Origin of the sequence: Streptomyces sp. NPDC085481 (genome assembly GCF_044541845.1) — a bacterium.
Taxonomy (GTDB): Bacteria; Actinomycetota; Actinomycetes; order Streptomycetales; family Streptomycetaceae; genus Streptomyces.
Genome location: NZ_JBITTJ010000016.1, coordinates 115,344 through 171,734 on the forward strand (window position 1 = coordinate 115,344; position 56,391 = coordinate 171,734).

50 protein-coding genes, 3 pseudogenes and 1 riboswitch (2 of these 54 running past the window's edge) are annotated in these 56,391 nt (G+C 72.3%); of the genes and pseudogenes, 24 read left to right on the top strand and 29 right to left on the bottom strand.

Annotated features, from left to right (window positions below):
• The 4 genes in view from ACIGEZ_RS28975 to ACIGEZ_RS28990 are tightly spaced (at most 38 nt apart) and all read left to right on the top strand, a layout consistent with a single transcriptional unit that may run on beyond the window.
• A protein-coding gene (locus ACIGEZ_RS28975; RefSeq protein WP_399836656.1) for an extracellular solute-binding protein crosses the window boundary here: on the top strand, window positions 1-937 show its 3' portion. 479 nt of this gene lie to the left of the window's left edge; the window shows 937 of its 1,416 coding nt (coding positions 480-1,416); its start codon lies off the left edge, out of view; its stop codon occupies window positions 935-937.
• Window positions 938-954: 17 nt separating this feature from the next.
• On the top strand, window positions 955-1,878 hold the full coding sequence (locus tag ACIGEZ_RS28980) for a carbohydrate ABC transporter permease (protein WP_399836907.1): 924 nt from the start codon (window positions 955-957) through the stop codon (window positions 1,876-1,878).
• 17 nt (window positions 1,879-1,895) lie between these two features.
• Window positions 1,896-2,771 carry a carbohydrate ABC transporter permease gene (locus ACIGEZ_RS28985; RefSeq protein ID WP_399836658.1) on the top strand — a complete coding sequence of 292 codons (876 nt, stop codon included), beginning with the start codon at window positions 1,896-1,898 and terminating at the stop codon, window positions 2,769-2,771.
• Between the two features lie 38 nt (window positions 2,772-2,809).
• The gene (locus ACIGEZ_RS28990; RefSeq protein ID WP_399836661.1) at window positions 2,810-4,471 is read left to right on the top strand and encodes a glycoside hydrolase family 13 protein; all 1,662 of its coding nucleotides are present in this window, start codon (window positions 2,810-2,812) and stop codon (window positions 4,469-4,471) included.
• On the opposite strand, the gene ACIGEZ_RS28995 is transcribed toward ACIGEZ_RS28990, so the two are convergent.
• Entirely contained in the window at window positions 4,461-5,117 is a 657-nt protein-coding gene (locus tag ACIGEZ_RS28995) for a DUF4232 domain-containing protein (RefSeq protein WP_399836663.1), read from the bottom strand. The two genes, ACIGEZ_RS28990 and ACIGEZ_RS28995, sit on opposite strands and share 11 nt — an antisense overlap.
• Window positions 5,118-5,280: 163 nt before the next feature.
• Here ACIGEZ_RS28995 and ACIGEZ_RS29000 point away from each other — a divergent pair, with 163 nt between their 5' ends.
• From ACIGEZ_RS29000 to ACIGEZ_RS29020, 5 genes are all read left to right on the top strand, one after another.
• A complete protein-coding gene (locus tag ACIGEZ_RS29000; protein WP_399836665.1) occupies window positions 5,281-5,574 on the top strand; it encodes an ArsR/SmtB family transcription factor in 294 nt (97 codons plus the stop codon).
• Window positions 5,571-5,957: a VOC family protein gene (locus ACIGEZ_RS29005; RefSeq protein ID WP_399836667.1), complete on the top strand. Its 387-nt coding sequence runs from the start codon at window positions 5,571-5,573 to the stop codon at window positions 5,955-5,957. Before ACIGEZ_RS29000 ends, ACIGEZ_RS29005 begins: the two co-directional genes overlap by 4 nt.
• Window positions 5,958-6,032: 75 nt before the next feature.
• The gene (locus ACIGEZ_RS29010) at window positions 6,033-7,313 is read left to right on the top strand and encodes a hypothetical protein (RefSeq protein ID WP_399836670.1); all 1,281 of its coding nucleotides are present in this window, start codon (window positions 6,033-6,035) and stop codon (window positions 7,311-7,313) included.
• 213 nt (window positions 7,314-7,526) lie between these two features.
• On the top strand, window positions 7,527-8,504 hold the full coding sequence (locus ACIGEZ_RS29015; RefSeq protein WP_399836672.1) for a helix-turn-helix domain-containing protein: 978 nt from the start codon (window positions 7,527-7,529) through the stop codon (window positions 8,502-8,504).
• Between the two features lie 80 nt (window positions 8,505-8,584).
• Window positions 8,585-9,205: an L-threonylcarbamoyladenylate synthase gene (locus ACIGEZ_RS29020; protein ID WP_399836675.1), complete on the top strand. Its 621-nt coding sequence runs from the start codon at window positions 8,585-8,587 to the stop codon at window positions 9,203-9,205.
• A gap of 26 nt (window positions 9,206-9,231) precedes the next feature.
• Here the strand turns inward: ACIGEZ_RS29020 and ACIGEZ_RS29025 are convergent, their stop codons facing one another.
• Both ACIGEZ_RS29025 and ACIGEZ_RS29030 read right to left on the bottom strand, forming a co-directional pair.
• Window positions 9,232-10,296, bottom strand: a complete 1,065-nt coding sequence (locus ACIGEZ_RS29025; RefSeq protein WP_399836678.1) for a ferritin-like protein — start codon at window positions 10,294-10,296, stop codon at window positions 9,232-9,234.
• A gap of 215 nt (window positions 10,297-10,511) precedes the next feature.
• Entirely contained in the window at window positions 10,512-12,785 is a 2,274-nt protein-coding gene (locus tag ACIGEZ_RS29030; protein ID WP_399836681.1) for an MMPL family transporter, read from the bottom strand.
• A gap of 235 nt (window positions 12,786-13,020) precedes the next feature.
• On the opposite strand from ACIGEZ_RS29030, the gene ACIGEZ_RS29035 reads away from it, so the two are divergent.
• Window positions 13,021-14,856 (top strand): glycoside hydrolase family 15 protein, encoded by a 1,836-nt coding sequence (locus ACIGEZ_RS29035; protein WP_399836684.1) that lies wholly within the window; start codon window positions 13,021-13,023, stop codon window positions 14,854-14,856.
• Between the two features lie 71 nt (window positions 14,857-14,927).
• Here ACIGEZ_RS29035 and ACIGEZ_RS29040 read toward each other — a convergent pair whose 3' ends face one another.
• Window positions 14,928-15,890, bottom strand: a complete 963-nt coding sequence (locus ACIGEZ_RS29040) for a serine/threonine dehydratase (protein ID WP_399836687.1) — start codon at window positions 15,888-15,890, stop codon at window positions 14,928-14,930.
• A gap of 506 nt (window positions 15,891-16,396) precedes the next feature.
• Between ACIGEZ_RS29040 and ACIGEZ_RS29045 the strand changes: the two genes are divergently transcribed.
• From ACIGEZ_RS29045 to ACIGEZ_RS29060, 4 genes are read left to right on the top strand one after another with little or no spacing between them, the layout of a single operon-like run.
• Window positions 16,397-20,809, top strand: a complete 4,413-nt coding sequence (locus tag ACIGEZ_RS29045; protein WP_399836690.1) for an amino acid adenylation domain-containing protein — start codon at window positions 16,397-16,399, stop codon at window positions 20,807-20,809.
• Window positions 20,809-21,123, top strand: a complete 315-nt coding sequence (locus ACIGEZ_RS29050; protein ID WP_399836693.1) for an acyl carrier protein — start codon at window positions 20,809-20,811, stop codon at window positions 21,121-21,123. The genes ACIGEZ_RS29045 and ACIGEZ_RS29050 overlap by 1 nt, the downstream gene beginning before the upstream one ends.
• A gap of 4 nt (window positions 21,124-21,127) precedes the next feature.
• On the top strand, window positions 21,128-21,898 hold the full coding sequence (locus ACIGEZ_RS29055; protein WP_399836696.1) for a thioesterase II family protein: 771 nt from the start codon (window positions 21,128-21,130) through the stop codon (window positions 21,896-21,898).
• A complete protein-coding gene (locus ACIGEZ_RS29060; protein WP_399836699.1) occupies window positions 21,892-22,512 on the top strand; it encodes a LysE family translocator in 621 nt (206 codons plus the stop codon). Before ACIGEZ_RS29055 ends, ACIGEZ_RS29060 begins: the two co-directional genes overlap by 7 nt.
• A 93-nt stretch (window positions 22,513-22,605) precedes the next feature.
• Here ACIGEZ_RS29060 and ACIGEZ_RS29065 read toward each other — a convergent pair.
• Both ACIGEZ_RS29065 and ACIGEZ_RS29070 read right to left on the bottom strand, forming a co-directional pair.
• Window positions 22,606-22,809 (bottom strand): annotated as a pseudogene (locus ACIGEZ_RS29065) (cytosine deaminase); the annotation flags it as partial.
• A 13-nt stretch (window positions 22,810-22,822) separates the two neighbouring features.
• On the bottom strand, window positions 22,823-24,331 hold the full coding sequence (locus ACIGEZ_RS29070; protein ID WP_399836702.1) for an MFS transporter: 1,509 nt from the start codon (window positions 24,329-24,331) through the stop codon (window positions 22,823-22,825).
• Between the two features lie 136 nt (window positions 24,332-24,467).
• On the opposite strand from ACIGEZ_RS29070, the gene ACIGEZ_RS29075 reads away from it, so the two are divergent.
• Complete coding sequence (locus ACIGEZ_RS29075) at window positions 24,468-24,908, top strand: MarR family winged helix-turn-helix transcriptional regulator (RefSeq protein ID WP_399836706.1); 441 nt, start codon at window positions 24,468-24,470, stop codon at window positions 24,906-24,908.
• A 52-nt stretch (window positions 24,909-24,960) separates the two neighbouring features.
• Here the strand turns inward: ACIGEZ_RS29075 and ACIGEZ_RS29080 are convergent, their stop codons facing one another.
• The 6 genes from ACIGEZ_RS29080 to ACIGEZ_RS29105 all read right to left on the bottom strand — a co-directional run bounded on the left by ACIGEZ_RS29080 (window position 24,961) and on the right by ACIGEZ_RS29105 (window position 34,836).
• The gene (locus tag ACIGEZ_RS29080) at window positions 24,961-25,446 is read right to left on the bottom strand and encodes a VOC family protein (RefSeq protein WP_399836709.1); all 486 of its coding nucleotides are present in this window, start codon (window positions 25,444-25,446) and stop codon (window positions 24,961-24,963) included.
• A 169-nt stretch (window positions 25,447-25,615) separates the two neighbouring features.
• Complete coding sequence (locus ACIGEZ_RS29085; protein ID WP_399836712.1) at window positions 25,616-26,545, bottom strand: acetoacetate decarboxylase family protein; 930 nt, start codon at window positions 26,543-26,545, stop codon at window positions 25,616-25,618.
• Window positions 26,542-27,603: a hypothetical protein gene (locus ACIGEZ_RS29090; protein ID WP_399836715.1), complete on the bottom strand. Its 1,062-nt coding sequence runs from the start codon at window positions 27,601-27,603 to the stop codon at window positions 26,542-26,544. Before ACIGEZ_RS29090 ends, ACIGEZ_RS29085 begins: the two co-directional genes overlap by 4 nt.
• Before the next feature lie 5 nt (window positions 27,604-27,608).
• On the bottom strand, window positions 27,609-29,429 hold the full coding sequence (locus tag ACIGEZ_RS29095; RefSeq protein ID WP_399836717.1) for a hypothetical protein: 1,821 nt from the start codon (window positions 29,427-29,429) through the stop codon (window positions 27,609-27,611).
• Window positions 29,426-31,819, bottom strand: a complete 2,394-nt coding sequence (locus ACIGEZ_RS29100; protein ID WP_399836720.1) for a GMC oxidoreductase — start codon at window positions 31,817-31,819, stop codon at window positions 29,426-29,428. Before ACIGEZ_RS29100 ends, ACIGEZ_RS29095 begins: the two co-directional genes overlap by 4 nt.
• A 197-nt stretch (window positions 31,820-32,016) precedes the next feature.
• Window positions 32,017-34,836: an alpha/beta hydrolase family protein gene (locus ACIGEZ_RS29105; protein ID WP_399836722.1), complete on the bottom strand. Its 2,820-nt coding sequence runs from the start codon at window positions 34,834-34,836 to the stop codon at window positions 32,017-32,019.
• A gap of 399 nt (window positions 34,837-35,235) precedes the next feature.
• A riboswitch (cyclic di-AMP (ydaO/yuaA leader) is annotated at window positions 35,236-35,387 on the top strand.
• A gap of 4 nt (window positions 35,388-35,391) precedes the next feature.
• On the opposite strand from ACIGEZ_RS29105, the gene ACIGEZ_RS29110 reads away from it, so the two are divergent.
• Together ACIGEZ_RS29110 and ACIGEZ_RS29115 are read left to right on the top strand one after the other, a co-directional pair.
• A complete protein-coding gene (locus ACIGEZ_RS29110) occupies window positions 35,392-36,222 on the top strand; it encodes a transglycosylase SLT domain-containing protein (RefSeq protein WP_399836725.1) in 831 nt (276 codons plus the stop codon).
• A gap of 79 nt (window positions 36,223-36,301) precedes the next feature.
• Window positions 36,302-37,141 carry an alpha/beta fold hydrolase gene (locus ACIGEZ_RS29115; protein ID WP_399836727.1) on the top strand — a complete coding sequence of 280 codons (840 nt, stop codon included), beginning with the start codon at window positions 36,302-36,304 and terminating at the stop codon, window positions 37,139-37,141.
• 9 nt (window positions 37,142-37,150) lie between these two features.
• On the opposite strand, the gene ACIGEZ_RS29120 is transcribed toward ACIGEZ_RS29115, so the two are convergent.
• A complete protein-coding gene (locus tag ACIGEZ_RS29120) occupies window positions 37,151-38,602 on the bottom strand; it encodes a cellulose binding domain-containing protein (protein ID WP_399836730.1) in 1,452 nt (483 codons plus the stop codon).
• A 209-nt stretch (window positions 38,603-38,811) separates the two neighbouring features.
• Here ACIGEZ_RS29120 and ACIGEZ_RS29125 point away from each other — a divergent pair, with 209 nt between their 5' ends.
• Window positions 38,812-39,660, top strand: coding sequence for a GntR family transcriptional regulator (locus ACIGEZ_RS29125; RefSeq protein WP_399836733.1), 849 nt, complete (start codon window positions 38,812-38,814; stop codon window positions 39,658-39,660).
• Between the two features lie 80 nt (window positions 39,661-39,740).
• On the opposite strand, the gene ACIGEZ_RS29130 is transcribed toward ACIGEZ_RS29125, so the two are convergent.
• Window positions 39,741-40,724 (bottom strand): LuxR family transcriptional regulator, encoded by a 984-nt coding sequence (locus ACIGEZ_RS29130; protein WP_399836736.1) that lies wholly within the window; start codon window positions 40,722-40,724, stop codon window positions 39,741-39,743.
• 171 nt (window positions 40,725-40,895) lie between these two features.
• Between ACIGEZ_RS29130 and ACIGEZ_RS29135 the strand changes: the two genes are divergently transcribed.
• On the top strand, window positions 40,896-42,305 hold the full coding sequence (locus ACIGEZ_RS29135) for an aminopeptidase P family protein (RefSeq protein ID WP_399836739.1): 1,410 nt from the start codon (window positions 40,896-40,898) through the stop codon (window positions 42,303-42,305).
• Between the two features lie 130 nt (window positions 42,306-42,435).
• On the opposite strand, the gene ACIGEZ_RS29140 is transcribed toward ACIGEZ_RS29135, so the two are convergent.
• From ACIGEZ_RS29140 to ACIGEZ_RS29200, 13 genes and pseudogenes are all read right to left on the bottom strand, one after another.
• A complete protein-coding gene (locus tag ACIGEZ_RS29140) occupies window positions 42,436-42,603 on the bottom strand; it encodes a CsbD family protein (protein ID WP_399836742.1) in 168 nt (55 codons plus the stop codon).
• Window positions 42,604-42,625: 22 nt separating this feature from the next.
• Entirely contained in the window at window positions 42,626-43,186 is a 561-nt protein-coding gene (locus ACIGEZ_RS29145; RefSeq protein WP_399836745.1) for a type 1 glutamine amidotransferase domain-containing protein, read from the bottom strand.
• A 38-nt stretch (window positions 43,187-43,224) separates the two neighbouring features.
• On the bottom strand, window positions 43,225-43,548 hold the full coding sequence (locus ACIGEZ_RS29150; RefSeq protein WP_399836748.1) for a plasmid stabilization protein: 324 nt from the start codon (window positions 43,546-43,548) through the stop codon (window positions 43,225-43,227).
• An 85-nt stretch (window positions 43,549-43,633) separates the two neighbouring features.
• A complete protein-coding gene (locus tag ACIGEZ_RS29155; protein ID WP_399836750.1) occupies window positions 43,634-45,496 on the bottom strand; it encodes a complex I subunit 5 family protein in 1,863 nt (620 codons plus the stop codon).
• 15 nt (window positions 45,497-45,511) lie between these two features.
• Window positions 45,512-45,937, bottom strand: a complete 426-nt coding sequence (locus tag ACIGEZ_RS29160; RefSeq protein ID WP_399836753.1) for an NADH-quinone oxidoreductase subunit K — start codon at window positions 45,935-45,937, stop codon at window positions 45,512-45,514.
• Window positions 45,934-46,662 (bottom strand): hydrogen gas-evolving membrane-bound hydrogenase subunit E, encoded by a 729-nt coding sequence (gene mbhE, locus ACIGEZ_RS29165; protein WP_399836756.1) that lies wholly within the window; start codon window positions 46,660-46,662, stop codon window positions 45,934-45,936. Before mbhE ends, ACIGEZ_RS29160 begins: the two co-directional genes overlap by 4 nt.
• Complete coding sequence (locus tag ACIGEZ_RS29170; RefSeq protein ID WP_399836759.1) at window positions 46,659-46,967, bottom strand: Na(+)/H(+) antiporter subunit B; 309 nt, start codon at window positions 46,965-46,967, stop codon at window positions 46,659-46,661. Before ACIGEZ_RS29170 ends, mbhE begins: the two co-directional genes overlap by 4 nt.
• The gene (locus tag ACIGEZ_RS29175; protein ID WP_399836762.1) at window positions 46,964-47,272 is read right to left on the bottom strand and encodes a monovalent cation/H(+) antiporter subunit G; all 309 of its coding nucleotides are present in this window, start codon (window positions 47,270-47,272) and stop codon (window positions 46,964-46,966) included. Before ACIGEZ_RS29175 ends, ACIGEZ_RS29170 begins: the two co-directional genes overlap by 4 nt.
• Before the next feature lies 1 nt (window position 47,273).
• The gene (locus tag ACIGEZ_RS29180) at window positions 47,274-47,597 is read right to left on the bottom strand and encodes an MrpF/PhaF family protein (RefSeq protein WP_399836765.1); all 324 of its coding nucleotides are present in this window, start codon (window positions 47,595-47,597) and stop codon (window positions 47,274-47,276) included.
• Window positions 47,594-48,058: a hypothetical protein gene (locus ACIGEZ_RS29185; RefSeq protein WP_399836767.1), complete on the bottom strand. Its 465-nt coding sequence runs from the start codon at window positions 48,056-48,058 to the stop codon at window positions 47,594-47,596. Before ACIGEZ_RS29185 ends, ACIGEZ_RS29180 begins: the two co-directional genes overlap by 4 nt.
• Before the next feature lie 131 nt (window positions 48,059-48,189).
• Window positions 48,190-48,639 carry a hypothetical protein gene (locus tag ACIGEZ_RS29190; RefSeq protein ID WP_399836770.1) on the bottom strand — a complete coding sequence of 150 codons (450 nt, stop codon included), beginning with the start codon at window positions 48,637-48,639 and terminating at the stop codon, window positions 48,190-48,192.
• A 154-nt stretch (window positions 48,640-48,793) separates the two neighbouring features.
• The gene (locus tag ACIGEZ_RS29195; RefSeq protein ID WP_399836773.1) at window positions 48,794-48,949 is read right to left on the bottom strand and encodes a hydrophobic protein; all 156 of its coding nucleotides are present in this window, start codon (window positions 48,947-48,949) and stop codon (window positions 48,794-48,796) included.
• A gap of 150 nt (window positions 48,950-49,099) precedes the next feature.
• A pseudogene (locus ACIGEZ_RS29200) lies at window positions 49,100-49,552 on the bottom strand (SRPBCC family protein); the annotation flags it as partial.
• A 174-nt stretch (window positions 49,553-49,726) separates the two neighbouring features.
• Between ACIGEZ_RS29200 and ACIGEZ_RS29205 the strand changes: the two are divergent.
• The 3 genes from ACIGEZ_RS29205 to ACIGEZ_RS29215 all read left to right on the top strand — a co-directional run bounded on the left by ACIGEZ_RS29205 (window position 49,727) and on the right by ACIGEZ_RS29215 (window position 53,824).
• Window positions 49,727-50,296 carry a PadR family transcriptional regulator gene (locus tag ACIGEZ_RS29205; RefSeq protein ID WP_399836776.1) on the top strand — a complete coding sequence of 190 codons (570 nt, stop codon included), beginning with the start codon at window positions 49,727-49,729 and terminating at the stop codon, window positions 50,294-50,296.
• Between the two features lie 43 nt (window positions 50,297-50,339).
• The gene (locus ACIGEZ_RS29210) at window positions 50,340-52,058 is read left to right on the top strand and encodes an acyl-CoA dehydrogenase family protein (RefSeq protein WP_399836779.1); all 1,719 of its coding nucleotides are present in this window, start codon (window positions 50,340-50,342) and stop codon (window positions 52,056-52,058) included.
• 80 nt (window positions 52,059-52,138) lie between these two features.
• On the top strand, window positions 52,139-53,824 hold the full coding sequence (locus tag ACIGEZ_RS29215) for a serine/threonine-protein kinase (RefSeq protein ID WP_399836781.1): 1,686 nt from the start codon (window positions 52,139-52,141) through the stop codon (window positions 53,822-53,824).
• A 21-nt stretch (window positions 53,825-53,845) separates the two neighbouring features.
• On the opposite strand, the pseudogene ACIGEZ_RS29220 reads toward ACIGEZ_RS29215, so the two are convergent.
• Window positions 53,846-54,115 (bottom strand): annotated as a pseudogene (locus ACIGEZ_RS29220) (phytase); the annotation flags it as partial.
• A gap of 270 nt (window positions 54,116-54,385) precedes the next feature.
• Between ACIGEZ_RS29220 and ACIGEZ_RS29225 the strand changes: the two are divergent.
• Window positions 54,386-55,051, top strand: coding sequence for a hypothetical protein (locus tag ACIGEZ_RS29225; RefSeq protein WP_399836784.1), 666 nt, complete (start codon window positions 54,386-54,388; stop codon window positions 55,049-55,051).
• 12 nt (window positions 55,052-55,063) lie between these two features.
• On the top strand, window positions 55,064-55,483 hold the full coding sequence (locus ACIGEZ_RS29230; RefSeq protein ID WP_399836787.1) for a molybdopterin-binding protein: 420 nt from the start codon (window positions 55,064-55,066) through the stop codon (window positions 55,481-55,483).
• A 21-nt stretch (window positions 55,484-55,504) separates the two neighbouring features.
• Here the strand turns inward: ACIGEZ_RS29230 and ACIGEZ_RS29235 are convergent, their stop codons facing one another.
• Window positions 55,505-56,391 carry the end of an ABC transporter permease gene (locus ACIGEZ_RS29235; RefSeq protein WP_399836789.1) on the bottom strand. The gene runs 1,057 nt beyond the window's last position, so the window shows 887 of its 1,944 coding nt (coding positions 1,058-1,944); its start codon lies beyond the right edge, outside the window — the gene reads right to left on this strand; it ends in the stop codon at window positions 55,505-55,507.

Consider the following 56,391-nt stretch of genomic DNA (forward strand, 5'->3'; position numbering starts at 1 on the left):
CCTCGGCTCGCTCCGCCACGACGGCAAGCTCTACGGCCTGCCCACCAGCAACTACACGATGGGCCTGCTCGTCAACCGCAAGCTGTTCACCCAGGCCGGCCTCGACCCCGACAACCCGCCGCGCACCTGGGACGAGGTCCGCACCGCCGCCAGGAAGATCGCCGGCCTCGGCCACGGCATCGCCGGCTTCGGCGAGTACAGCGCCGGCAACACCGGCGGCTGGCACTTCACCGCCCAGATGTACAGCCTCGGCGGCGACGTCGTCGACGCGAGCGGAAGGAAGGCCGCGTTCGACAACGAGCTCGGCAGGCAGGTCGCGACGAACCTCCACGCGATGCGCTGGGAGGACGGCAGCATGGGCAAGACCCAGCTGCTCAAGTGGGGCGACCTCCAGAAGCAGATCGCCACCGACAAGCTCGGCATGTTCCTCGCCGCCCCCGACGACATCGCGTACATGGTCCAGCAACTCGGCGCCTCGTACGAGAACTTCGGCATGGGACCCATCCCCGGCGCGAAGAACACCCTGGCCGGCGGCAACAACTACATGATCAAGAGGGGCATCTCCGGCGACAAGATCAAGGCCGCGATCGCCTGGCTCTCCTTCAAGAACCTCACCGTCGGCAAGGGGCAGTTCGACTGGGCCCGCACCAAGGCCGACAAGCTCCCCGTCGGCGTCCCCCAGCCCAACTTCTGGCTGAACGACTCCAAGACGAAGGACGACGCCGCCCGCACGCAGCACGCGACCATGCCCGTCGCCAACTTCAAGGCCTTCATGGACAACCCCGTCCCCGGCAAGGCCGAGCCGCCGAAGGCCCAGGAGGTCTACAAGGTCCTCGACAACGTCATGTCCGGCATCCTCACCAACAAGGACGCCGACATCGACAAGCTCCTCGCCACCGCCGCGGCTCAGGTCGACCAGGTCCTGGCCCACGAGTGAGCGCCCTCCCGACCCGGCTGGGCGCGGCACGGCCGGCCGCGCCCGCCGGCCGCGCCCGGCGCCGTACGCCCTTCGCCAAGAGCCTGCGGCGCAACCTCACCGCGCACGGCTTCCTCGTCGGCGCCGTCGTCTGCTTCGCCCTCTTCTCCTGGTACCCGATGCTCCGGGAGTTCCTCCTCGCCTTCCAGAAGACCGAGAACGGCCGCACCACCTGGGCCGGCCTGGACAACCTCGGCACCGTCGCGAACGACCCCGCCTTCTGGCAGGCCTGGCGCAACACCCTCCTGTTCACCGCACTGGCCCTGATGCTCGGCTTCGCCGTGCCCTTCGTCGCCGCCCTCGTCATCAACGAGTTCCGTCACGGCCAGGGCTATCTGCGGCTCCTCGTCTACCTGCCGGTGATGCTCCCGCCGGTCGCCTCGGTGCTGCTCTTCAAATACCTCTACGACCCCGGATACGGGCTCCTCAACGAGCTGTTCCGGCTGCTGCACCTGCCCGAGCAGCAGTGGCTCCAGGACCCCGACCTGTCCATGCTCTCGGTCGTGCTCGCCGCCACCTGGATGAACATGGGCGGTGCCACCCTCATCTACCTCGCCGCCCTCCAGGGCATCCCCGGCGAGCTGTACGAGGCCGCCGAACTCGACGGCGCCGGACTGATCCGCAAGATCTGGCACGTGACGATCCCGCAGACCCGGCTGATCCTCTCGCTGATGCTGCTCATGCAGGTCGTCGCGACCATGCAGGTCTTCGTCGAACCCTTCCTGCTCACCGGCGGCGCCGGACCGGAAGGATCCACGACCACCGTCGTCTACCTCATCTACCAGTACGCCTTCAACTTCAACGACTACGGCGCCGCGGCCGCGCTCGGCCTGCTCCTGCTCGTACTGCTCGCCGGGTTCTCGGCGTCGTACGTGAAGCTCAGCCGCGCCGAAGACGACTAGGACCGGGGGAGACCGGCATGTCCACACGCACCCTCATCGCGCCGGGCCGGCTCGCCAGGCCGCGCGGCAAGGCCGCCTACCGAGCCGCCCTCGCCCTCGTGCTCGCCGGCTTCACCCTGGTCTTCCTCGGCCCGCTGTACTGGATGGCCTCCAGCGGCCTCAAGGACACCCAGGAGGTCGTGGCCACCCCGCCCACCCTCGTCCCCGGCAGCTTCGCACCGGAGAACTACAGCCGCGCCTGGGAGGTCATGGACCTGTCCTCGCTGCTCCTCAACACCCTCTACTACGCGCTCGGCGCCCTCGCCTTCCAGCTCGTCCTGGACGTCGCCGCCGCCTACTCGCTCTCCCGGCTGCGCCCCGTGCTCGGCAGGGCGATCCTCGGCATGATGCTCGCCACCCTGATGATCCCGGCGACCGTGCTCGTCGTCCCCCAGTACCTCACCGTGCTCGACGTGCCGATCGTCGAGCGCAACCTGCTCAACACGCCCTGGGCGATCTGGCTGCCCTCCGTCACCAACGCCTTCAACATCTTCCTGCTGAAGCGCTTCTTCGACTCGATCCCGCGCGAACTCCTCGACGCGGCCGCCATGGACGGCGCGAGCCCGCTGCGCGTCCTGTGGTCGATCGTGCTGCCGGTCTCCCGCCCCATCCTGGGCGTGGTGTCGATCTTCGCGGTGGTCGGCGTATGGAAGGACTTCCTCTGGCCGATGCTCACCCTGCCCGACCCCGCGAAGCAGACCCTCAACGTCGGCATCTACTCGCTGTCCAACGGCGTCCCGGTGAACGTGCTGATCGCCGCGCTCACCATCGCCTCGGTGCCGACCCTGGTCATCTTCCTGATCTTCCAGCGCAACATCATGAGCGGCCTGACCGCGGGCGGCATCAAGGGCTGAGCCCCGGCCGACTCCCCTCTCCCCGAAAGGACCGCCACGTGGCAGCCCCTCACACAGCGCGCACCGACGACTGGTGGCGAGACGCCGTCATCTACCAGGTGTACCCCCGCAGCTTCGCCGACGGCGACGGCGACGGCACCGGTGACCTCGCGGGCGTCCGGGCGAGACTGCCCTACCTCGCCGAACTCGGCGTCGACGCCGTCTGGTTCACCCCCTGGTACGTCTCGCCCCTGGTCGACGGCGGCTATGACGTCGCCGACTACCGCACGATCGACCCCGCCTTCGGCACCCTCGACGAGGCCGAGAAACTGATCGCGGAGGCCGCCGCACTCGGCATCCGTGTCATCGTCGACATCGTCCCCAACCACGTCTCCGACCGGCACGCCTGGTTCCGCGCCGCCCTGGCCGCCGGACCCGGCAGCGCCGAGCGCGCCCTCTTCCACTTCCGCCCCGGCCGCGGCGAACACGGCGAGCTGCCGCCCAACAACTGGCCGTCCCAGTTCTCCGGACCCACCTGGACCCGCGTTCCCGACGGCGAGTGGTACCTCCACCTGTTCACGCCCGAGCAGCCCGACCTGAACTGGGCCCACCCCGCCGTGCGCAGGGAGCACGAGGACGTGCTCCGCTTCTGGTTCGAGCGTGGCGTCGCCGGCGTCCGCATCGACTCGGCGGCCCTCCTCGCCAAGGACCCCGCGCTCGCCGACCTCGAGGAGGGCGTCGACCCCCACCCGTACATCGACCGGGACGAACTCCACGACATCTACCGCTCCTGGCGCGCGATCGCCGACGCCTACGGCGCCGTCTTCGTCGGCGAGGTCTGGCTGCCCGACGCCGAACGCTTCGCCCGCTATCTGCGCCCCGACGAGCTGCACACCGCGTTCAACTTCTCGTTCCTGGCCTGTCCCTGGGAACCGGACCGGTTGCGCCGCACCATCGACGCCACCCTCGCCGAACACGCCCCCGTCGGGGCCCCCGCCACGTGGGTCCTCTGCAACCACGACGTGACCCGCACCGTCACCCGGTACGGCCGCGCCGACACCGCCTTCGACTTCGCCACCAAGACCTACGGCACCCCCACCGACCGGGACCTCGGCACCCGCCGCGCCCGCGCCGCCGCCCTGCTGACCCTCGCCCTGCCCGGCTCGGTGTACGTGTACCAGGGCGAGGAACTGGGCCTGCCCGAGGCGGAGATCCCGGCGGACCGGATCCAGGACCCCATGCACTTCCGCTCCGGTGGCACCGACCCCGGCCGCGACGGCTGCCGGGTCCCCCTGCCCTGGACCGCCGACGCCCCCCACTACGGCTTCGGCTCGCCCGTCGAACCCTGGCTGCCGCAGCCCGCGGACTGGGCCCGTTACGCCGTCGACCGCCAGGCCGCCGAACCCGGCTCGATGCTCGCCCTCTACCGCGCGGCCCTGCGCCTGCGCCGCACCGAGGAGGGCTTCGGGGACGGCCCCCTGACCTGGCTCCCCGCCGAGGACGGCGTCCTGTCCTTCGCCCGGGAGCACGGCCTGCTGTGCGTGGCCAACCTCTCCGGCCGGCCTGCCGCCCTCCCGCCCCACCACCGCGTCCTGCTGACCAGCGGCCCCCTCGCGCCGGACGGAGCGCTGCCGCCGGACACGGCGGTGTGGCTGAGGACGGAGACGGAGACGGAGAGGGACGCGGACAAGGATCCGGGCACGGATGCGGCTACAGGCTGAGCGCGTCCTCGGCGTTGTCCATCCACGGGGTCACGGAGTTCTTGTCGGGGGAGACGTAGAGGCCGGGAGTCGATGCCTTGAGCGGCGTCTGCTTCAGGTCGGAGTCGGTGGTCATCGTCATGGCGATCGAGTTCACCGTCTTCCCCTTGCCGTCCTTGAGCCCGCCCATCAGTCCGGCGTACGCGGACTTGCCGGGCTCGAGTCGCAGGGCGTCCTCGATGGAGGGCGCCTTCAGCCGCTCCGTGGCCGCTCCGTCCAGGTCGCCGAAGGTCACGACCGGGTGCCCGATCACCCGGCAGGCCTTGCCGCTCTTGTTGGTGACCTTCAGCAGGTAGCTGGAGGTGGTGGCGTCCGCCTGGTTCGCGGTGAACGTCACGTCGTAGGTGCTGCACGGGAAGACGTCGTAGTCGGGGTCGGCCGACTCGGTGGCGGTCGGGGTGGCCGGCTTGGCGGTCGTCGTCGGCTTCGGCGTGGTCGGCGGCGTCGTCGGGGCGGCGGTCGCCGTCGGGCTCGCGGTCTTCGTCGGGGTCGCGCCCGGGCCCCCGCCGCTGCCGGCGGCGCCGTCCTCTGAGGGCCCGCAGGCCGTCAGGAGGAGCGCGGCGGAGGCGGCGGTGACGGCGAAGGTGGCTCTGCGGATGGTGCTCATGGTGGTCTGCCCCCGAGGTGAGAAAGCGCGGCGTGCGCTCGACTGAGCTCAGCTTCCCGCGGATTCTTCACGGTTCGGTGACGGTGGCTTCCCGAGTCCACCACAGCCGTCGGCGGGCGCCCCCGCCTTGATAGGCAAGTGGATGCTTGCATATGGTGGAGGAGTGACAGAGGATGTGTTCAAGGCGCTGGCCGACCCCAACCGCAGGCGGATCCTCGACGGACTCGCCGAGCGGAACGGTCAGTCGCTGTTCGAGATATGCGCACGGCTCACGACGCGGCACGGCCTCGCCCTGTCCCGGCAGGCCGTCAGCCAGCACCTCGCCGTGCTCGAGGCCGCCGGGCTCGTCACCACACGGCGCGAGGGGCGCTACAAGTTCCACGATCTGAACACCGAACCGCTCGAGCACATCGTGACCCGGTGGCTCGGGCCGAAAGACCCGGAGAACACGCCATGAGGATCCATCTGAGCAGCGTCCTCGTCGACGACCAGGACAAGGCCCTGCGCTTCTACACCGACGTCCTGGGATTCGTGGCCAAGCACGACGTCCCCGTGGGCGAGCACCGGTGGATCACCGTCGTCTCGCCCGAGGACCCCGAAGGCACCGAACTGGTCCTCGAACCGGACGCCCACCCCGCCGTCAAGCCCTTCAAGGCGGCCCTCGCCGAGGACGGCATCCCCTTCACCTCGTTCGCCGTGCAGGACGTCCGCGCCGAACACGCCCGCCTGCGCGGCCTCGGCGTGCAGTTCACCCAGGACCCGGTGGACATGGGCCCGGTCACCACCGCCGTCTTCGACGACACCTGCGGCAACCTCATCCAGATCGCCCAGACCAACTAGGACCGGTGCTCCTGCCCGGGCACCGGGCGGAGCCCATGGGAGTCGGCGCGGGCGGATCGCCTAGGATCTCGCCTCATGGTCAAGACGACGCGCAGATACGCCGCATTTCTGGGATCCGCCCTCCTGGCGCTCGCCTCGTGCCTGGTGGCGGCGGCCCCCGCCCAAGCCGCGATGCCCTTCGGAGAGGTCGACGCGGCGACCGTCGCGACGTTCCAGCTGCGGGCCGGGGACACGTTCACCAAGAACGACGAGGCGATCAAGGCCGTCGAGGCCCAGGGCGCGGTGACCGTCCGCAACTCCACCCAGGTCCTCACCTCCGGCGGGCGCACCGGGCGGAACGGCCTGTGCCACACCACCGGGCTCGCCGCGTCCCTCAACCCCGGCGGCTTCTGCTGGGACAAGGGCGACGACACCTCCAACTCGTACACGGACGCCGGCGGCTGGACTCCCCAGGGCCTGACCGGTTCGTACGACGCCCAGCCCGACGGCAAGGTGGACGGGCGCACCGCCTTCCTGGCCTCCTGGCACTTCAGCCGGGGCATGCAGGCCGGCGGAGCGCACGTCGCCAACGAGTTCAGCCGGGTCAGCCTCGTCGACTCCGCGGACGGGCAGATCCGCTACAACCACCTGCTCCTGGTCCGCCCCACCGTCGACGCGAACGGCAAGGGCAGCTTCACCGGTGTCTCCAGCCACAGCGACGGCGTGGTCTGGTACGGCAACAAGGTGTTCGTCGCCAACGGGCGCTGGCTCCAGGTGTACGACCTGCGGCACATCTGGCAGGTCAACTCCAGCACCGAGGCCGTCGGCGTCGACGGCTCGACGTCCTCGGCCCGGTGGAGCAGCTACGCCCTGCCGATGATCGGCGAGTACGTCACCACCGACGACGGCGGTGCCTGCTCGGTCGGCACCGGCGACCGGCCCTGCCTCAACTCCCTGAGCCTGGACCGCACCGGACAGGACGGCCTCGTGTCCGCCGAGTTCAAGCCGGGCGCGGCGGGCGGCCGGGTGATCCGCTGGGCCCTCAACGCCGACACGGCGCTGCCCTACGGCCACGCCACGGTCGCGTACTCCTCCCCGATCTGGGCCATGCAGGGCGCCGCCACCGACGGCACCGACTGGTTCCTGGCCGGTGACTGCCCCTCCGGAGTGGGCGGCGGCTCGGGCGACCCCTCGGGCGCCTCGTACTCCTGCATCCACAAGGCGCGGGCGAACGCCGCGCCGCACGTCATGACGACGGCGCCCGTGTACACCCAGAACCTCGGGTACGCGCCGTCGACGGGCCGGATCTGGGGGCTGAACGAGCGGATCAACTCGACCAACGGCGTGCGGGTGGTCTTCTCCGTCGACCGTGGCTGAGGGGGCGCGTCCGGGGCGGGCGCGTCTCCCCCTGTCCCGGGTAGCGGCCCGTGACCTCGACGCCCTGGACCTGCTGGGCCTCCTCGACGACCGACCCGACGACGGCGCGGCCGTCCGCCCGCCGCCGGGCCGGTCGTTCCGTGATCCGGCCGATGTGACCTAGCGTTGGCCGGAGTCGCCGAGGAAGTGGGGGGTTACGAGATGTGGTCGACGGTGACCTCGACGGGTCTGCCCGCGGGGGACAGGTTCGAGTGGTTCTCCGACCTGGTCACGCGCAAGCTCGCGCCGATCGCGATCAGGCAGGAGCTGAGCGACCCCTTCGAGGGCGACGCGACCGTCCTCGACCTGGGTCGCGTGACGGTGTCGACCTTCACGTACACCCCGCTGCGCTCGCAGCGCACACCGGCGCTCATCCGGCAGAGCGACCCGGAGGAATACCACCTGGCGCTGCTCGCCCAGGGCACGACCTGGTTCTCGCAGCAGCGCACCCAGTCGGAGCAGACGGTCGGCGACATGGTGATGTGGGACACCTCCCGGCCCTTCGAGTCCGGCAGCCCCAACAACGTCCAGCAGATCCGGGCCGTGGTCATCCAGGTGCCGAAGAGCGCGGTGCCGCTGCGGCCGGACCGCGTCGAGCGGCTGCTCGCCCGGCGCCTCGCGGGCAACACGGGCATGGGCGCCGTCCTCGCCCAGTTCCTCGGCACCGTCGCCGCCCACGGAGCGGACTTCGCGCCGCACGAGCTGGCCCGCCTGGACGGCGTCGCCCTCGACCTGTTCGCCGCCTGCGCGGCCACCCACCTCGACGTCGTCGACGAACTCCCCGGCGAGGCCCGGGCCGAGGCCCTGCTGGCGCAGATCGACGCCTTCGTCGACCACAACCTCGCCGACACCGCGCTGACCCCGGCGGCCATCGCCGCCCACCACCACATCTCGGTGCGCCGCCTCCACCTGCTCTTCCGCGGCCGGGAGGAGACCGTCGCCGCCTCCATCCGGCGCCGCCGGCTCGAACGCTGCCGCGCCGACCTGGCCCGCCCCGAACTCCTCGGCCGCCCCGTGCACGCCATCGCCGCCCGCTGGGGCTACCCCAACGCCGCCGTCTTCAGCCGCGCCTTCCGCGCCGCGTACGGCATGAGTCCCACGGACTTCCGCGGGCAGGCGGTGCACCGCTGGCGTACGCGCGACGCGAAGTGAGCGCGGCGGCCCCGGCGCGCACGGAACGGCGGTGGCGCGTGGTGGCGCCGGGGCGTCATCTCATCGCGTAGGGTCGGAAGATGGCGAAGTACTTCGACGTCCACCCGCAGACCCCGCAGTCGCGCACCATCGGCACGGTGGTCGACCGCCTCCGTGCCGGGGACCTCATCGCGTATCCGACCGACTCCTGCTTCGCGCTGGGCTGCCAGCTGGGCAACCACGACGGTCTCGAACGGATCCGGTCGATCCGGCGCCTCGACGACCGCCACCATTTCACCCTGGTGTGCGAGAACTTCGCGCAGCTGGGCCAGTTCGTGCAGATCGACAACGACGTCTTCCGTGCCATCAAGGCGGCGACACCCGGTCCGTACACCTTCATCCTGCCCGCCACCAGGGAAGTGCCGCGCCGCCTGCTCCACGCGAAGAAGAAGACGGTCGGCGTCCGCATCCCCGACCACGTCGTCGCGCGCACCCTGGTGGCCGAGCTCGGTGAGCCCCTCCTGTCGAGCACCCTGCTGCTGCCCGACGAGGACGAGCCGATGACGCAGGGGTGGGAGATCAAGGAGCGGCTCGACCACGCCCTGGACGCCGTCCTGGACTCGGGCGACTGCGGCACGGAACCGACCACGGTCGTCGACTTCTCCAGCGGCGAGGCGGAGATCGTACGGCGCGGAGCCGGGGACACCACGCGCTTCGAGTGACGGGGCGCGCTCGCGCGCTCCGTGGGTCACGCGTCCGTGTAGAGGAACTCCGGTCCGTACGTCCTTCCGCTGCCGTCGGAGAGTTGGCGTGTCCTCAGCTTCAGGGCGGCGATCTTGATGCGGGACATCTCGATGACGGCCGCCGTCATCAGGTCGTCCGCCACGGTGGCGTCGTCCGTCTGCCAGACCTTCTCCAGGGCGCGCAGCATCGTGCTGTACGCACGGTTGGCCTGGTCGAGGAGCACCTTGGTGTCGGGGTCGGGTATCGCCGCGCCCGAGGTCACCCAGCCTCCGGGCGGCACGGTCGCCATGGGGAAGGCTTCGGGCATCGGAATCTCGTCCCCGGTGAAGTCCCAGCGATCCGGGTTCTCGGAGACCTTGATCAGTCTGCGGCCGCGGAAGATCTCCCGGAAGACGTAGTAGTGGGCGAGCTCCGGGCTGGGGCCGGGGTGCGGGTTCGCTGGTGACGCCGTGGTTCCCTCGCCCTGTTCCTTGATCACGGCGATGGCCTGTTCGACGTCGGCGAGCGACGTGATCGCCACGATGCTGTTGCCCTCCCCGTGGTGGGCCATGTCCTTGACCAGCTGCCGGCCGCCCGTGATCAGGTCGGGCCGGGCCCGGAAGGCGTCCAGGATCGCGGAGTAGAACGCGCCGATGGAGGTGTGCGTGCGCGCCTCGGCCAGGGGTTCGTCCGGCTCCTCGATCCGGGAGAACAGCTCCGCGGTCTCCTTCGACATGCCGCTCAGCGAGACGACCAGCCCGGGTCGGACTCCGCCGGGCAGCGGTCCGGGATAGACCGGCACCACGTCCTGGCCCGCGAGCCGGGGGGCGCCGCCGATCGTGGCGAGCAGATTTCCGACGAGTCCCAGATGGGACATCTCGTCGAAGACGATGCGCTTGATGGCCTTCGGCACCTGCGCGTTCTGATCCTTGACGGACCACATCGCGCACAAATACGGCGGCAGCGTGGCGAGTTCCAGCATCGCGGCCTGCTGCAGGGCTTCCTCGAGCCAATGCGCGTCGCGGCGCTCGCCGCGTTCCTGCATCAACTCGACGATCCGGTTGCTTCGGTATCCGGGAAGTGTGGTCATCGAGAATCCCCTTGGAATGGGGCGCATTGGGACATGTCCCACGTTACGTGAGTGGGGGCGGGATGGCGCGCCCTCGACCGGGGCCCACTCGTTCCGCGGGCCTTGTCAGCCGTACGGAGGACCCCTTTCGGCGCCGGGCAGAAAGGGCTTTCTGCCAAGGTCACCTTCGAGGTCACCGGCTCGACGGGCACGCCGGAGGTCGCCGAGTTCGGGACCTACGCCGACTGACTCCTCTCCGCCTCGGGCTCGAGCGCGCCCTCGCCCTCCGTGTCGAGGTGGGGCAGGATGCGGTCGAGCCAGCGCGGGGTCCACCAGGCGTGCTTTCCCAGCAGGGTCATCACGGCGGGGACCAGCAGGAGCCGGACGATGGTGGCGTCGATGAGGACGCTGGCCGCGAGGCCGAGGCCGAGCATCTTGACGACGATGTTGTCCGAGACGATGAAGGCCGCGAAGACACTCACCATGATGAGCGCGGCGCAGGTGATCACCCGGGCGGTGATCTCCAGCGCGTGCGCGACGCTCGCCTTGGGGTCGCCGGTGCGCAGCCAGGCCTCGCGCACCCGCGACAACAGGAAGATCTCGTAGTCCATGCTCAGGCCGAAGACGATCGCGAACATCATCATCGGCACGTAGCTCTCGATGGGCACCTTGCCGGAGACGCCGAGGGCGGGGCCGCCCCAGCCCCATTGGAAGACGGCCACGACGACGCCGTAGGAGGCGGCGATGGACAGCACGTTGAGGACGGCGGCCTTGACGGCGACCAGGAGTCCCCGGAACACGATCAGGATGACGAGGAAGGCCAGCGCGACCACGACCGCGATGATCAGCGGCAGTCGGCTGGAGACGATGTCGAGGAAGTCCACCTGGGCGGCCGTGGTGCCGGTGACGTACCCGTGCGCGCCGGTCCCGGCCACCGCCTGCGGCAGTACGTCGTCCACCAGGTGGTTGGTGAGCTCCGTGGTGCGCTCGTCCTGCGGGGAGGCGACCGAGTAGGCGGTGCCGATCAGCACGTCGCCGTCCGAGGTGGCGCGCAGCGGGGTGATGGAGGCGGCGTCGGGGACGCCGGTGAGGGACTGCTGGAGCTTGGTCGCGAGCGCCGGCCGGTCGCCGGCCGGCACCGCCGACTGGTCCACCACCAGCGTCAAGGGCCCGTTGGCACCGGGTCCGAAGGCCGTGGAGATCAGGTCGTAGGCGCGCCGGTCGGTGAACGACTCGGGATCGGCGCCGTCGCCGATGTGGCCGAGCTGGATGAAGAGCAGCGGGAAGGCCAGGACGAGCAGGGCCACGACGCCGCAGACGAGGAAGGTCCAGGGACGCTTCTCCACCCGCTGCGCGTAGCGGTGCCAGGTGCCGTGTGCCGGGGCGCCCGGCTCGGCGTCGGTCTCGGCGACGGGTTTGCGGACGTGGTAGCGGTCGATCCGGCGGCCGACGAGCCCGAGCATGGCGGGGACCAGGGTGACGGCGGCGATGACGGCGGTGACCACCGTGAACGCGGCCGCCAGGCCGAGTTTGCCGATGAAGGTGACACCGGAGACCCACAGCCCGGACAGGGCGATGATGACGGTGCACCCGGAGACCAGGACCGCCCGGCCGCTGGTGGTGGTCGCCAGGCCGGCCGAGTCGGCGGGATCGCGGCCGTCCATGAGGTTCTGGCGGTGACGGGTGATCAGGAACAGCGCGTAGTCGATGCCGACGCCGAGGCCGATCATCGTGGCCAGGGTCGGCGAGACCGTGCCGAAGGTGAACGCCGCCGCCATCAGACCGAGCAGCGCGAGTCCGCAGATCACCCCGATGAGTGCGGTGACCAGCGGCAGGACGGCCGCGATGACACTGCCGAAGCCGATCAGGAGCACGACGATCGCGACGGCGAAGCCGATGGCCTCGCTGGTGCGGTCGTCGGCCTCCGGTCTGGCCAGTTCGCCGAGCGGGCCGCCGTACTCGACGGTGATGCCCGCGTCGCGCAGCGGCTGTACGGCCTTGTCGACGCCGGTCAGGTACTCGGTGCCGAGGGTGGACGGCGGGACGCTGAAGCGCATGGTGATGTACGCGGTCTTGCCGTCCGTGGACAGCGGGCCGGTGTCGGGCGTCGAGGAGGGGGCCGGCGGGGGCGTGCCCGGCGGTGGCAGCGGGTTCTGGGCGGTGAGGACGTCCGGGAGCTTCTGCAGCGCCTCGACGGCCGAGTTCACCGCGGCGGACTCGGCCGTGAGCGGCCCGGAGGGACGGTTGAGAACGACCTGGGCCCCGTAACCGCCGGCTGCCGGATCGTGTGCCTTCAGGACGTCCAGGCCCTCCGCGGACTGCACCCCGGGGAGGGCGAAGTCGTCCGAGTACTCGCCGCCCACCGCCCGGTTCACGATCTGGAGTCCGACGAGGGCCGCCAGCCAGAGCACGATCACCACGACGAAGTGCCGGGCACACCAGTGCCCGAGCCGGTAGAGGGCGCCCTTCTGCGTCGAACCGCTGCCCTTGGCCGGGCTTCCTGCGTTCATGGCACCGCCGAGTCCGGATAGGAGTGTCCCCGAGCGGAAGAAACCGCGCTCACTGTGCCGACGGCGTGGTGGCCGTCGCTGTCGAGTGTTCGCTCTCCGCGTGGCGGCGGCACCTCGGGTGCCGCCGAACGGGCTGCGTCCGGGAGCCGCCCGCCGGGTGGCCGTATCCCGGGCCGTCGTCGACGGCGCCCGCGGTCGAGCGGCCGCATTCCGCGCCGTCGCCGATAGTGGAAGGGTGAAGCGCTATCCGCTCATCGCCGATCACGGCCTGGTGGGCGATCTGCAGACCGTCGCGCTCATCTCGGACGAGGGCGTGGTCGACTGGTTCGCGGCCCCCCGCTTCGATTCGCCGGGCATCTTCGCCGCGCTGCTCGACCACGACCGGGGCGGGTACTTCAGGCTCTCCGTCGACGCGCCCGACGTGACGGTGAAGCAGCTCTACTACCCCGACACGGCCGTGCTGGTCACCCGTTTCATGTCGCCCGACGGCGTGGGCGAGCTGATGGACTGGATGCCGCCCGACCGCACCGGCCGCCCCACCGACCGGCACGCGATCCTGCGGGTGATGCGGTGCACCCGCGGCACCGTCACGTTCACCCTGGAGTGCCGGCCGCGCTTCGGCTTCGGCAGCAACCCGCACGAGACGAGCGTCGACGGGCGTACGGCCGCCTTCCGGGCCCCCGGAATCGCCGCGTTCCTCCAGACGAACGTCCCCCTGGCGCAGGACGGCTTGTACGACGTCCACGGCAGCCTCACCCTCCACGAAGGCGGTGTGGCCGGCGCCGCCTTCACCGTGGCGGGGCCGGAGGAGCCCGCCCCGCCGCTGCCGCAGCCGGGCGAGGTCGAGGCGGCGCTCTGGGAGGCCGTCGACTTCTGGCAGAGATGGGTGCGTACCGCGCACTACCGCGGCCGCTGGCCCGACATGGTGCACCGCTCGGCCATCACCCTGAAGCTGCTCACCTATCTGCCCACGGGCGCCCCGATCGCCGCGGCCACCCTCGGCCTGCCCGAACTCGTCGGCGGCGAGCGCAACTGGGACTACCGCTACACCTGGATCCGGGACGGTGCGCTCGCCGTGCGGGCCCTGCTCGACCTCGGTTTCGTGGACGAGGCGGCCGCCTTCACCGGCTGGCTCACCGACCGCGTCACCGAACGGGCCGGCGCGCCCTCCGCCGGGGGCCGCCCACTGCAGATCATGTACCGGGTGGACGGGGACCCGTGGCTGCCCGAGGAGATCCTGGAGGACTTCGAGGGATACCGCGGCTCCGCGCCCGTACGCGTCGGCAACGGGGCGGCCGACCAGCTGCAGCTCGACATCTACGGCGAGGCCCTCTACGCACTCGCGCAGGGGCGCGGCCTGGACATCCGGCCCACCTACCGGGGCTGGCAGGCCGTGTCCGCGCTGCTCGACTGGCTGGCCAAGTCCTGGGACGGGCCGGACGAGGGCATCTGGGAGACCCGGGGCGGGCAGCGGGACTTCACCTTCAGCCGGGTGATGTCCTGGGTGGCCTTCGACCGGGGGCTGAGCCTCGCCGACGAGTTCGGCCGGCCGGCTGCCCGGGAGGCCTGGCGGGCCGCACGCGACGAGATCTTCACGCAGATCATGCACCGAGGCTGGAGCGAACGGCGCCAGGCCCTGGTCCAGTACTACGGCGGCGACGTCCTCGACGCCGCCCTGCTCCTCATCCCCCGGGCGGGCCTCCTGCACCCCACCGACCCCCTGTGGCTGAGCACCCTCGACGCCATCGAACGCGGACTCGTCCAGGACAGCCTGGTCCACCGCTACGACCCGGGCGCCTCCCCGGACGGGCTTCTGGGCTCGGAGGGCACGTTCAGCCTGTGCACCTTCCTCTACGTCGACGCGCTGGCCCGCGCGGGGCGGGTCAGGCAGGCCCGCTTCACCTTCGAGAAGATGCTCACGTACGCCAACCACGTCGGCCTGTTCGCGGAGGAGATCGGCCCGACCGGCGAGCAACTGGGCAACTTCCCGCAGGCGTTCACGCACCTCTCGCTGATCATGGCGGCGACGACCCTCGACGAGGCCCTGGACGTCCTGGCGCCCCGCGGGTGACGCGGACGCTTTCCGGCACAGGGATTCCCGGGGGCCGGCCGGCCTGCCTTCCGGGCCCCCTGAGCCGGGCGCTACCGCGCCGGCCCCACCAGGTCGCCGGGATCCGTGTTGGCGCCGCACAGGACGATGCAGACCTTCTCGCCGCTCGCGGGCCGCCAGCCGGGCGAGGTGAGGGCGGCGTACGCGGTGGCGGCGGCGTGTTCCACGGCGATGCGGTGCCGGTCCCACAGGTCGCGGCGGGCGCGGACGATCTCGGCGTCGGGGACCAGGACGGAGCGGACGCCGTCCTGGCGGGCGGCCTGCAGGGCGGCGGCGGAGGCGCGGCGGGCGCCGAGCGAGTCGGCGGCGACGGAGTCGACGGTGACGTCGACGAGGCCGTCGGCCTCCAGCGCGGCGTTGAGGGCCCGGCAGTTCTCCGGTTCGACCGCGATCGTGCGGATCCCGTGGTGCCGGGCCGCGGTCGCGACCCCGGCGAGCAGGCCGCCTCCGCCGACCGATACGACGACCGTGTCGAGACCGGGGATCCGCTGGTGGATCTCCTCCATGAGGGTGCCGGCGCCCGCGGCGATGAGCGGGTGGTCGTACGCGTGGGAGGCGAGCGCACCGGTCTCGGCCGCGAAGGTCTCGCAGGCGGCCAGGGCGTCGGCGTACTCGGTGCCGACGAGCCGCACGTCGGCGCCGTAGGAGAGAAGCCTGTCCACCTTCACCTCGGGGGCGGTGGTGGGCAGGAACACGGTGGCGCGGACGTCCTGCCGGCGGGCGGCCCATGCACAGGCGAGCCCGGCGTTGCCGCCGGAGGCGATGGTGACCCCGGCGGCGGGCAGGGTGCCGGCTTCGCGGTGGGCCAGGAGGAAGTTCTGCGCGCCGCGGGCCTTGAAGGAGCCGGTGTGCTGCAGGTACTCCAGCGCGAAGTGGACCTCGTCGGCGGGGGCGATCGAGACAGGTCGGATGTGCGCGGCGATGCGGTCGGTGGCCGCCTTGACATCGCCGTAGGTGAGGGACGAAGGGTGCTGGTGGGAGGCCGATTCGGTCATGCGGAAAGGCTAGCCGCGCAGAGCCGTATCGGACGTGCGAAGTCGGCCAACGCCCCTTGGTTCAGCCACTTTCGGTCAAGTTTCCGGCTCGGTTCCGCGCCCCGTCTGTCACCTTCGCGCCTTCCGGCCGCCGAATGGACCTGAGTATTCAGGCACCCCGGTGAAACGTGACGGTCGTCACCGTGGACCCATGCACCCTTGACGGTTCTAATGGGCGGGCCCTTTCGGTCCTGCTGTCCGAATGGGCTCCACGGGGGCTTGCGAGGGGGTCAAGGAATCGGAAGAGGGCATGCCGCCCGGAGCGGTGGCTTCGCCGTGCCTTCGTCGCGGCCGGCCGTGCCTTTCACCGGCTCATTTCCCTTTGCTCCTTCAACTCTCCCGGCTTCAACAAACGATATCCGGGCCGCACGATTTCCGCCGGAACCCGGCGGATGTCGACCGATGAGGCCGCGTACGTCGCTCCGGCGACGCCGCGGATCAGCAGGCTCCTCATGAGAGGGAAAGCAATGACGGACAACAGTCGTACGAGCCGGTCACCCCGGGCCGACGACCGGTTCGAGAAGTTCCCGCTGACCGAGATCCAGTACGCCTACTGGGTCGGCAGAGGATCCAACTTCGTGCTGGGCAACGTCGCCCCGCACGCGTACTTCGAACTCGAAGGGCGACGACTCGATCCCGAGGTGCTCTCCCGCAGCTGGCGGACCCTGATCGAGCGCCACGACATGCTGCGCGCGATCGTGGACGAGGACGGTCAGCAACGCGTCCTCGCCTCCGTACCGAAGTTCGAGGTCCGATGTACCGACCTGCGGTCGGTGCCGCAGGAAGAGGCCGAGCAGGTTCTGACCGGCATACGCGAGGAGATGTCCCACCACGTCTACACGGCCGCCGACTGGCCGCTGTTCGACATCCGGCTCTCCCGGCTGCCCGACCACGACCGGCTGCACGTCAGCGTGGACCTCCTCATGGTCGACCTGGCCAGCCTCACGCTGCTGTTCAGCGAGTGGAGTGCGCTGTGCCGGGACGCCGAGCTCGAACTGCCGCCGGTCGACGTGACGTTCCGCGACTACGCGCTGGCCCTGGAGCGCGGCTCCCAGGCGCCGCGCCACCGCAACGCCCTCGACTACTGGACCTCGCGCGCCACCACGCTCGCCCCGCCGCCGGACCTGCCGCTGGCCAAGTCGCCCGTCAGCATCCACAAGCCCCGCTTCACGCACCGCGAGTTCCACCTCCCCGAAGAGGACTGGAAGCGTCTGCAGGAGCGCTGCGAGGCACGCGGCCTCACCCCGACCGCCGTCCTCGCGGCGATCTTCTCGGAAGTGCTCGCGGTCTGGAGCGGCACCCGGCGCTTCACCCTCAACCTCACCCTGTTCAACCGTCTGCCGCTGATCCTGGAGCGGAACGAGGCCGGCAAGCGGGTCGTCCACCCCCACCTGCGCCGCATGGTCGGCGACTTCACCTCCATCTGCCTCCTGGAGATGGACGCCTCCTCGGGACGCTCGCTCACCGAGCGCGCCGAGGACACCCAGACCCAGCTCCAGAAGGACCTGCGGCACCGCCAGGTCAGCGCCCTCCAGACGCTGCGCGAACGGCGCAGGCTGGGACTGCAGAGCGGCTTCGAGACGATGCCCGTGGTCTTCACCAGCGGCCTCGGCACCGCGGCCGACGTGTCCGGCGCCATGGACTACTTCGGCGACATCTCCTACCGCGTCAGCCAGACCCCGCAGGTCTGGCTCGACCACCAGGTCGTCGACTTCACCGGGTCCCTCGACCTGACCTGGGACTGCGTGGAGGAGCTGTTCCCCGAGGGGCTCCTGGACGACATGTTCGCCACGTACTGCGGGTTGGTCACCCGCCTCGCCCACGAGGACGAGCTGTGGGGCGAGGACCTGTCCGTCACCCTGCCCGCACACCAGCTGACGGGGCGCCAGGACGCCAACGCGACGGAGGGCCCGCGCCCCGGGGGACTGCTCCACGAGCCGTTCCTCGACCAGGCCGCCGCCCACCCCGAGCGGCCCGCCGTGCTCACCTCCACCCGGGAGATCGGCTACGGCGAACTCGCCGCCCGGGCCGACGCCGTACGCCGGCAGGTCGAGGCCGCCGGCGCCGGCGAGGCGCTGCGCGACCGCCTGGTCGGCATCACCCTCGACAAGGGTCCGGACCAGGTCGCCGCCGCGTACGGCGTGATGATGGCCGGCGCCGCCTACCTCCCGGTCGGCCCCGCCCTCCCGGCGCAGCGCCGGGCCGGCATCCTCGCCGACGGCAAGGCGCCCGCGGTCGTCACCGACAGCGCCCTGGACGCCGCTCTGGATTGGCCCGACGGCGTGCCGCGCCTCCTCGTCGACGGAGCCGGGACCCCGGGCGGCGGCGACGGCGTGCGCAGGCCTTCGGGACCCGCCCGGCCGGACGACCTCGCGTACGTCCTCTACACCTCCGGCTCGACGGGCACGCCCAAGGGCGTCATGATCGAGCACGGCGCCGTACTGAACACCGTCGTCGACATCAACGAGCGCTTCGGCGTCGGGCCCGAGGACCGCGTCTTCGGCCTCGCCGACCTCGGCTTCGACCTGTCCGTGTACGACCTCTTCGGCAGCCTCGCCGCCGGCGCCGCGCTCGTGCTGCCGGACCCCGACATGCGCTCCGAACCCGCCCACTGGGCCAAGGTCATGGGCCAGCACGGCGTGACCGTGTGGAACTCCGTACCGGCGCAGATGCAGATGCTCGTCGAGCACCTCGAAGCGGGCGGCGAGGTCCCCGAGAGCCTGCGGCTCGTGATGCTCAGCGGTGACTGGATCCCCGTGGACCTGCCCCGCCGCATCCACGACCTGTGGCCGGACGCCGAGATCATCAGCATGGGCGGTGCGACCGAGGCCTCCATCTGGTCCATCTACCACCGCGTCGACGAGGTCCCGCAGGGCGCCAAGAGCGTGCCGTACGGCGTTCCGCTGCTCAACCAGACCTTCCACGTGCTCGACGAGCGCATGGAGCCCTGCCCCGTGTGGACGGCCGGCCAGCTGTACATCGGCGGCATCGGCCTGGCCCGCGGCTACTGGGCCGACGAGGAGCGCACCGAGGCGAGCTTCGTCACGCATCCCCGCACCGGCGAACGCCTCTACCGCACCGGTGACTTCGGGCGCTACACGGCCGACGGGACCATCGAGTTCCTCGGCCGCCGCGACGGCCAGGTCAAGATCAACGGACATCGCGTCGAGCTCGGCGAGATCGAGGCGACCCTGTCCCGGCACCCGGGCGTGGACGCCTCCGTGGTGGTGAAGTCGGCCGACGGCGGCGGCGCCGCGCGCCTCTTCGGGTACGTCGTGCCCTCGCCCCGAGACGAGACGCTGTTCGTGACCGAGCAGGCCGAGCCCGAGGCGAGCCGGAACACCTGGCAGGCGCTCGGCTCCACGGCGGGCCGGCCCGGCGAGGGCCCCGCCCCCGAGCGACTGCGGGCCGCGTGGGACGTGCTCGACGAGGTGTACACCGTCGCCACCGCCGCGGCCTTCCGGTCCTTCGGCCTCCCGCACGAGACGGGCGCCGCCTTCGACCCGGCGGCGCTGCGCGGAGCGGGCGTCGCCCCGCGCTACGAGCGCTGGCTGGCCCGCGCCGTCGCGGGCCTCGAGGCGACCGGCCACCTGAGCTCGGGACCCGACGGGCTCACCGTCGCGCGGGAGCTCCCGGCAGCCCTGCCCGCCGAGCTGCACGCCCGCGCGCGCGATGTCCTCAAGGAGGTCCTCGGCATCGACGAGGACGTCACCGACTGGATGCTGTCGCTCGCCGGCGGCCTCGCGGACGTCCTCACCCAGAGCGTCCACTCCGCCGAGCTGTACGCCTCCGACCGCACCCCCGGCGTCTACGACCGGCTCTTCGGCCCCACCTACGCGGCCGCCGCCGACGCCGTGCGCGCGCTGGCCGAGCAGTGGCCCGCCGACCGGCCGCTCAAGGCCATGGAGGTGGGCTCCGGTTACGGGTCGCTGACCCGGCACCTGCTGCCGCTGCTGCCCGATGACCGCACGGAGTACGTCTTCACGGACATCTCGCGCTACTTCACGGACCGGGCCAAGACCCTCTTCGCCGACCACCCCGCCGTGCGCTACGACCTGTTCGACCTCGACCTGCCGCCCGCCGTCCAGGGCTTCGGCGACCAGGCGTCGGACCTCGTCGTCGCCGCGAGCGTGCTGCACGACATGAAGCGGATCCGCCCCACCCTGCGCAACCTGCGCTCCATGACGGCGCCCGGCGGCATCCTGCTGATGGTCGAACAGACCACCTTCCACCCGTGGTTCGACCTCGTCATGGGCCTCCAGCAGGGCTTCGACAACTTCGAGGACACCGAGCTGCGCACCCGCCACTGCCTGCTCTCCCGCGAGCAGTGGACCGCCGAGCTCGCCGCCGCCGGCTTCGACCGCGCGGAGGTCCTCACCACCCGTGGGGGTCCCGCCTCCGTCGGATTCGACGTGATCGTCGCCCAGGCACCGGACACCCGCCGCCGCTTCGCCCCCGACGCGCTGCGGGCCTTCGTCGCCGAGCGACTGCCCAAGCACATGGTCCCGGCCCAGATCCTGGGCCTGGACGAGCTGCCGCTCAACGCCACGGGGAAGGTGGACCGCGCGGCGCTCGCCAAGGCGGGCGCCCGTGGCGCGACCCGCGGCCGGCCGGCGAAGCCGCCGCGCACGGACCGGCAGCGCAAACTCGTCGAGATCTGGCGCGAGGTGCTCGGCCTCAGCCAGGTGGACCTGGACGACGACTTCCTCGACGCGGGCGGCGACTCGCTGCTCGCCGCGCGGCTCGTCTCGCACCTCCAGTCCGCCTTCGACGTCTCCGTGCCGGTCGGCACGGTCCTCCAGTACACGACGGTGGAGGCGCTCGACGGTTACCTCGAGCAGCTTCTCGGACCGTCCGAGCTCATGCCCGGGGAGAAGTGATGAACCAGACGCAGCAGGCAGGCCCCGACCGGGCGCCGCGGACGACGCCGGAGGCGGCGAGGCGCCCGGACGCCGACGCCGTCGTGGCGTGGGTGGCCGGCTTCCTCGCGGAGATCCTCGACATCTCCGCGGACGAGATCGACCCCACCACGCCCCTGGACGAACTGGGCGTCGACTCGGCGACCACGCTCGTCATGTGCGCGGGCCTCGCCGAGGAGTTCGGCATCCCGGTCCGCCCCCGGGACGTCCTCGACCACTTCACGGCGGACGCCGTGGCCCGGCACCTGACGGCACCGCTGCCCGCGGGAGTGTGAGCCCGTGAGCACCCCCACACCGCCCCGCTGGATCCTCGGCGGGGCACCCCGGCCGGCCGCCCCCAAGCTCTACTGCTTCGCGCACGGGGGCGGCTCGGCCGCCGAGTACCTGCGCTGGGCCAGGGACCTGCGGACCGCCGAGCCGTGCGCGGTGCAGCTGCCCGGACGCGGCTCGCGGACCCGCGAGCCGGTGATCACGTCGATGGGCGCGCTCGTCGACGCGCTCCTCGACGGGGTACGGCCGGACGACGAACCGTTCGTGTTCTTCGGCCACAGCTTCGGCTCGCTCGTCGCGTTCGAGTTCACCCGGGCGCTCAGGGCGGCCGGGCGGCCGCTCCCGGCGCACCTCGTCGTCTCGGGCTACCCGGCCCCGCATCTGCCGCGTGCCGCGTCGCAGCTGCACCGGCTGGGCGACCGGGAGCTGCTCGAGGCCGTATCGGGGCTGCACGGCGGCATCCCGGAGGAGATCATGACCTCCGAGGACCTGGTCGCCCTGGCGGCCCGGGCCCTGCGCGCCGACTACGAGATCCTCGAGACGTACGCGCACCGGCCCGGGGAACCCCTGTCCGTGCCCATCACGGTCCTCGGCGGCACGGAGGACCGGGTCACCGCCGAGCAGCTGGACGCCTGGCGGGAACTGACGGACGCGGAGGTGACCGTACGGCGTTTCCCGGGCGGCCACTTCTACCTGCGGGAGCGGCCGGCGCCCGTGCTGCGGGCGCTGTCCGGCGCCCTCGCCTCGGTGGCCGCGCGGGAGAGGAACGCCTCGTGCTGACCTTCGCGGCCGCCTCCCTGGTCCTGATCATGATCCCGGGGCCAGACCAGGCGCTGATCACCCGCAGCGCGCTCGCGGGCGGGCGCCGGGCGGGGCTGCTCACGATGGTGGGCGGCGTCCTCGGTCTGGTCGTGCACGTCGGTGCGGCCGTGCTCGGCATCTCGGCGGTGCTGCTCGCCTCGGCGACCGCGTTCACCGTCCTGAAGGTGGTGGGCGCGGTGTACCTGGTGTGGATGGGCGTCGCGACGCTGCGCGGCGCCCGCCGCACCCTGCGCGAGCAGCCCGAGGACGAGGACGCGGAGGGTCAGGGTGCCGTCGCCGGCAGACACGTCCGGCACGGCTTCCTGTCCAACGCGCTCAATCCGAAGGTCGCCCTGTTCTTCGTGACCTTCCTGCCGCAGTTCCTCCCTCCGGAGGGGCAGGTGTTCCCGAGGGCGATGGCGCTGTCGCTGGTGTTCGCCGCGCTGTACCTGACGTGGTTCAGCCTGTACGTGTTCACCGTGGACCGGCTCGGGAAGGTGCTGCGCAGGCCACGCGTACGCGCCCGTGTCGAGCAGGTCACCGGCCTGCTCCTGATCGGCTTCGCGGTCCGGCTCGCGCTCCAGTCGCCCTGAGCCGCCTGCCTGGCCGGTCCGCATCGGCCGGGGTCACCGACGCTGTCGGCGGCCCCGGCCGATGCCGTTGCCGGCGGGCGACCCGATCCCGTCTCAGTCGAGGAAGACCCCGTCCCGGGCCACGACGCCGCCGTGCACGACCATGTCCCGCCGGGGCATGTCCACGACGACCTGGGGCAGGCATTCGCCCCGTACGAGCACGAAGTCGGCCGGCGAGCCGGGCCTGAGGTCGGCGTGGGGGAGGCCCATGACGTCCGCGCCGCCGTCGGCGGCGACGCCGTAGCAGTCCGTCAGCTCCGGGCCGGCCCCGTCAGACCGCCGCCGCTTCGGCGGCCTTCTCGGCCTTCTCGGCCTCCTCGGTGACGGGGGTGCTCGCCTGGGCGGTGCGCGGACCCTGTGCGGCGCGCAGGCCGAAGCGGGCGATGACCGCGACGAGCGCGAAGGCCGTGGCGCCGATCCAGAAGGTGAGCGTGAAGCCGGACTCCGCGGGCAGCGCCGGGACGCCGGCCGGCAGGTGCTCGATGGTCTGCGAGGCCAGGATCGTGGTGACGACGGCGCTGCCGATCGCGCTGCCGGTGGAGCGGGAGATGGAGTTGATGCCGTTGGCGATGCCGCTCTGGTGGTGCGGGACGCTCGACATGATGACGGCGGGCATGGCCGCGTAGCCGAAGCTGACGGCCGCACCGACCACGACACCCGCGCCGATCACCGAGAAGGTGTGGCCGTGGTCGAGGGCGAGCCAGCCGAAGCCGAGCGCGCCGAGCCCGGCGGCCAGGGTGAGCGCCGTGCGCGGGCCGCGGTGGCGGACCAGCTGGCCGCCGATGGGGGAGGCGAGCAGCGAGACGATCGCGCCGGGCAGCAGGAACTGCACGGAGGCGCGCAGGATGGACGCGTCGAAGCCGTAGCCGGTGAGGGCCTCCGGCATCTGGACGAGGTAGGAGACGCCCAGGAAGTTCGCGAACATGCCGAAGCCGACGAGGATGCCGGCCAGGTTGGCCATGAGCACCGGACGGTGGACGAACATCTTCATGTCGACGAGCGGCTCGCGGACCTTGAGCTCGGTGAAGACCCAGACGACGGCCATGACGGCCGCGCCGGCGAAGCTGCCGAGCGTGCGGGTGGAGGTCCAGCCCCACTCGTGGCCCTGCGAGACGGGCAGCAGGACGAGCAGCAGGGTGATGCCGAGGGTCAGCGCGCCGAGGAAGTCGGTGCGGCCGCCGGTCTTGTGCCGGGTCGCGGGGACCAGGAAGAGCACGGCGAGCAGGGCGAGTACGGCGAAGCCGGTCGCCATCCAGAAGGCGTTGCGGTAGTCGGCGCCGGAGCCGGAGGTCAGCAGGCCGGTGGCGACGAGCGCCAGGCCGCTGCCGAACGCGAGGGTGCCGCTGACCAGCGACATCGCGCCGGGCAGCCGCTGCGGCCGGACCTCCTCGCGCAGCACGGACAGCGCGAGCGGGAAGATCGCCGTGGCGGCGCCCTGCAGGACCCGGCCCACGATGAGCAGCGGCAGCGAGCTCGCCAGGGCGGCTATCACGGAACCGGCGACCATGACGCCGAGGACGGCCACGAGCGTGGGCTTCTTGCCGTGCTGGTCGCCGAACCGGCCGAGCAGCGGGGTGAAGACGGCGGCGGAGAGCAGCGTGGCGGTGGTCACCCAGCTCACGTTGGCGGCCGAGGTGCCGAGATCGGTGCGGATCAGCCCGAGGATCGGGACCGGCAGGGTCTGCATCATCGACACGACCATGGCGGCGAGGCTCAGCGCGAAGACGATGACCGTCTCGCGCCTCTGCCCGTCGGTGGACGGCTGCGTGGCGTTGCTCATGGCGTGGAGGACCTTCTCAGTGCTTCAGGGCGTAGATGTTTTATGTCGTCAAGTACTTCACCGAAGGTAGACCTCAATAGTTAAGAAGGTCAAGTAAACAATTGATAATGTGAAGGATCTTGAGTACGCTCGAAGCATGAGCACGACGGCCACCGAGACCCCCACCAAGCTCCAGCTCCTGGAGCTCCTCGCCGCCATCGGCACGGCCCAGTGGCGCGACTTCGCCGCCGCCGCGGCCCACCACGGGCTGACGTCCACGCAGGCCAAGCTGCTCGCCCAGCTCGACGGGCCGCTCCCGATGCGCGCCCTCGCCACCCTGCTGGTGTGCGACGCGTCGAACGTCACCGGGATCGTGGACCGCCTGGAGTCCCGAGAGCTGGTGCGCCGCGAGCCGGACCCCGCGGACCGCCGGGTCAAGAACGTGGTGGCGACGGACAAGGGCCGCGAGACGATCCGGCGCGTCCGAGAGGAGATGCAGACGACCCACGGCGCCCTCGACACCCTCAGTGAGGCCGAGAGCGCCCTCCTGTACGGCCTGCTCGGGCGGCTGCGACCCGGCATGGAGAAGACCGCCTGACGCCGGCGGCCCGGCGGGCGCGGTTCAGCCGCGCCTCAGTCGCCGTCCGGACTCAGTCGCCGTCCGCCCCGGTCTCCATGGCCTTCAGGGCCTCCTTGGCCCGCTTGTCCATCTCCTCCGCCGGGACGTCCTCCACGTGCGTGGCGACGTTCCAGCGGTGACCGAACGGGTCCTCGAACTGCCCGGTGCGGTCGCCGTAGAACTCGTCCTTGACCACCGACAGCTCCTTGGCGCCCCGCGCGAGGGCCTTGGCGAAGACCGCGTCGACGTCCTCGACGTACACGTGCAGCGTGATGGGCGTGCCGCCGACCGACTTCGGCGAACGGAACCCCAGCTCCGGGTACTCGTCCGCCAGCATGAGGACCGAATTGCCCAGCTTCAGCTCCGCGTGGCCGATCCTGCCACCGGGCGCCGGCATCCTCATCCGCTCGGTCGCGCCCAGCACGGAGACGTAGAAGTCGATCGCGTCCGCGGCCGGGTCGGCGCACAGATACGGCGTGACGCGCGGATATCCCTCGGGAACGGGCTGAACGGCCAACGGAGTCCCGCCTTTCCGGGCAGTGGCGGTCACGGCCGACCGCCGTCCGCGACCACAGATATCCCGAACCCGTGGGGCCGGCCCCCGCGCCGCGCGGCAGCCGCCCGACGGATACCCCGAACAGCAGGTCCTTCGGCGCCCGCCGCAGTCCGGCCGGTCCCCGCCGGGCTCACGGGTCCGCTCCGACGTCGAGGCGGGGAGGGTCGGGCCAGTCCTCCGACAGGCCGAGCCCGACGACGCTGCCCAACGGCTCCCCGTACGTCCGCCCCGGCTCCCCGCTGGTGAGGAACCAGCACTCGAAGTGGTCGTCGAGCACGCCCTGGGCCGAGGGCAGATAGACGGTGAACAGCGGGTCGTCGGCGATGCCGAGGCCGTGCAGTCCGGCGACCCGGGGCGCGTCGCCCACGACGAGCCGGGCGCGGGCCCGCCGGCCGACCGCGATGTCCGCCTTGCCGTCGAGGTAGACGGAGGACTTCATCAGCATCCCGCGGAACGCGCAGTAGTTGACCGCGCCCACCCGCAGCGGCAGCGCGGTCGCCGGCGGCCGTTCGATCTCGACGTACATCCCGAGCCGTCCGTCGACCTCGTACTGGCTGGAGACGGCCGATGCGCCGACCTTGAAGTCGAGGCTGGCCCGGTGCTTCGGCATCCCCCAGATGCCCTTGCCGCCCTTGACCGAGATCTCGCTGCTGACGGGCAGGTCCACCACGTACTGCCCGGTGCCGAACGTGCCGCGCAGCAGCCCCGGCAGCAGCGGCGGGGCCGGCCGCGGCCCGTGGGTGCAGGCGATCGCGATCGAGTACTCGATGTACCGGCCGATGTCCGTGCGCAGGTAGTCGACGACCGTGATGACGAGCAGCCCCTTGCCGCCGGGCAGCGCCACGGGATGCAGCTCGTCGCCGGGCAGCAGCCGCGCCGCCGCCGCGCGGTCGACGGTGAACCCGGCCATCAGGGCGGGCGTGTCGACCGAGTCGACGGGCAGTTCGAAGGGGATGCCGTCGACCAGCGCGTGCCGTCCGGCGAGCCTGCGCTGCCGGCGCGGCACCGGTGACGGCACGGCCGACAACCCCAGCCGGGCAAGGCGCAGGATCCGGTTCATCGGGCGAGCTCCTCGAGGATCAGCGGGTACGTGTCCGTCGCCGCACGGCGGCCCAGGAACACGTCCAGGTGGCCGTAACCGGGCAGCATGTGCAGGCTGTCGCGGCCGGGCCGGTGCCTGTTCAGGAAGTCGTACGTGCGCTGCTGGCTCTCGGCCAGGAAGCACCGGTTGTCCTCCCCCGCCAGCAGCACGATCCGCGCGTCGGTTCGCGGCGCCCGGTCGGCGAAGGCCCGGGGGAGGGTCTCGATGCCCTCCGTCGAGACCAGCTGACCCGCCCGGACGCACCGGTTCATCTGTGCGAAGAAGCTCATCGGCACCTCGGCGAACTCACCGCGGATCCAGTCGTGCGTCGCCTCGTCGAGGTTCGCGTGCGACCAGAGGGCCGGCCGGCCGCTGCCGTACGTGAAGCTGACCATCCGGCACACCGAGTTGCGGCACTCCGGGTGCGTGGCGCGCACGAACCACACCATCAGCCGGGACAGCGGGCCGGCCGGCCGGTCCCCCCAGGCCGGCGAGATGGCCGGCATCACCCGGCCGACGACCGGCGCCAGACGGGCGAGCTTGAACGTGGAGAGAGGCGGGACGACCGGGTGCAGCGACACCGCGTTGCTGACCACCGTCTCCACCTCGGGCAGCAGCCCGGCCGACAGGGCCATCATGAAGGACGTCGACCCCTGACAGTGCACCACGGCCTTGAGCCGGTCGGCGCCCGTCGCCGCGAGCACGTGCGCGACGGCGGCGGGATGGTCGTACGCGGCGGCCTGGTCGAGCGTCCAGGGCACCGGATCGAGGTCGATCGACGCGCGCCAGTTCAGCAGCCACACGTCCCAGCCCCCGTCGATCAGGGCGTCGACGAACGTGCGGCGCAGCGGCGGCCGGAAGAGCTCGGCGCGCACGCCGGCACCGTGCACGACGAGGACCGGACCGCGGGTGGGCGGGCGACCGCCCCGGACGTGGACGAGGGTCAGCGGACGTCCGTCGAGCGCGGTGAACGGGCGGACCTCGGTGACGTGGTCACGGCGGGTCGTCGGTGGATGCGACTGGGGTGTGCCGGTCATGGCGTTCACGCTTCCCGGGAGATGACGACGGGGTCCTCGATCAGGCGTACGGCCGGCTTCACGGCGGGCTCGGGCCGCTTCCCGCCGAAGGGCGCGTCGACCAGCCTCCAGTCGCGGCAGATCGACTCCAGGACCAGCGGGTAGAGGGTGAGATCGCCACCCGGCGCGATGCGCAGGCGCAGGAAGCCCTTGTGGTCCTCGATCGACTGGCCCGACATCTGCCACTCCGCGACCTCGCCGCCCCGCGCGGACAGCACCCACAACGCGAACACGCCCGAGCCCACGACCGACCCGAACACGGCCGCGACGGCCAGGCACACGAACAGCACCACCCAGCCGTCCCAGGACGCAGGGAACGGAATCGCCACCGTCACGACCAGTGCGGCCAGCGCGACCACGATCTGCGCCAGCACGGCGACCGCCGGGCCCGAAGGCGGGGAGGCCCGCCGCCGGCGCAGCAGCCGGCCGAGGAACCCGAGCACCAGCAGCCCCGCCGCCACGCCCAGACACACCGCGCCGAAGCCCCAGAAATCGCCGACCCCGGCCCGGCGCACGGCGTCGACCGGCCGCAGCACGCCCTCCGCCAGCGCGAACAGAAAGCTCATCAGGAGGAAGAGGATCACGTGCCCGGCCGCGGTCAGCTGGGCGAAGCCGCCGTTGCGCCACGGCAGCCAGTGTCCCGACCACGGCACCGCGATGCCCCGGGCGAGTCGACGCGACCGCGCCGCGTCGGGGTACGTCGTCCCCATCCGGGCGAACTCGACCGGCGGCTCGTCCTTGTCGCGCAGCCGCGCCCCGTGCGGCGGCAACGGCACCACCGCCGGCAGCCGGTGGGTCGCCGCGAGGTACGCGCCACCCAGGCCGCACGTCACCATCTGGCGCCGCCGCGGATCCGGCGCCGGCACCTCGGCATCGTGCGGGTCGCCGGGCAGCCGCTCGGCGTACCGGGCGTAGTGGTGGCGGTCGCCGGTCAGCCACAGCCGTACCGACGCGTTCGTCGCGACCCGCTCGCCCGAGGCCGGATCGACGCGGGTGCGGATGACGTTGCGGTCGAACCAGTGCAGGGCGTTGAAGGCGTCGGCGTCGCTCTCCGCGCTGTCCAGCCAGGTCGGCTCGGCCGAGCAGACGATCACGCCGTCGCCGTCCTCCAGGTTCGCCGACAGGTGCTTCTCGAAGTAGCGCAGCTGGGGGTCGTCGAAGTACGAGCCCAGCTGGCTGTCCAGGCCCACGAGCCACCAGCGTTCGGGCAGGCGCACACAGAAGTAGCTGCGGGTCTGCCGGGTCTGCCAGGCGCCGATCGACCGCTGCTGGGTGAACATCCGCAGGAAGGCCGTGAGGCCGTCGTACCAGTCGTGGTTGCCCGGCAGCGCGACCATCAGCGGCCGGTCCGGCGCCTCGGACAGGGCGGCGCGGTAGGGGCCCTTCATGCGGTCCTCGTAGCCCTGGGCGGAGGCCGCCGGGTACACCTCGTCGCCGCCGAGGACGAGGAGGGAGCCACGGGGGAGCGAGAGCGGCGGGCGCCCGACCGCGAGTTCCTCCTCCGCGAGCGTGCACGCCACCGAGCTCGTCGCGTCGAAACCGTCGCCGAGGTCGGCCACGAAGTCGAACCAGAACTCCCGCGGGGCGGGCCTGACGAGCGGCGCCTCCAGGAGGTCCGCCTCCAGCACCTCCTGGAACTCCCGCTTGTCCGCGTAGCCGGCGAAGACGGCCGCGAGAACGGCCTTGACCGCCGTACGGGCCAGCTGCCGGGGGGCCAGCCACCGCACCTGCTCCTGCGGCGTGAAACCCAGCTCGTCGGCGTGTCCGCGCAGCTCGCGCACCTTCACGCGCGCTCCCCGGTCGGCGTGAAATGGGAGCCGTACACACTCCACAACTCGCCCAGGAACAGCCGGCCGAAGCTCTCCATCGCGCGCGCGGGATGCGGCCCCGAGGCGCGGAACGTCGACAGCTGCCGGACGAAGTCGCCGGCGAGGATGACGACGACGCCCGCGCCGAGCACCGGGGCGTCGGTGTCGCCCTCGCCGGTGGTGTCCCCGGTGTCCCCGGTCGCGTCCGCCGGCACGTGTCCTGCGAGCATCCGGACGTACAGGGTCGACGTATCGCTCCAGACGTCGAACCCCGGGTCGTCGTGCACCTCCTTGTGTCCGACGAGCGTGAGCGGATTGCCTCCCGGGTCGCGCAGGTGCAGCCGGTACAGCATCCGGCGCCGGTCCGGCGCGTCGGCGCGGGTGAACAGGTCGAACCAGCCCGCCTCGACCGGCAGCCTGCCGCCGAGCAGGTCGCACTCGACATGACCGGTCGCGGCCGCCGGGTGCCGGGGGTCCGCGACGAACCGGTCGACGTCGTCCGCGGTGATCGTGAGCCGGAACATCAGCCGCTGGTTCCGCTCCCGGCCGATCGCCTCGCCCTCCTCGGGGTCGGCGACGTCGAGCGCGAGGTATCCCTTCATCTCCTCGGTGAACGACAGACTCGTGGGGCGCTCGCCGTCCGCCGCCGCCCCCACCGTGGGCGCCGTCGCGGACCGTGGTGCCAGGGGCTGTTCGAGGATGCGGTCGCAGGCGCGGTCGGCGAAGGCGGCGATGGTGAGCGACGGGTTCGCGCCCACCGGTCCGGGCAGGACGGAGCCGTCGAGCACGTACAGCCCCGGGTGCCCGAAGACCTCGCCGTACGCGTCACAGACGCCCTCGGCGGGATGACGCCCCATCGGCGCGCCGCCGAGCGGGTGCACGGTGACCACGCGACGGGTCCACCACAGCGGGTTGTCGTGGAACTCGCCGCCGAGCGCCGCGGCGACGCCGGCCATCGTGTGCCGTACGCGTGCGAAGTAGCGGCGCGAGGTCAGCGTGGTCCAGTCGATGTCGAGATAGCCCCGGCGCAGGCTCATGCGGCCGTCCGGGAGGTCCCGTCCCATGCCCAGGAGCGGCAGCGAGGAGTCGGAGAAGACCCCGGGCCCGAGGAGCTGCGCGAGCCGGCCGCTGATGTTGCTCTCCGGGGTGAGACCGAGCCGGGACCGCAGGCGGTGGAGGCCGAACCCGACGGTACGGCGGGTGCTTCCGGGTACCTGCGCCGCCTCCGCGAGCCAGTCCACGAAGGCCGGGTAGCCGGCGTCCTCGACGTAGTGGCCGCGTCCCGTCGAGCCGTCCCCGTCGAGTTCGTCCCCGACGCGGATGGCGCTGGTGATGACCGGGCCCGTGCTGCTCGCGAGCCCGCGCGGCCCGCTTCCCGCGGAGCCGCCGGTCGCCTTGAGGACCAGGCCGAGCAGGTCGCCGTTGCCGCAGAAGCGGCTGCCGAGCGCGGGGCCGATGCCGGGCAGCGCGGAGCGGTTGCGCAGGAGGAGGTAGGTCGATCCGAACGTGCCGGCGGCGAGGACGAGGCGCTTGCAGTGGATCGTGCGCATCGGCAGCCGGCCGGTGGGGGTGCGGTGCCCCTCGCGGGCCGGGTCGTGGACGACGTAACGGACCTCGTATCCGCCACCGGGCCGGGGTGCGAAGCCGCGTACCTCGCAGCGGGTGCGGATGTCGGCGCCGCGCCCGCGCGCGGCCGACAGGTAGGTGTGGTCGAGGGTGTTCTTGGCGCCCAGGTTGCAGCCGAGGTCGCACTCGCCGGTCAGGCGGCAGGTCTCACGGGGCAGGCCGTGGATGTTGCCGTACGCCGGCTCGGGGAGGGGCGCGCCGGGGACGGGCTCCTCGCCGGGCGCGGAGGCGAACGACACGGCGAGCGGCGGCCGGGACACGTGCAGGCCCAGCAGGTCCGCGGCCTCCCGCATGGCGGCGGTCTTCGGCGTGTCGTCATAGGGGTACGGCGTGGCGCCGAGCATCCGCTCGACCTGGTCGTAGTGCGGATCGAGGTCCGCGCGGCCGATCGGCCAGTTCTCGTACCCCCCGCCGGGCAGCGGCGATTCGCGCACGAACCACTTCTCGTCCTTGCGCAGCAACACGTTGGCGTAGATCAGCGATCCGCCGCCCAGGCCGCTGGAGACGATGCCTTCGAGACCTCGGAAGGACCAGATGTCGAACAGCCCGTGCAGGCCCTCGCTGGGGTCCCAGAAGTTGCGGGCCATCCCGGCGGGCGTCCGGGGGAAGCTGCCGGGAGGGTACGGCTTGCCGCGCTCCAGGACCACGACGGACCGACCGCCCCCGGCGAGCCGGTACGCGGCGACGGAGCCGCCGAAGCCCGAGCCGACCACGACGACATCGACTTCCTGCTCGTTCGTCATCGGCGATCCCCTTACGGGCGACGGTGACATACCGCCCCGGAAAGGACGCTAGGGTCCGCCGCGCCGGTGCACCATGCGGACGGTGCGTCCGGGGGACACGACGGGGCGGTCACCGGCCCCCGGCAGGGTCCGGAGACCACCCCGTCCGGCGTGAGGTGACGCGGACGGACACGTCACCTCACGGCCACGGACTCACCTCACGGCGCGTCGCTCACCGTGCCGGCGAACTCCGGCCCCCGGACGGGCTCCCACGCCTCGTCGTAGGTGGTCAGCACGGCCCGCAGCGATTCCTTCGGCTCGCCGACCCCGTCCTTGGCGATGGGGATGCTCACCTCCGTACGCGTCCGACCGGCGGGGATGACGACCCCCACGCCGCCCTCCAGCGCCTGGGACACCGGCAGGGGAGGATCCGGCACGTTGCCGACGTGCTCTTCCAGCCACTTCGGGTCGATGTCCGCGGTGGACAGCTCCGTGCCCCCGGTCACCGGGAGGAACTCGATCGCGCCGTAGATCTCGGCGTCGGCGGGCCCGGACAGCGTCACCCGCCAGGTCAGGGCCCCGCCCTCGGTCACGTCGGCCGCGACCGGCGTGACGCCGACCCTGGGCATGGGGTCGTCGTTCTTCGCGGTGACCCCGCCGCGGTGCGCACCGACCACGGTGCCGCGCACCGCCTTGACGAAGGCGTCCTGTGCCCTGTCGTAGCCGAACCGGGTGTTGCCCGCGACCTCGACCGGCAGGACGATGTCATGGCGTCCCGGACGCACCGTGACCAAGCGGGACGTGACCTCGTCGGTGCCCGGCTTGGGGACGAACAGGCGGACCTGGCCGCTGCCCTTTCCGGAGACCCGCACCGGAATGCGGTAGGTCCGGACACCGGAGTTCCCCTCCTTGACCGTCAGGCGGCCGATGTCCACGCGGGTCAGCGCGGCCGGGCTCACCGCCGGCGTCCCGGGGCGCCAGCCCCACGCGTCGATGAGCCACGCGCGGCCGGACCGGCTGCGCGGGGTCAGTTCGAGGGCGGTGACCTTCTTGAGGTTCAGTCCGGCGCGGGCGGCGGCGGACAGCGGTACGCGGATCTCCCGCCCCCAGTACGAGGCGGTCCGTTCGCTGCCCGGCAGTCCGTCGACGCGGGTACGGCCCAGCTGCGCGCGGCGGCCCGACGCGTCGGTGACCGCGATGTCCAGCTCCGTGCCCGCGCTGTTGGGCGGGACGATCAGTCGCAGAGCGAGGGCTTCGGAGCCGGCCAGGGAGACCGGCCTCGCCGAGCGCACCGCGACCGGTGCCCCCGGGTTCGACCACTGCATCGCGACGGCGTCGCGGCCCGGCTCGGAGGGGGCCTCCCAGTACGCGAAGTGCGGGGAGGTGCCGCCCTCTTCGGGGTTCAGGCAGGCGCGGGCGGCGTCCGTGTCGACCTGGGCGCAGATCCGGGCGCCGCGGCCCGACACCGTGACCGAGGAGCCCGGCAGGAACGCCGCCGTGCGGTTCGCTCCGACGGCGTCGGTGAGGACCCGGGCCGGGTCGGCCGAGGGCGCGCGGCGGCCGGAGCCGTCGAGGAGCGGACGGACCCGGTCGTCACCGCCGACGAACAGCCGGGCCGCCGCGGCGATGTAGGTGGCGCCCGCGGTCTGCTGCTGAGGGGCGGTCAGGCGGGTCTTCGTGCCGGGGGAGCAGACCGGGTCGGGGGTGTCGTCGGACGAGAAGTCGTCGAAGGCGGGCGCCTTCGCCTGTCCCGGCGTCCACTCGCTGTTGAAGAAGTTGTGGTTGGCGCCGACCACGTAGACCGCGCTGTGCAGGGCGGAGCCTCGGCTGACGCCGCGTGTGCCGTCGGCGTAGACCTGGCCCTGGAGGTCGGAGACGTCGCCGTCGCAGCCCGGCAGCAGGGTCGCGGAGGGCACGTCGGGGACCGGGTTCTGGCCGAAGACGGTGGGCCCGATCAGGACGTTGCCGCGGATCTTCCACCGTACGGGGCCCCGGTAGCCGTCCTGGTCGGCGGGCGGTGCGTAGAGGCTGTCGAGGGCGGCGCGGTTGACGCCCTCGCCGCCGCGGGAGTGGCCGACGAGCAGGACCCGGGAGAGGTCCGCGGGCGCCACCTTGCGTACGGCGGCCGGGGCGGCCTTGCGGTACGCGGACCAGTCGGCCCAGCGGGCCAGGTGCAGTCGCACCAGGGAGGAACGGGCCTGGGCGCCGCCGTCGTCGGCGAGGTAGTCCTGGCCGTTGATGCCGTTGGCGGATATGGACAGCGTCACGTAACCCTGGGAGGCCAGGAGCTGCTGGGCGCTCAGGTACCCCTGATGGCTCGGTATGGGCTTCATGCCGGCCGGGCAGGGCCACGCGCCGTTGGAGTCCTCGGTCCCGGGTGTGTAGCAGGTGCCGTGGCGGCCGTGCAGGAAGAGGGCCACCGGCCGCCTCCCGGGCGCGTCGGTCGGTCCCACGACCGTGGCGCGCATCTCCACGGGATGGGCGAAGCCGGGCAACGACACGGACTTCAGGTCGTATTCACCGCTGACGGTGCGGTAGCGGCCGGGCACTCCGGGGTCGACCGGGTTCGCCGGAAGCGGCGTCTCCTGCCGCGTGCCGGGGGCGAGGGGGCGGTGCCGGGGGGAGCGGGCGGTGGCCCCTTCCGTCGCGTCGATCCGCCGGCCGCCGGCCGTCACGCGCAGCTCCGAGCCCTTCTCGATCCGGACGTCGCCCAGGGGCAACCGGAAGGAGCGGCCGTCCTGTTGGGCCACCGGATGGCCGAGCAGCCGGTCGCCGTCACGGAATTCGACCCGGGCGTCGCCCATGGGCACGGGGTCGGACGACGTCCAGACCAACTGCCTGCCGGCACCGGTTCCGATGACCCGCCAGCCCTCGGGGAGCCCGGTGTTCCCGAGCCGGCTTCCGGGGGAGGCCGTCGACGGCGATTCCGGTGACGGCTGTGACGGCTGCGACGGCTGCGCGTAGGCCAGTGCGGGGGACGCGGTGGCCAGTGCGAGTAACGCCGCGGCGGTGGTGACGCCGCGTGTGACACGTATCAAAACGGTCTTCCTCTCTCTCGCTTCGGGAGGACGGAGACCGCTGCGTCCGGGTTGCCTCATCCGGCGCGAACAATGCGACAGCGGATTGCTAAATGCGGATAAAGGTAAGGATGTCCGCTTCATCACCTTCGAGGGGGAAATTCAAAGAAAAGGCATTAGGTTCCCGGAATCAGTGATGTGAGTCACGGCGGAACGGGCCCGGTCGGCGCCGGCGCGACACCAAGTGTGCAGTGGCGGAGAAGAGTTGGCGGTCGCGGTGAAAGGTCAAAGGAAAGATCCTTTCCCTTTCTGTCGGAGATCAATTCGCGTTCATGAATTCCGACCTTGTTCTCGATGTTTGTTTTCGCTTACGGTCACCCCGTCATCCGGACGGAACGCCGAATCCTGCCGCCGCCCGGAAAACCGCACTCACCACACTTCCGGCAGGAGCGGGGGACCCAGGTTCGCCGCCGTCCCGGTCTCCGGGGCGACTCGGGGTGAAGCCGCGCACCGCGGCCGGGCATCTCCTGCCCGAACCCGACAGCTCACCTCGCAGGCGAAGGAGAGGAACTCGCCATGCGTGGAAACGGGAAGCACCGCCGCCCCAAGAACGCCCCGCTCGCTCGCGGCCTGGCCGCCGTCGGCATCACCGGCAGCGCCGCACTCGCCCTGCCGCTGATCGCCTCGACCAGCGCTGGTGCGGCCACCCCGCAGGAAATTCACTCCGTCGCAGTCGAAAAGGCGACGGTCGTCACGGCGGCAAAGAAGGCCGGCCTGGTGCGCTATTCCGTGGTCGCCGGCGACTCACTTTCCAAGATCGCCCAGAAGCACTCCGTGAGCGGCGGCTGGAAGAAGCTCTACAAGGACAACCGCGCCGCCGTGGGTGCCGACCCCGGTCTCATCCGCCCCGGTCTGAAGCTCACGATCGACACCAGGGCCGCCTCGCGTCCGGCAGCCGCGGGTGCCGCGGCGGCCGCCCGCCCGGCCGCGTCGGTCAAGGCCGCGTCGGTCAAGGCCGCGTCGGTCAAGCCGGCGGCCGTCCAGGCGACCGCGGCCCAGGCCGCCGCTCCGGCGAAGGCCTCATACCCGGACAATCTGGACGGATGGATCCGCGAGTCCCTCGACATCATGGCCCAGTACGGCATCCCGGGCTCGTACGACGGCATCCACCGCAACATCATGCGCGAGTCCTCGGGCAACCCGCTGGCCATCAACAACTGGGACTCCAACGCCGTCGCCGGCACCCCCTCCAAGGGCCTCCTCCAGGTGATCGACCCCACCTTCCAGGCCTACCACGTCACCGGCACCGCCAACGACCCCTACGACCCGGTCGCGAACATCACCGCCGCCTGCAACTACGCGGCCGACCGCTACGGCTCGATCGACAACGTCAACGGCGCCTACTGAGCCGGGAGCCGCCGTAGTGCCTCCACCTGACCGACGGCCCGGCTTCCGGGCACCATGGGACAGGAGAGGAGTCGCGACGATGGCTGAGCGCACGGTGGAGACGGGCGGCATCACGCTGTGCACCGAGTCCTTCGGTGACCGGTCGGATCCGCCCGTCCTGCTCATCGCGGGCCTCGGCGCGTCGATGCTCTGGTGGGAGGACGGCTTCTGCCGGATGCTCGCCGAGGGCGGCCGCTTCGTGATCCGTTACGACCACCGCGACACCGGCCGGTCGGTCACCTACCAACCGGGCCGTCCCGGATACACCGGCGCGGACCTGGTCGGTGACGCCGCCCGCGTGCTCGACGCCTACGAGATCCCGGCCGCGCACGTCGTGGGCGTCTCGGCCGGCGGGGCGCTCGCGCAGCTGCTCGCGCTGGACCACGCCGGTCGCGTCCTGTCACTCGTCCTGATCAGCACGTCCTCCGCCGTGCCCGGCGACCGCGCGCTTCCTCCGCCGACCGAGGAGTTCCTGCGCTTCGTCTCGACGGCGCGCGTCGACTGGTCCGACGCCGACTCGGTGATCGACTACACGGTCGCCTACGCGCGCGTGCTCGCGGGAGGCCGCCGCCCGTTCGACGAGACCGCCGCCCGTGGCCTGGTCCGCCGCGACGTCGAGCGCGCGCACGACTTCGCGGCGGCCCGCAACCACGACGCGCTCCCGGACGGCGAGCACGCGCCGGGACCCCTCTCCGCGATCGCCGTGCCCACCCTGGTGCTCCACGGGACGGCCGATCCGATGTTCCCGCTCCCGCACGGCGAGGCGCTCGCGGAACGGATCCCCGGGGGACGGCTCGTGGCACTGCCGGACGCCGGTCACGGGGTCGACCGGGCCGACTGGGCGACGGTCGTCCCGGCGATCCTCGCGCACACCGCCTAGGGTCCGCCCCTAGGGCACCGGTACCTCGTCCACGAACGACGTGCCGGCGGTCCGGTACGCGGCGATCTTCGCGGCCACCTGAGCAGGGGTGAGCACCTGGTCCTTGACGTGCAGGACGTAGTCGACCTGCTGGTCGTAGGCGCGCGGGGTGGTGGAGGGCTGGCCGGCGAGGTCGATGAGCCACTGGTTGAAGTTGATCGACATCGGCCGCTCCGGGAGGTAGGCGGCGCCGTGGGTGCCGAAGACCTGGCCGTCGATGGAGTAGGTGATCGCGTCGTCGTCGATGGTCACGACCAGGTCGTGCCAGCCGGCGAAGCTCCGGCGGCTCTCGCTGTGCTGGTTGACCGCCTGCCAGGGGTCGGGGGCGTAGGTCTCCCACGAGGTCGTGTAGAGGATGTTCGCCGGCTCGCCCCAGCCTCCGTTGGGCAGGTACTCGAAGTCGTACTCGGCGTAGTCGTCGGCCATCGGGGCCTTCAGGTCGTTGATCGTGAAGAAGGTCTGCACGACGCGGTCGCCGTCGGGGCCGGACTTCGGGGCGTCGGAGAACCTGACCCGGGCGGCGTACGTGCCGTTCCTGAACTTCATGGACCTGGTGAGGACCTCGGTCTGCCGGGTGGACTCGCCGGTGCCGGCCGTGGAGGTCTCCAGGTTCATCACCGTGCTGCCGCCCTGGGCGCTGAACGTGACCTTGGACGGGTCCCATGTCGCGCCGGGCACGCCCGGGCCGCCGGAGTCGGAGCGGACGCTCCAGCCGTGGGCGGACAGGGCGGGGTCGGTGTGCGAGGTGTAGGTGAAGTCGTCGAACAGGGTCTGGCCGCCGCCGGGCGGGTCGGTCGGGTCCGTGGGCGGGTCGGTGGGCTCGGTCGGGCCGTTGCCCTCGGGCGCCACGCCCCACACGGTGGTGCCGGCGACCTGGGCGGTGACCCTGGTCCAGTCGGCGTAGGCGCTCTGCCCGCCGCCGAAGGAGTAGTCGTCGCCCTGGTTCAGCGGCTGCCAGGTGGCCTGGTGGAAGCGCAGCTGCAGGTCTCCGGTGTCCGCGCCCGGTGCCAGCGATCCCGCGGCGGGGGTGAAGCCGATCTCCAGATACCGGTCGGCCGTGGCGGTGGGCTTGCCGAGCGTCCCGAACGTTCCGGTGACGGCGGAGCACCCCCGTACCGCCCAGGAGCAGGCGAAGCGGTAGGAGGCGCTCGGGGAGTCGGCCTTGAAGTAGTACCGGATCCTGACCTGGCTCAGCTGGACGGTGGACGATCCGGTGTTACGGACCTTGAACCACGGCTCGCTCTGGTCGGCGGTGGCTCCGCCGGCGCTCGTGCGGTACTGGACGGCCAGGCCGTCCGAGGCGGAGACGGAGGCCGAGGCCGTCGCGGTCGTGACGGGAAGCGCGGCCAGCGCGGCACTGCCCAGGACGGCGGTCAGGGCTAGAGCCGCGCGAGTTCGACGGCCGGCGGTACGGGTACGCATGCGTGTTCCTTTCGGTCCGGCAGCACGTGACTTGACCAGTTGTGCGTCAAGGTTTACCAGTTGGCGCGAGATGAACGTGGCATAGACCAATCCAGCCGTCAACCCCTCACATTTCCTGGTTGGTTGAGCCTCGATGCGGCTAGACTGACCTGACCAGTACGCCAGTTGCCCTGACCAGTCGCAGTCCCGACGACGAACGAGAGTCCCGGATGGAGATCGACGCCGCCGCCTCAGGTGCGATGCTCAAGCGCGAGCGGGTCCGTTACGCGATCCTCGAACTCGTCGAGGCGCGGCGGCCCGGCGACGCCATCCCCTCCGAGCGGGTCCTGTGCGCCGAGCTCGGGGTCTCGCGGCCCACCCTGCGCGCCGCCGTCGACGAACTCGTCGTCGCGGGACTGCTCGTACGCGAGCACGGACGGGGCATGTTCGTCGCCGCGGAGAAGATCACGCAGGAGCTGATCTCGGACCGCAACGCCTTCAGCCTCCCGCAGGCGGGCGGCGTGTGGACCAGCAGACTGCTGGAGCTGCGCACCCTGCCGGCGGGCGCCCGGGTGGGCCGCAAGCTGCGGATCTCACCGGCGGCGGAGATCCGCTACATCGCCCGCCTCCGGCTCGTCGACGGCGCGCCCATGGCCATCGAACACCTGCACCTGAGCGCGGACCTGGTGCCCGAACTGACCAGCGACGAACTGGAGCAGGGCGATCTGTACGAGCACCTGCGCGACCGGCACGACGTCCAGGTCAGCGAGGCGGTGCAGTCGATCGAGCCCACCGTGGTGACGCGCGCCGAGGCCGAGCTGCTCGACGTGCCCGAGCTGTCCCCGGCGCTGCTCTTCGAACGGCTCACCACGGACACCCGCAACCGGCCGGTGGAGTACGTGCACTCGCTCTACCGGGGCGACCGCTACCGCATCGTCTCCCGGCTCGCCCTCGGCCCCCGCGCCGAACCCGCCCCCTCGGCGGGCGAAGGTCACCACCCCGGAATTCCCCCGGGCGACTTCAGCAAGGGCGATCCCGTCACTTTCTCCACCCGCGGCGTGGTGCAGCAAGCCCTCTGACCGGCATGGCCCGTCCGCGTTGCGCCCGTCCGCGGCACGGCCCGTCCGCGTCACGGCCGCCCGCGGCACGGCCCGTCCGCTCACAGCCATCCGCTCCGCTGTGCCTGCAAGGCCATCTGGAAGCGGTTCGCCGCGCCGAGCCGGGCCATCAGGATCTGCAGGCGGCGGAACAGCGTACGGCGGCTGATGCCCATCTCGCGGGCGATGACCTCGTCGCTCGCGCCGCCCGCGAGGAGCCACAGCAGGCGCCGGTCGGCGGGGGCCAGGCCGCCCGGCCGGGTGGTGCGGCCGTGAAAGGGGAGGGCGTTCAGCCAGGACTGCTCGAACAGGGCCACGAGCGCGGAGAACAGCCCGCACGGCTGCACCACCAGCATCGTGTTGACCACGTCCACCTCCTTGATCGACAACGACACCAGCGCGTACGCCTCGTCGATGATCAGGAGCTTGACCGGCACCGACGGTAGCACCCTGGCCTGCTCGCCGGCCTCGATGCACGGTTCGATGACGTCCTTCAGGTGCCCCGGGTGCTCCAGGGACTCCCGGGAGTACACGACCCGCTGCGTCACCCCCCGGGCGAGCGTGGCCAGCGCGTCCTCCGTGGCGCCGACCAGGGGGACGTACGGAGGCGACTCGAACTGCCGGATCTGCTCGCGGGCGCTCGCCCAGGCGTGCCGCATCCGGGGGCCGATGGCGTCGCCGGTGACGACCTCGACGAGATGGTCGTTGTACGCGGCGAGCCGGTGGCGCCGGAACGACTCGAACGCGCCCCCCACGGCGATCCGCGACTCCTCCAGCTCCGCCGCGCGGTGCCGGGCCAGGATCTCCAGGCCCGCGGCCGGCGGCACGGGGGCAACCATGTCCGCGTCCTCGTCGGCGGCGCTGGCCAGACCGGCGTCGACGAGCGCGCCGTACGCCGCGGTCAGGTCCGGGCCGGCCAGTCCGGCCGCGGTCCCGATCGCGCCGAGCGGGGCGGGCGATCGGTCGAGGAGTGCCAGATAGACCCGGACCGCCGTCTCATCGATGCCCAGAAGCCGCAGGGCCTCGCCGAGTTTCGCGTTCGTCATACGTCGCATTATCGACGGTCCGCGCAGCGGTGTGGCCGATCAGTGCCACTGACACTTCCGGGCACCTGGTGCCCCGCTCAGGGACTACCGTCCAGAGGCGTCGCCGAGGAACGCCGGCGGCGAATCCACCGGGAAGCACCACCGGAAACCAACGAAACAAGGGGGCACATCGTGGCAAAGGGCCGCAAGAACGGTCTGTACGCAGGCATCTCCGACGAGCTGTCCGCCCTGATGCGCACGGGCTGGGCGGACACCGAGCGGCACGACCTGACGCTCGACGAGCAGGCTCCGTACGCCGCTCTCCGCCGCGCCGCGCTCTCCGCGCGCTTCCCCGGCGAGCGCCTCGTCATCCCCTCGGGGAACCTCAAGGTCCGCTCCAACGACGACACGTACCCCTTCCGGCCGTACTCCGGCTACGTGCACATGACCGGAGACCAGGCCCGCGACGGCGCGCTCGTCCTCGAACCCCGCGCGGACGGCGGCCACGACGCCTACTGCTACCAGCTGCCGCGCGACAGCAGGGACAACGACGAGTTCTGGACCGGTGCCCACGCGGAGCTGTGGATGGGCCGGCGCCGCTCCCTCGCCGAGTCGGCGGCCGTCCTCGGTCTCGCCTGCCGCGACGTCCGCTCCGCAGCGCCCGACCTGGCCGCCGCGGACGTACCCACCCGGATCGTCCGCGGCATCGACCCCTCCCTCGAAGCCGCCGTCACCACCGACGAGGCCCGCGACGACGAACTCGAAGAGGCACTCAGCGACCTCCGCCTCGTCAAGGACGAGTGGGAACTGGCCGAGATGCGCAAGGCCGTGGACTCCACCGTCCGCGGGTTCACCGACGCGATCGGGGAGCTCTCCCGTGCCGTCGCCTCCTCCGAGCGCTGGATCGAGGGCACCTTCTTCCGCCGGGCCCGCCTGGAGGGCAACTCCGTCGGCTACGGCACGATCTGCGCCGCCGGCGACCACGCCACGATCATGCACTGGACCGCCAACGACGGCCCGGTACGCCCGGGGGAACTGCTGCTGTTCGACGCCGGCGTGGAGACGCACACCCTCTACACCGCCGACGTCACCCGCACCCTCCCGATCAGCGGCACCTTCACCGACGTGCAGCGCAAGGTCTACGACGCGGTGTACGAGGCCCAGGAGGCGGGCATGGCCGCCGTCAAGCCGGGCGCCCACTACCGCGACTTCCACGAGGCGTCCCAGCGCTCGCTGGCGGAGCGGCTGGTCGAGTGGGGCTTCATCGAGGGCCCCGCCGACCGCGCGTACGAGCTCGGCCTCCAGCGGCGCTTCACCATGGCCGGCACCGGCCACATGCTCGGCCTCGACGTACACGACTGCGCGCACGCCCGGAACGAGGAGTACGTCGACGGCGTCCTGGAGCCCGGCATGGTGCTCACCGTCGAACCCGGCCTGTACTTCCAGCCGGACGACCTGACCGTGCCCGAGGAGTGGCGCGGCATCGGCGTCCGCATCGAGGACGACCTGGTCGTGACGGACGCCGGCCACGAGAACCTGTCGGCAGACCTGCCGCGGTCCGCCGACGAGGTGGAGGCGTGGATGGCCCGCTTCGCGGGCTGACCGTCAGGACGCGCCGCCCGCGCTCGTGCCGCGGGCACCGCCGGTCGCCGGGGCGTCTGCCCGGTACGCGCGTGCCGAACCGTCGCCGACGCGAGCGGCACGCGCGTGCGGCGCGTCAGGAGGAGCTTCGTCAGGAGGTGCGTCGCTTCATCGCGTCACGCATCTTCTCCATTCCCTCGCGCGCCTTGCCCTTCATCTGATCGGCCTTGCCCTCGGCCTCGAGGCGTTCGTTTCCGGTCGCCTTGCCGGCGGTCTCCTTGAGCTTGCCCTTGGCCTTGTCCATCGAGCTCTTGCGCATGATCGGGTTCCTCTCCGGTGTCTCAGTCCCCGTCGCCCTCGAGCGCGCGGACGATCGCCGACGAGAAGGCATCCAGGTCCTTCGGCCGGCGGGAGGTGATCAACGGGTGGCCTGCGGAGGTGTCGACGACGACCTCCTGGTCCAGCCAGTTGCCGCCCGCGTTCTCGACGTCCGCGCGGAGCGACGGGTACGAGGTGAGCTTGCGGTCCCTGACCACCCCGCTGTCCACGAGGAGCCACGGACCGTGGCAGATCGCGGCCACCGGCTTGCCGGCGCCGGCGAAGGCGGAGACGAGGCGCTGCGCCTCGCTGTCCGTCCGCAGCCGGTCGGCGTTCAAGGTGCCACCCGGCACGACCACCGCGTCGAAGTCGTCCGCGGAGGCCTTCGCCAGGGTGGTGTCGGGCTGGACGACGGCCCCCGGCCTGCGGTCGGAGACCAGCGTCAGGACGGGCTCGTCCCGCGGCGCGGCGACCGCGACACGGGCGCCCGCGTCCCGCAGGACGGCGATCGGCTTCCTCAGCTCGTCCTGTTCCGTTCCGTAGTTCGTGGTGAGGACGAGTACGTTCTTTCCTTCGAGCGTCACGACGCGCAGCTCCCTCCTCGTACGCGGCGACTTCGTGCTCAGTGGCCCAGAGAGCGCTTCAGCTCCGCCTTGTTCATCGAGGACCGGCCGTGCAGGTTGCGCCGCTGGGCCTCCGCGTAGAGCTGGTCGTACGTCGGTCCCTCCGAGCCGCTGTGCGAGCGCTGCCCGCCGCGGCGCGAGGACGACATGTCCTCCAGGGAGCTCTTGCTCGCGGTCTTCGACTCCCCGGCCCGCGCGCGTTCCTTGTTCACGGTGCGGGCGGCGATCTCCTCGGCGCGCTTCCTGCTCTCACCCCTTTCCAGCGCGCTCTCCTTGATGTGCTCGTACTGCCGCTCCCGCTTGCGGTTCGATCCACGCGGCATGGTCCTGCTCCTCTCCTCGGCCCCTGACTTGCCGCTGCCCCCTTCACGGGGGTTCATGCGCGGTTGCCGGTACGCCGCCCGATCCTCAGCCCCTGAGCAGGAACACCGCCGTCAGCGTGGCGAGCCCGGCCATCAGCCAGGCCACGTAGTCGCCCACGTGCCCGGAGTGCTGCCGCCGCACCGGCACCACGAGCACCCGGTCCACGGCGTCCCCGTACGCGCGGGCCCGCTGGGCGAGCCGCCCCGTGAGCGCCGGCCCCCACAGCGCGGCCGCCGCCATAGCCACCGCGAGCCCGGCCGACAGGGCGCCGAGCGCGACGCCGGTCACCGTCCAGGTCACCGCGGGCGCGGGCTCCGGAGCCGGCGCGGGCCCCTGGCCGCTCACCACGGCCAGGTAGCCCGCCCGGTCGCAGAACACCGCGGCGGCGGCAGCCGTACGGCGCCACAGCGCGGGCACCAGGCCCACGGCCAGGCAGCCCGCGAGCAGCAGGGCGGGCACCACGACCATCGGGCGCGGCACCGCGCGGCGCGGGTCCCGCACCTCCGGTTCCTCCCCGGAGCCCGTGGTCTCCGGACCGGGGCGCCGGCGCCGTGGCGGAACCCCGGCGCCCGCGAACACCCGCCCCGCCGCCCGCAGAACGGCGCCCGCCGTGACCGCGGGGACCAGGACGAACAGGGCGAGCAGCCAGGGCGACTCGTGCGCGGCGTGCTCCACGACGGACTTGCCGAGCCCCGTGCCGAACGGCGGCAGCCCCGCGAGCGCGAGACCACCGACGGCGAACAGCGCGCCGGTGAGCGGCATGTCGCGGGCCCGGCCGCGCAGCCCGTGCTCGTCCACCGACGCGTGCCGGTCGAGCAGCACGCCCACCAGGCAGAACAGCGCCGCCTTGGCGCCCGCGTGCCCCGCCACGTACAGCGCGGTGCCCGCCGTCGCCTCGGCGGTGAGCAGCGCACCACCGCACAGGAACAGGCCCATGTGCCCCACCGTGGAGAAGGCGAGCAGCCGCTTCATGTGGCGTTGCTGCCAGCACAGCAGCGCCCCCACCACCGCGGTGACGGCACCGGCCGCCAGGAGGGTGCCCCGCAGGACGCCCGCCGGGATCCCGCCGCCGCCCGAGAACACGGTCCAGTGGATGCGCAGCAGACCGTACAGGCCGAGTTCCACCATCACCCCGGACAGCAGCAGACAGACCGGCGTCGGGGCCTCCGCGTGCGCGTCCGGGAGCCAGAAGTGGAACGGCACCGCCGCCGCCTTGACGAGCATCGCGCAGGCGATGAGCGCGGCGGCGGCCCCCGCCAGGGCGTCGGCGGGGTGCCGGTCGAGCTCCTCGCCGATCCGGGCGAAGGCGAGTTCGCCGGTGCGCGCGTACAGCATCCCGATGCCGAGCAGCGCGAGGTATCCGGCGAGCGATCCGGTCACCGCGAACGCGAGCGCGCCCTGCAGCGGCCGCGGCTCCTCGACCCGGTAGCCGGTCAGGGCGTACCCGGCGACCCCCATGAGCTCGAAGAACACGAAGGCGTTGAACAGGTCTCCGGTCAGCGCGAAACCCGTTGCCCCGGCTTCGAAGAGCAGCAGCAGCGCGGGGAATCCGCCGCCGTGGCCGCGGGCGCGTTCCGGCTCCTCGAAGTAGCGCCAGGAGTACCCGAGCGCCGCGAGGACCAGTACCGCCACCAGGACGGCCAGGCCCAGACCGAGGCCGTCGGCGGCGAGCACGATTCCCACGCTCCGTCCTCCGACCGGGGTCCAGCCGCCCGCCCAGGACACCGTCAGGCCCCGGCTCCCGGTGCCGCACGCGAGCCACAGGGTCAGCAACAGCTGGCCGGCGGCGCAGGCCGTCGCCAGCGCGTCCGTGCCGGTCCGCGGCAGCCACCGGCCGAGCACGGCGAGCACCGCCGCGGCCAGGAGCGGGCAGGCCACGGCGAGGGGCAGCAGTTCCGAGGGGCTCACGCGCGTCCCGGCCGGTCAGCCCCGCAGCCCGGTCAGGGCGTCGGGGTCGGTGGTCCCGTGCCGCTTGGCGGTCTGCAGTACGAGGGCGAGCAGCAGGGCGGTGAGCGCCGCCCCGACGACGACGTCGGTCAGGGCGAGCGCCTGGGCCACCGGGTCCACGACGGGCGTCCCCGGCGGGATGTCGGTGAAGTACGGCGCGGTGCCGCCGCGTCGGTAGCCGACGGCCAGCAGGAGCACGTACGTGCCGGACTGGACCACCCCGAGGCAGCCGACGGCGTGCACGGCGTTGCGGCTGGTGACCAGGCCGTGGACGCCGACCAGCATGATCCAGCCCGCGGCGAGGTACGGCAGCACCGCGAGCGGGGAGTCGGGGGTCGGCGGCGCCGTCAGGAGCGGCGTCAGGAGCGTCGTCAGGTGGGGCGTCAGGTGGGGTGGCGTCATTCGGACTCGATCTCCAGGGCCTGGTCGATGAAGCCGGCCAGCAGGACGACCAGGGCGGAGCCCACCTCGAGGCCGACGGCCACGTTGAGCAGCGGCACGAGCCCGCCCGAGGTCAACTGGCCCAGGGTGCCGAGCGGCAGGACGTTCTCCAGATAGGCGGCCGCCTCGACGAGCCCGGCGAAGCCGAGTACCGCGAAGGCCCCCGCCGCGACGGCCTCGGTGACGTCGAGGACGTCGCGCGGGCGGACCTGCTCCAGGACGCGGTAGTCGGCGGCGAGATAGGCCACGTGCAGCCCGGTGGCCAGGACGACGCCGCCCTGGAAGCCGCCGCCCGGTGTCAACTGGCCGTGCGCGACGACGTAGACGCCGGTGACGAGGGCGACCGGCAGCAGGACCGTGCCGGTGAGCCGGACGGTGGGCTGCAGCCGGCCGGGGCGCGGCCGGGACTCCTGCTCGTCGCGGGTCCTGCGCAGCAGCAGCACGGCGCCGAGGACGGCGGCGAAGAGCACGGACTCCTCGCCCAAGGTGTCGAAACCGCGCAGGTCGAAGGTCACGGACGCGACCGCGTTCGCCGTCCGCTGCTCCAGCGCGGCGGGCACGGCCAGACCCGCGTACGGGTGGAACGCGCTGCCCAGCGGCGGCAGTTCGAGGCAGGCGACGACGTACCCGGCGGCGAAGACGAGGGCCGCCGCCCAGAAGAGGCCGGCGCGGGTGGTACGCCTCACCGCTCGTCTCCCGAGGCCGCGTCGCCGTGCCCCTCGTCCTCGCGGGCCGCGCGGCGCCGGATCGTGCGCATCGTGAGCAGGATCAGCAGCGGAGTCACCGCCGAGCCGACGGCCAGCTGGCTCAAGGCCACATCGGGGGCCTGGAACAACAGGAACAGCAGCGACAGCAGCAGACCGAGCGCGCTCAGGACGACGGCCTGACGGACCGGGTCGCGGGTGCGGACGGCGGCGGTTGCCACCGCGGCGGCAAGCACCACGGCGATGCAGCCGAAGACCTCGGCAGGGTTCGGGCCGGCCGGCGTCACGGCGGATCCTCCCGCGGCACCCTGCCCTCGTACTGTGCGGTGGACCGGCCGAGCGCAAGGGTGGTCAACGTCCCCCCGACGCCGATGATCACGGCCGTCACCACCAGTGCCGCCGCCCGGCGGCCGGGCCCCTCGTCGACGGCCAGGGCGAGGACCACCAGCGGCGCGCCCAGCGAGGTGGCGGCGGAGAGGGCGTGCAGCCGCGCGTACGGCCCGGGCAGCACCCGCAGGGCGAGTACGGCGAGCAGCAGGACACCGACCCCGGCGACGAGCAGGACGGTGGCGCAGATCGTACGGGCGGCCACGTCAGCCCCCCTCGTCCGGGTGCGGCGCGGCGGCGGCCCGGCCTTCGGCCGGCGGCCCGCCGAGGAAGCGCGTGAAGACCAGGACGCCCACCGGGCCGAGGACCGCGAGGACGAACCCCGCATCGCCGTACGCGTCGCGGCCGAATCCCCGCGCGGCGAGCAGGAACATCACCGTGACCAGTGCGCCGGTGAGGCTCAGCCCGGCCAGGCGGGCCGGGGGAGTGCCCCGGCAGACCGCGGACAGCGCCGGCGGCAGCCCGAGGACCAGCAGCACCCCGACCGCGATCAACCAGCCGTTCCAGTCCCCGGCCGGCGTCCCGCTCATGTGCGCCCGCCGCTGGTCAGGGCGGACTCCAGGGCGCCGGGGCCGCCGGGCAGGGTGTGCACCAGCACGGTCCGGTCCGGGCCGAGGTCCACGACGTACAGGCCGGGGGTGGCGGACAGCAGCCCGCACGCCCAGGCCGGCCCGGTGCCCTGGTGCCAGTGGAGGGTACGGAACCGTCCCGTGACCCGGTGCCCGCGCAGGACCCGGCCGACGGCCACGGTGAGCCGCCAGGTGCCGGAGAGGAGCGCCCCGGGCCACAGCAGCAGCGCACGCGCCAGACGGGCCGTCCCGCCGACGCGGGCGCCCGCGGCGACCCGTACCCGACGGGCGGCCAGCGCGGCGAGCAGCGCGCCCGCCGCCGCGACGGCCACTTCGGGCCAGGTGACCGTACCGATCAGCAGGATCTGGAGCAGCAGGGCCGCCGCCCACCAGGACCCGATCTCCACGACCGTTCGCCCCACGCAGCCTCCCCTCCCGCCGCGGACCCGCCGCCCCCGGTCGTCCGATCTCTACCGCGTCCGGCCACCCGGCCCGGGCGCCCCGCGCCGCTCCCGGCCACGGCTGTCACCGGTCCGGAGTAGCGGGCTCGCCGTCATGCCGCCGACGGCCGGCTCGCGGAATCGTGGTCCGCCGGCCAGGGCTCCGGCGCGCCCGACAGATGCTCGATGCGGATGCGGTGGCGTTCCTCGGCCAGTGCGCGGCCGTCCTCGTCGACGACCCGGCCCGTCACCTCGTACGTTCCGCAGCTCGCCTTGCCCACCGGCAGCCGCTCCGAGGGCAGGCGGACCTCGTACGGGCCTCCGGCCCGGAAGCCGCCGAGCGCCGTGCGCGTGCTCGCGACCTTCGCCCCCGCCCGGGCGCGAGTGTCCTCGAAGGCGAGGCCGTCGATCTCGTCGCCGAGCCGGAAGGTCAGACCGACGCTGACCACCACGCCCTCCGGCAGCACGATCGGCTCGTCCGCCGCGGGGCCCTCCTGGGGCACCTCGATGCGCCCCGCCTCCTCCGTGTACAAGGAGACATCCAGCAGTTCGAAGCCCTTCACGGCGGGCTCACCGCCCTTCGCCTCAAGCGGGTCCCCCGATGGGCATGTGCCCCGGCGTGCGCGGATTACGCGTGGCGCGACCAGGGAGGCGCGACGATCGCCCGCCGTGCCTCCCTGAGGAGGACAAGGCGGGCGGGAAACTGCCGTCGTCGGCTCACCAGCGGTACCAGCGGGCTCCCGAGCCCCGCATGAGGAAGCCCAGCAGCCACAGCACGAGCACGGCGATCGCTATGTACCACAGGACGTCGAGAGCGAAGCCGGCCCCGAACAGCACCAGGATCACCAGCAGGACGAGAAGCAGCGGAATCATGACGGAACCTCCTCGGTCTCACATGTGGCCAGGGTCCACGGGCTCGGGGGATGACGGCGGGCCGGGGGGCCGGCCGGCCGCCGCGGCGGACGGGTCGGCGGTGGCCTCCGTGCCGCGGCCGGACGCGTCGCCGGGGCCGGGTCCGTCCGCCTCGGCGGGGCGCAGCCGGCCGCGCCAGGCGCCGGTCGCCCGGTCGCGGTCCTCGATGAACTCCTTGAACCGCTGCAGATCTCCCTCGACCCGGCTGTCGAGCACGCCCATGGCCACGCCGGCCTTCTCGGTGAAGCCCTCGGCGTCGACGTCCAGCGCCAGCGTCACCTCCGTGCGCGCGTCCTCCAGCCGGTGGAAGGTGACGACGCCCTTCTGCTTCACGTCGCCGCCCACCGTGCGCCAGGAGATCCGCTCGTCGGGGAGCTGGTCGACGATCTCGGTGTCGAACTCCCGGGTCACGCCCGCGATGTTGGTCCGCCAGTGACAGTGACGGTCGTCGACCTGTCGCACCTCCTCCACCCCGTCCATGAAGCGGGGGAACTCCTCGAACTGCGTCCACTGGTCGTAGACCTCGCGCAGTGGGGCGTCCACCCTGATCGTGTCGTGCACCATCGCCGTCATCTCCCTCGGTCGGCGGGACTGGACGGCTGCGCGATTACCCGGACCCGGCCGTCGTAACCGTGCACGCCCGCTCGGCACCCCCGAGCCGGTGCTCCGGGGTGAGCCGCGTCTCACCCGAGCCGTCGAGCCTTGCTATGCAACGAGGTGCATAGCAGGATCGAGGACATGGCGCTCGAACACGCGATCCTCGTATCCCTCCTTGAGCAGCCAGGGTCCGGCTACGAGCTGGCCCGGCGGTTCGAGCGGTCCATCGGCTACTTCTGGACCGCCACCCACCAGCAGATCTACCGCGTGCTCAAGCGCATGGAGAGCGACGGTCTGCTCGCCGTCCGCGAAGTGCCCCAGCAGGGGCGGCCGGACAAGAAGGACTACTCCGTCGCCGCCCCCGGCCGCGCCGCCCTGGCCCGGTGGCTGCACGAGCCGATCGAGCCCGAGAGCATGCGCCACGACCTGGCCGTCAAGATCCGCGGGGCCGCGTTCGACGACCCGGCCGCTCTGATCCGCGAGGTCGAGCGGCACCACCAGGTGCACAGCGACCGGCTGGCCCACTATCTCGCCGGCGAACGGCGCGACTTCACCGGGCCCGACGCCCCGGCACCGCTCGACGCCGGTCAGGAGCTCCAGCACGTCGTGCTGCGCGGCGGCATCGCGTACGAGCGGATGACCATCGCCTGGCTCGACGACGTCCTCGCCACCCTGAACCGGCTCGGCGGCCCGTCCGCGCCCGGTGCCTGAGCGACTCCCGCCCACCCCTCGACCCCTCGGAAGGCGAACCTCCATGGCCGACACCCTGCTGTTCAACCCGCGCACCTACGACCCCGCGCACTTCGACCCGGAGACCCGCAGGCTGCTGCGGGCCACCGTCGACTGGTTCGAGGAGCGCGGCAAGCGACAGCTGATCGAGGACTACCGGACCCGGGCCTGGCTCGGCGACTTCCTCGCCTTCGCCGCCAAGGAGGGCCTGTTCGCCACCTTCCTGACCCCGTCCGGCGCCGCCGGCGGTGACGACCGGCGATGGGACACCGCCCGGATCGCCGCCCTCAACGAGATCCTCGGCTTCTACGGTCTCGACTACTGGTACGCCTGGCAGGTCACCATCCTCGGCCTCGGCCCGGTCTGGCAGAGCGACAACGCCGCCGCCCGTGCCCGCGCCGCCGAACTCCTCGCCCAGGGCGAGGTGTTCGCGTTCGGCCTGTCCGAGAAGTCCCACGGCGCCGACATCTACTCCACCGACATGCTCCTGGAGCCCGACGGCGAGGGCGGCTTCCGCGCCACCGGCTCCAAGTACTACATCGGCAACGGCAACGCCGCCGGACTCGTCTCCGTCTTCGGCCGCCGCACCGACGTCGAGGGCCCCGACGGCTACGTCTTCTTCGCCGCGGACAGCCGCCACCCGGCCTACCACCTCGTCAAGAACGTCGTCGACTCCTCCAAGTACGTCAGCGAGTTCCGCCTGGAGGAGTACCCGGTCACGGCCGAGGACGTCCTGCACACCGGACGCGCCGCGTTCGACGCCGCCCTGAACACCGTCAACGTCGGCAAGTTCAACCTCTGCACCGCCTCCATCGGCATCTGCGAGCACGCGATGTACGAGGCCGTCACCCACGCCCGGAACCGCATCCTCTACGGCCGCCCCGTCACCGCCTTCCCGCACGTCCGGCGGGAGCTGACCGACGCCTACGTCCGGCTCGTCGGCATGAAGCTGTTCAGCGACCGCGCCGTCGACTACTTCCGCTCCGCCGGCCCCGACGACCGCCGCTACCTCCTCTTCAACCCGATGACGAAGATGAAGGTGACCACGGAGGGCGAGAAGGTCATCGACCTGATGTGGGACGTCATCGCCGCCAAGGGCTTCGAGAAGGACAACTACTTCGCCCAGGCGGCCGTGGAGATCCGCGGCCTTCCGAAGCTGGAGGGCACGGTCCACGTCAATCTGGCGCTGATCCTCAAGTTCATGCGCAACCACCTCCTCGACCCGGTCGCGTACGAGCCCGTCCCCACCCGCCTCGACGCGGCCGACGACACGTTCCTCTTCCGTCAGGGCCCGGCCCGCGGACTCGGCTCGGTCCGTTTCCACGACTGGCGCGCCGCCTACGAGCGGTTCGCCCACCTGCCCAACGTCGCCCGCTTCCGCGAGCAGGCCGACGCCCTCTGCGAGTTCGTCACCACGGCCGCGCCCGACGAGGAGCAGAGCCGTGACCTCGATCTCCTCCTCGCCGTCGGCCAGCTCTTCGCCCTCGTCGTGCACGGGCAGCTCGTCCTGGAGCAGGCGGACCTGACCGGCCTCGACGAGGACGTCCTCGACGAACTGTTCGCCGTGCTCGTACGCGACTTCTCCGCGCACGCCGTCGAACTGCACGGCAAGGACTCCGCGACCGAGCCGCAGCAGCAGTGGGCCCTCGCCTCGGTCCGGCGCCCGGTCGTCGACGAGGCGCGCACGGGACGCGTCTGGCAGCGCGTCGAGGCCCTGTCGGGCGCGTACGAGATGCAGCCGTAGGGGTCGGCGCTCCTCCGCCCACCCGGTGACAGGGCGGCCACCCGCCGGCCTGTCACCGGGACCCCCTACGATGACCGCCCATGAGCACGAGTGACGACCGAAGACCCCTGGTCGACGGACGGTTCCGCCTGATCTCCCGCCTCGGCAGCGGCGGCATGGGGACCGTCTGGCGAGCGCGCGACATCGCCCTGGACCGCGACGTCGCCCTCAAGGAGGTCCGCCCGCCCGACCCCGCCGTCGAAGCGGCGAACCCCGGATTCGCCGCGCAGATGCGCGAACGCGCCGTCCGCGAGGCCAGGGCCCTGGCGCGGCTGTCGAACCCGCACGTCGTCACGATCCACCACATCGTCGAACCGCAGGACGGCTCGCACCCGTGGATCGTGATGGAGCTCGTCGAGGGCCGCTCCATGGCCGAGCGCCTCGCCGAGGGCCCGATGCCGGTTGCGGAGGTCCTCGCCGTGGGCCGCGAGGTCCTGTCCGCCCTGCGGGCCGCCCACAGCGCCGGCATCCAGCACCGCGACGTGAAGCCGGCCAACGTGCTGCTGCGCCCCGACGGCAGCGCCGTGCTCACCGACTTCGGCATCGCCGTGTTCAGTGAGGCGACGACCCGGCTCACCTCCACCGGCGACCTGATCGGTTCCGCCGAGTTCATCGCCCCCGAGCGGGTGCGGGGCGAGGAGGGCAACCCGGCCTCCGACCTGTGGTCGCTCGGCATGCTCCTGTACGTGGCGACCGAGGGCCACCACCCGCTGCGCCGCGCCACCAGCCTCGCCACGGTGGTCGCGGTGCTCGACGACCCGATCCCGGCACCCGTGAGGTCCGGCGCCCTCGCACCCGTACTCGCCCGGCTCCTGGTACGCGATCCGGCGCTGCGGCCCGACGGGGCCCGGCTGGAGGAGCTGCTGGCGGCGGCCGTGGGGACGCCGTCCGGCCCGTACGCCCCGCCGAACCCCCATCCCCACCCCCATCCCCATCCTCACCCCGCCTACGGGCCCGCTCCCGTGCCCACGGCGCCGAGTGGAGGCTTCGGACCGCCCGTACCGCCCCACACGCTTCCGTCCCGGCCGCCCGTCCGGCCCCGTCCGGGCGGGTCCGGCCGGCGCGTGGCGGCCGTCGCCGTCTCCCTCGCGCTGACGACCGCCGTCGTGGTCGGCGTGGTGAACATGCTCCCCGACGGTGGTGGCGCGAACGACGGGGCGAAGGGCGGTTCGACGCCGAGCAGCAGTGGCGGCACCCCGAGCCGGGGGACCGGCACGGGCAAGGACTCCCCGCCCTCCCCGCTCTCTCCGAGCACGGCGCCCGCGTCCGGTGGCACCCTCCTCACGACAGAGCGGGTCCGCACCGTCATCGAGGCGTTCCGGAAGGCCACCGGGACGACGACGATGAAGGAGCTGACGATCTACGAGGAGTACGCCCTGGCGGACATCCCGACCCGGCCGGGAGCGAAGACCTACGACCACTACGAGTACCGGGACGGCGCCGTCCGCAGGACCGGCCCCGGCGGCACCATCGACTCCGGTTCCGCCGACGACCAGCCGGTCGACGTCGCCGCCATGCCCTGGGACAGCCTGCCCACGCTGATGAAGCGCGGGGAGCGCGACCTCAAGGTGGAGAACCCGAACATGCGCTACGTCATCGTGGGCCGCTGGACCTTCAACGACGACCGCCCGACGCTGCGCTACTACCTGATCAACGAGTACCTCGCCACCGGCTACCTTGCCGCCGACACCGGCGGCAAGGTCGTGTCCAGCCACCCCGCGACCTGACGACGCGGGAGCGGGGTCCGGTCAGTCGTCCAGGGCGTCCAGGACGTCGCCGAGGTCGACGAACCTGAAGCCGGTCGCGTCGCGTTCGCCGTCCTCAGGGCCGGCGTGGCCGTCCTGGACGACGAGCAGGCCGTGCGGGTACTTCGCGCCGAGCGGGGCGTTCAGGGCCGCCGCGCCGTCGCACTCCTCCGAGCCGTCGAGGACGCCGTCGGCGGCCGTGACGCGGAAGCCGCCCTCGTACTCGTCACGGTCGCCGGTCTCGCGGTCGTAGGCGGCGAACGTGTCGTCGCCCCCCCGCCAACGAACATGGCATGACCACTTCCTGCGCCGGCGTTCGCCGGAATCCACTGCGTTTCCGACCTCGCATATGTCAGGTCTCAGTCCGCAAACGCCTCATAGATGCGTACGGAATTCCTGCTACGGTACGCAGCTGCCGCCCACCGCACTGGGCCGCACCCCCTGCGGAGATCCGAGGAGATGGATCCCATGCACCCTGCTCACCACTGCCGTTGCCGCCCCCTGGGCCGGGCTCTCGCCCTCGTGGCGGGAGCGGCGCTCGCCGTGACCGTCCCGTTCGCCGCGTATGCCGACTCCGTCGGCGTCACCGTCCGCACCCCCGGGTCCACCGCCGGCCCCGCGGCCACGTTCGCCGAGATCAGCACCGACGCCGCGTGTTCCAGCGGCCTGATCTCCGGCGGCGGCATCAGCCAGACCATCGGCACCGGGACGACCTCCAACGGCAACAAGATCAACGGCACCGTGCCCAGCCCCGAGGGAAGCACCGAGTACCTCGGTTCCACCGGGGTCGTCGGCACCGACGTCACCCACTGGCTCGGCATCGGCGGCAGCGGCGGAGCGGTCAACGCCTCCTTCTCCAGCACCCCGTACGCCATGTGCTTCAGCAGCGGCCTCGTCGGCCGGTCGTCCCGCTGGTGGCGAGAGCCACTTCTCCACCACCGTGGCCGGCGTGTCATCAGTGAATCAAGGGACGGCCTGGTGGGACGACTGGATCCGGACACGGAAACCGGCCACGGTGGCCTCTGCGGGTGCGGTGATTCACCCAGGAGTCAGCGCGTCCCGTCACCCCCGCCGCTACGGGCTGCGAGCGGATCGCGACCATTCGGCTGGTGGATGCGACGCACGTCGCCGGACACGTTTCCCGGTCCAGTAGCGTCGGCCGTGAGGCAGGTCACAGAAGTGGTCCCTGTTCCGATTCCGGCTTTGTAAGGCGTGTGCTCCATGACCCTGTCCATCCGTAACCAGATCCCCGGGACCGTCACGGCCGTCACCACCGGCGAGGCCATGGCCTCGGTGAAGGTGCGCCTGGCCGGTGGCCAGGACATCACCGCCGCGATCACCGCCGACGCCGTCAAGGACCTGGGTCTGGCCCGGGGTTCCTCGGTGAAGGCGCTGGTGAAGGCCACCGAGGTCGCGCTCGCGACCGGCCGCGTCGACGGCATCTCCATCCGCAACCAGCTCGCGGGCACCGTCACCGAGGTGGCGACGGGCGGGGCCATGGGCTCCGTGAAGGTCTCCGTCGACGGCGGCGAACTGACGGCCGCGATCACCAAGGACGCCGTCGAGGACCTCGGTCTGAGCGCCGGCACGTCCGTCGTCGCACTCATCAAGTCGACCGAGATCTCCCTCGCCTCCGCCTGATCGCCCCCGGCGGCGCGCTCGTCAGCGGGCCACCACCGTCGCCTCCGTCGCCTTCACGCTCGTCCACACGGACACCCCGTCCGCGAGGCCCAGTTCGGCGGCGGACTGCGGGGTGATCTCGGCGACGAGATCGGGGGTCTGATCGGAGGTCACGAGCACGCGCAGTCTGCTGCCGCTCGTGGTGATCTCCCGTACGGTGCCCGGCCAGACGTTACGAGGGCTGCCGCCGGGCTTCTCGCGGTGCACCGCGACCGCCTCCGGCGGGATGACGGCGAGGGCCTCGGTGCCGGGCGGCAGGGGGTCGGCGGTGATCAGGGTGCCGCCTCCGGCCAGGGCGAGGCCGTCGGCCGTGGCGGTGCCGGACCAGGCGTTGCGGCCGAGCATGCGCGCGACCCACGGGGAGTGCGGGTGGCGGGTGACGTCGGCGGGGGAGGCGTCCTGCAGGGCGCGGCCCTCGTCGAGGACGAGCACGCGGTCGGCGAGGGAGACCGCCTCGACCGGGTCGTGGGTGACGATCAGGCAGACCCCGCCGAAGCCGGCGAGGTGGGTGCGCAGGGTGTGCCGTACGTGCGCGCGCGTGGTCTGGTCGAGCGCGGCGAGCGGCTCGTCGAGGACGAGCAGCCGGGGGCGGGCCGCGAGTGCCCTGGCCAGGGCGACCCGCTGGGCCTGTCCGCCGGAGAGCTGGGCGGGGCGGCGGTGGGCGAGATGGCCGACGCCGAGCCGGTCGAGCCAGCTCTGTGCCGTGCGGCGTGCCTCGGCGCGCCCGACGCCCTGGGCACGCAGTCCGTACGCGGTGTTGGCGAGGGCGCTCATGTGGGGGAAGAGGGCGCCGTCCTGCGGGACCCAGGCCACCCGGCGCCGGTGCGGCGCGAGGTCGGTGACGTCGAGGTCACCGAGCCTGAGGTCGG

What these genes read in the sequence shown, in the direction of transcription:
- ACIGEZ_RS28995 (WP_399836663.1), bottom strand. Translation starts at nt 5,117, where the DNA reads ATGAGCACCATCCGCAGAGCCACCTTCGCCGTCACCGCCGCCTCCGCC.
- ACIGEZ_RS29075 (WP_399836706.1), top strand. Translation starts at nt 24,468, where the DNA reads ATGAGCACGACGGCCACCGAGACCCCCACCAAGCTCCAGCTCCTGGAG.
- ACIGEZ_RS29130 (WP_399836736.1), bottom strand. Translation starts at nt 40,724, where the DNA reads ATGACGAACGCGAAACTCGGCGAGGCCCTGCGGCTTCTGGGCATCGAT.
- ACIGEZ_RS29005 (WP_399836667.1), top strand. Translation starts at nt 5,571, where the DNA reads ATGAGGATCCATCTGAGCAGCGTCCTCGTCGACGACCAGGACAAGGCC.
- ACIGEZ_RS29205 (WP_399836776.1), top strand. Translation starts at nt 49,727, where the DNA reads ATGGCGCTCGAACACGCGATCCTCGTATCCCTCCTTGAGCAGCCAGGG.
- ACIGEZ_RS29050 (WP_399836693.1), top strand. Translation starts at nt 20,809, where the DNA reads ATGAACCAGACGCAGCAGGCAGGCCCCGACCGGGCGCCGCGGACGACG.
- ACIGEZ_RS29210 (WP_399836779.1), top strand. Translation starts at nt 50,340, where the DNA reads ATGGCCGACACCCTGCTGTTCAACCCGCGCACCTACGACCCCGCGCAC.
- ACIGEZ_RS29090 (WP_399836715.1), bottom strand. Translation starts at nt 27,603, where the DNA reads ATGACCGGCACACCCCAGTCGCATCCACCGACGACCCGCCGTGACCAC.
- ACIGEZ_RS29100 (WP_399836720.1), bottom strand. Translation starts at nt 31,819, where the DNA reads ATGACGAACGAGCAGGAAGTCGATGTCGTCGTGGTCGGCTCGGGCTTC.
- ACIGEZ_RS29120 (WP_399836730.1), bottom strand. Translation starts at nt 38,602, where the DNA reads ATGCGTACCCGTACCGCCGGCCGTCGAACTCGCGCGGCTCTAGCCCTG.
- ACIGEZ_RS29125 (WP_399836733.1), top strand. Translation starts at nt 38,812, where the DNA reads ATGGAGATCGACGCCGCCGCCTCAGGTGCGATGCTCAAGCGCGAGCGG.
- ACIGEZ_RS29070 (WP_399836702.1), bottom strand. Translation starts at nt 24,331, where the DNA reads ATGAGCAACGCCACGCAGCCGTCCACCGACGGGCAGAGGCGCGAGACG.
- ACIGEZ_RS29045 (WP_399836690.1), top strand. Translation starts at nt 16,397, where the DNA reads ATGACGGACAACAGTCGTACGAGCCGGTCACCCCGGGCCGACGACCGG.
- ACIGEZ_RS29020 (WP_399836675.1), top strand. Translation starts at nt 8,585, where the DNA reads ATGGCGAAGTACTTCGACGTCCACCCGCAGACCCCGCAGTCGCGCACC.
- ACIGEZ_RS29025 (WP_399836678.1), bottom strand. Translation starts at nt 10,296, where the DNA reads ATGACCACACTTCCCGGATACCGAAGCAACCGGATCGTCGAGTTGATG.
- ACIGEZ_RS29150 (WP_399836748.1), bottom strand. Translation starts at nt 43,548, where the DNA reads ATGCCGCGTGGATCGAACCGCAAGCGGGAGCGGCAGTACGAGCACATC.
- ACIGEZ_RS29180 (WP_399836765.1), bottom strand. Translation starts at nt 47,597, where the DNA reads ATGAGCGGGACGCCGGCCGGGGACTGGAACGGCTGGTTGATCGCGGTC.
- ACIGEZ_RS29215 (WP_399836781.1), top strand. Translation starts at nt 52,139, where the DNA reads ATGAGCACGAGTGACGACCGAAGACCCCTGGTCGACGGACGGTTCCGC.
- ACIGEZ_RS28985 (WP_399836658.1), top strand. Translation starts at nt 1,896, where the DNA reads ATGTCCACACGCACCCTCATCGCGCCGGGCCGGCTCGCCAGGCCGCGC.
- ACIGEZ_RS29110 (WP_399836725.1), top strand. Translation starts at nt 35,392, where the DNA reads ATGCGTGGAAACGGGAAGCACCGCCGCCCCAAGAACGCCCCGCTCGCT.
- ACIGEZ_RS29030 (WP_399836681.1), bottom strand. Translation starts at nt 12,785, where the DNA reads ATGAACGCAGGAAGCCCGGCCAAGGGCAGCGGTTCGACGCAGAAGGGC.
- ACIGEZ_RS29230 (WP_399836787.1), top strand. Translation starts at nt 55,064, where the DNA reads ATGACCCTGTCCATCCGTAACCAGATCCCCGGGACCGTCACGGCCGTC.
- ACIGEZ_RS29010 (WP_399836670.1), top strand. Translation starts at nt 6,033, where the DNA reads ATGGTCAAGACGACGCGCAGATACGCCGCATTTCTGGGATCCGCCCTC.
- ACIGEZ_RS29140 (WP_399836742.1), bottom strand. Translation starts at nt 42,603, where the DNA reads ATGCGCAAGAGCTCGATGGACAAGGCCAAGGGCAAGCTCAAGGAGACC.
- ACIGEZ_RS29085 (WP_399836712.1), bottom strand. Translation starts at nt 26,545, where the DNA reads ATGAACCGGATCCTGCGCCTTGCCCGGCTGGGGTTGTCGGCCGTGCCG.
- ACIGEZ_RS29160 (WP_399836753.1), bottom strand. Translation starts at nt 45,937, where the DNA reads ATGACGCCACCCCACCTGACGCCCCACCTGACGACGCTCCTGACGCCG.
- ACIGEZ_RS29195 (WP_399836773.1), bottom strand. Translation starts at nt 48,949, where the DNA reads ATGATTCCGCTGCTTCTCGTCCTGCTGGTGATCCTGGTGCTGTTCGGG.
- ACIGEZ_RS29115 (WP_399836727.1), top strand. Translation starts at nt 36,302, where the DNA reads ATGGCTGAGCGCACGGTGGAGACGGGCGGCATCACGCTGTGCACCGAG.
- ACIGEZ_RS29040 (WP_399836687.1), bottom strand. Translation starts at nt 15,890, where the DNA reads ATGACCGAATCGGCCTCCCACCAGCACCCTTCGTCCCTCACCTACGGC.